The 56,869-nt window shown below is 58.4% G+C and carries 57 protein-coding genes, 3 tRNA genes and 3 pseudogenes (1 of these 63 cut by a window edge); 8 read left to right on the top strand and 55 right to left on the bottom strand.

What is annotated here, in order from left to right; genetic code table 11:
- Positions 1-913, bottom strand: partial view of a type VII secretion protein EccB gene (gene eccB / locus HMPREF2849_RS06940; protein ID WP_070545647.1) — the 5' portion only. Its footprint begins 530 nt before the window's first position; the window shows 913 of its 1,443 coding nt (coding positions 1-913); it begins with the start codon at positions 911-913; the stop codon falls past the left edge of the window.
- Between the two features lie 114 nt (positions 914-1,027).
- Between eccB and HMPREF2849_RS11020 the strand changes: the two genes are divergently transcribed.
- Positions 1,028-2,182: a hypothetical protein gene (locus tag HMPREF2849_RS11020; RefSeq protein ID WP_016422084.1), complete on the top strand. Its 1,155-nt coding sequence runs from the start codon at positions 1,028-1,030 to the stop codon at positions 2,180-2,182.
- 589 nt (positions 2,183-2,771) lie between these two features.
- On the opposite strand, the gene HMPREF2849_RS06930 is transcribed toward HMPREF2849_RS11020, so the two are convergent.
- The 9 genes from HMPREF2849_RS06930 to map all read right to left on the bottom strand — a co-directional run bounded on the left by HMPREF2849_RS06930 (position 2,772) and on the right by map (position 10,772).
- Positions 2,772-4,913, bottom strand: a complete 2,142-nt coding sequence (locus HMPREF2849_RS06930; RefSeq protein WP_070862801.1) for a DUF6541 family protein — start codon at positions 4,911-4,913, stop codon at positions 2,772-2,774.
- A 58-nt stretch (positions 4,914-4,971) separates the two neighbouring features.
- On the bottom strand, positions 4,972-5,862 hold the full coding sequence (locus HMPREF2849_RS06925; RefSeq protein ID WP_042388414.1) for a tRNA pseudouridine synthase A: 891 nt from the start codon (positions 5,860-5,862) through the stop codon (positions 4,972-4,974).
- A 293-nt stretch (positions 5,863-6,155) separates the two neighbouring features.
- On the bottom strand, positions 6,156-6,626 hold the full coding sequence (gene rplQ, locus HMPREF2849_RS06920) for a 50S ribosomal protein L17 (protein WP_016422080.1): 471 nt from the start codon (positions 6,624-6,626) through the stop codon (positions 6,156-6,158).
- Between the two features lie 37 nt (positions 6,627-6,663).
- Positions 6,664-7,689: a DNA-directed RNA polymerase subunit alpha gene (locus HMPREF2849_RS06915; RefSeq protein ID WP_016422079.1), complete on the bottom strand. Its 1,026-nt coding sequence runs from the start codon at positions 7,687-7,689 to the stop codon at positions 6,664-6,666.
- Positions 7,690-7,762: 73 nt separating this feature from the next.
- On the bottom strand, positions 7,763-8,368 hold the full coding sequence (gene rpsD / locus HMPREF2849_RS06910; protein ID WP_005509964.1) for a 30S ribosomal protein S4: 606 nt from the start codon (positions 8,366-8,368) through the stop codon (positions 7,763-7,765).
- A gap of 24 nt (positions 8,369-8,392) precedes the next feature.
- Complete coding sequence (gene rpsK, locus HMPREF2849_RS06905; RefSeq protein WP_016422078.1) at positions 8,393-8,797, bottom strand: 30S ribosomal protein S11; 405 nt, start codon at positions 8,795-8,797, stop codon at positions 8,393-8,395.
- 3 nt (positions 8,798-8,800) lie between these two features.
- Positions 8,801-9,169 (bottom strand): 30S ribosomal protein S13, encoded by a 369-nt coding sequence (rpsM, locus tag HMPREF2849_RS06900; RefSeq protein ID WP_005509836.1) that lies wholly within the window; start codon positions 9,167-9,169, stop codon positions 8,801-8,803.
- A 296-nt stretch (positions 9,170-9,465) separates the two neighbouring features.
- Positions 9,466-9,687, bottom strand: a complete 222-nt coding sequence (gene infA / locus HMPREF2849_RS06895) for a translation initiation factor IF-1 (protein ID WP_016422077.1) — start codon at positions 9,685-9,687, stop codon at positions 9,466-9,468.
- Between the two features lie 284 nt (positions 9,688-9,971).
- Positions 9,972-10,772 (bottom strand): type I methionyl aminopeptidase, encoded by an 801-nt coding sequence (gene map, locus HMPREF2849_RS06890; RefSeq protein WP_049190406.1) that lies wholly within the window; start codon positions 10,770-10,772, stop codon positions 9,972-9,974.
- Positions 10,773-10,909: 137 nt separating this feature from the next.
- Here map and HMPREF2849_RS06885 point away from each other — a divergent pair, with 137 nt between their 5' ends.
- Positions 10,910-11,491, top strand: coding sequence for a hypothetical protein (locus HMPREF2849_RS06885; protein WP_070545638.1), 582 nt, complete (start codon positions 10,910-10,912; stop codon positions 11,489-11,491).
- 171 nt (positions 11,492-11,662) lie between these two features.
- Here HMPREF2849_RS06885 and HMPREF2849_RS06880 read toward each other — a convergent pair whose 3' ends face one another.
- Together HMPREF2849_RS06880 and secY are read right to left on the bottom strand one after the other, a co-directional pair.
- Positions 11,663-12,214 (bottom strand): adenylate kinase, encoded by a 552-nt coding sequence (locus HMPREF2849_RS06880; RefSeq protein WP_005509947.1) that lies wholly within the window; start codon positions 12,212-12,214, stop codon positions 11,663-11,665.
- Positions 12,214-13,551 carry a preprotein translocase subunit SecY gene (gene secY, locus HMPREF2849_RS06875; RefSeq protein WP_070862799.1) on the bottom strand — a complete coding sequence of 446 codons (1,338 nt, stop codon included), beginning with the start codon at positions 13,549-13,551 and terminating at the stop codon, positions 12,214-12,216. The genes HMPREF2849_RS06880 and secY overlap by 1 nt, the downstream gene beginning before the upstream one ends.
- A 349-nt stretch (positions 13,552-13,900) precedes the next feature.
- Here secY and HMPREF2849_RS11580 point away from each other — a divergent pair.
- Together HMPREF2849_RS11580 and HMPREF2849_RS11575 are read left to right on the top strand one after the other, a co-directional pair.
- Positions 13,901-14,560, top strand: a pseudogene (locus HMPREF2849_RS11580) (6-carboxyhexanoate--CoA ligase); the annotation flags it as partial.
- Between the two features lie 48 nt (positions 14,561-14,608).
- The gene (locus HMPREF2849_RS11575) at positions 14,609-15,760 is read left to right on the top strand and encodes an aminotransferase class I/II-fold pyridoxal phosphate-dependent enzyme (protein WP_370545759.1); all 1,152 of its coding nucleotides are present in this window, start codon (positions 14,609-14,611) and stop codon (positions 15,758-15,760) included.
- A 102-nt stretch (positions 15,761-15,862) separates the two neighbouring features.
- Here HMPREF2849_RS11575 and rplO read toward each other — a convergent pair whose 3' ends face one another.
- From rplO to rplN, 10 genes are all read right to left on the bottom strand, one after another.
- Positions 15,863-16,309: a 50S ribosomal protein L15 gene (gene rplO, locus HMPREF2849_RS06865; protein WP_016422071.1), complete on the bottom strand. Its 447-nt coding sequence runs from the start codon at positions 16,307-16,309 to the stop codon at positions 15,863-15,865.
- Positions 16,310-16,316: 7 nt separating this feature from the next.
- Positions 16,317-16,502: a 50S ribosomal protein L30 gene (gene rpmD / locus HMPREF2849_RS06860; protein ID WP_070604493.1), complete on the bottom strand. Its 186-nt coding sequence runs from the start codon at positions 16,500-16,502 to the stop codon at positions 16,317-16,319.
- A gap of 5 nt (positions 16,503-16,507) precedes the next feature.
- Entirely contained in the window at positions 16,508-17,125 is a 618-nt protein-coding gene (gene rpsE, locus HMPREF2849_RS06855) for a 30S ribosomal protein S5 (protein WP_005510059.1), read from the bottom strand.
- A gap of 34 nt (positions 17,126-17,159) precedes the next feature.
- Entirely contained in the window at positions 17,160-17,558 is a 399-nt protein-coding gene (rplR, locus tag HMPREF2849_RS06850) for a 50S ribosomal protein L18 (RefSeq protein WP_005510009.1), read from the bottom strand.
- Entirely contained in the window at positions 17,558-18,094 is a 537-nt protein-coding gene (gene rplF / locus HMPREF2849_RS06845) for a 50S ribosomal protein L6 (protein ID WP_005509895.1), read from the bottom strand. The genes rplR and rplF overlap by 1 nt, the downstream gene beginning before the upstream one ends.
- A gap of 15 nt (positions 18,095-18,109) precedes the next feature.
- Complete coding sequence (gene rpsH, locus HMPREF2849_RS06840; RefSeq protein WP_005509822.1) at positions 18,110-18,508, bottom strand: 30S ribosomal protein S8; 399 nt, start codon at positions 18,506-18,508, stop codon at positions 18,110-18,112.
- A 403-nt stretch (positions 18,509-18,911) separates the two neighbouring features.
- Positions 18,912-19,808 carry a GDSL-type esterase/lipase family protein gene (locus tag HMPREF2849_RS06835; protein ID WP_070862797.1) on the bottom strand — a complete coding sequence of 299 codons (897 nt, stop codon included), beginning with the start codon at positions 19,806-19,808 and terminating at the stop codon, positions 18,912-18,914.
- Between the two features lie 382 nt (positions 19,809-20,190).
- The gene (gene rplE / locus HMPREF2849_RS06830; RefSeq protein WP_005509901.1) at positions 20,191-20,745 is read right to left on the bottom strand and encodes a 50S ribosomal protein L5; all 555 of its coding nucleotides are present in this window, start codon (positions 20,743-20,745) and stop codon (positions 20,191-20,193) included.
- Between the two features lie 2 nt (positions 20,746-20,747).
- The gene (gene rplX, locus HMPREF2849_RS06825; RefSeq protein ID WP_005509963.1) at positions 20,748-21,062 is read right to left on the bottom strand and encodes a 50S ribosomal protein L24; all 315 of its coding nucleotides are present in this window, start codon (positions 21,060-21,062) and stop codon (positions 20,748-20,750) included.
- Positions 21,063-21,431, bottom strand: coding sequence for a 50S ribosomal protein L14 (gene rplN / locus HMPREF2849_RS06820; protein WP_016422069.1), 369 nt, complete (start codon positions 21,429-21,431; stop codon positions 21,063-21,065).
- Between the two features lie 281 nt (positions 21,432-21,712).
- Between rplN and HMPREF2849_RS06815 the strand changes: the two genes are divergently transcribed.
- Positions 21,713-22,954 (top strand): multidrug effflux MFS transporter, encoded by a 1,242-nt coding sequence (locus tag HMPREF2849_RS06815; RefSeq protein WP_070862795.1) that lies wholly within the window; start codon positions 21,713-21,715, stop codon positions 22,952-22,954.
- Between the two features lie 130 nt (positions 22,955-23,084).
- A complete protein-coding gene (locus tag HMPREF2849_RS06810) occupies positions 23,085-23,801 on the top strand; it encodes a VIT1/CCC1 transporter family protein (protein WP_070546910.1) in 717 nt (238 codons plus the stop codon).
- A gap of 44 nt (positions 23,802-23,845) precedes the next feature.
- On the opposite strand, the gene HMPREF2849_RS06805 is transcribed toward HMPREF2849_RS06810, so the two are convergent.
- The 3 genes and pseudogenes from HMPREF2849_RS06805 to HMPREF2849_RS11005 form a co-directional block, all read right to left on the bottom strand.
- The gene (locus HMPREF2849_RS06805) at positions 23,846-24,628 is read right to left on the bottom strand and encodes a formate/nitrite transporter family protein (protein WP_042388404.1); all 783 of its coding nucleotides are present in this window, start codon (positions 24,626-24,628) and stop codon (positions 23,846-23,848) included.
- A 221-nt stretch (positions 24,629-24,849) separates the two neighbouring features.
- Positions 24,850-25,392, bottom strand: a pseudogene (locus HMPREF2849_RS11010) (PTS transporter subunit EIIC); the annotation flags it as partial.
- Positions 25,376-25,786 (bottom strand): annotated as a pseudogene (locus HMPREF2849_RS11005) (glycoside hydrolase family 32 protein); the annotation flags it as partial. The pseudogenes HMPREF2849_RS11005 and HMPREF2849_RS11010, both read right to left, overlap by 17 nt.
- On the opposite strand from HMPREF2849_RS11005, the gene HMPREF2849_RS06785 reads away from it, so the two are divergent.
- Complete coding sequence (locus tag HMPREF2849_RS06785) at positions 25,785-26,681, top strand: carbohydrate kinase family protein (RefSeq protein WP_070546905.1); 897 nt, start codon at positions 25,785-25,787, stop codon at positions 26,679-26,681. The pseudogene HMPREF2849_RS11005 and the gene HMPREF2849_RS06785 sit on opposite strands and share 2 nt — an antisense overlap.
- A gap of 20 nt (positions 26,682-26,701) precedes the next feature.
- Here the strand turns inward: HMPREF2849_RS06785 and HMPREF2849_RS06780 are convergent, their stop codons facing one another.
- The 17 genes from HMPREF2849_RS06780 to rpsL all read right to left on the bottom strand — a co-directional run bounded on the left by HMPREF2849_RS06780 (position 26,702) and on the right by rpsL (position 39,760).
- The gene (locus HMPREF2849_RS06780) at positions 26,702-27,361 is read right to left on the bottom strand and encodes a class I SAM-dependent methyltransferase (RefSeq protein WP_016422062.1); all 660 of its coding nucleotides are present in this window, start codon (positions 27,359-27,361) and stop codon (positions 26,702-26,704) included.
- A gap of 53 nt (positions 27,362-27,414) precedes the next feature.
- A complete protein-coding gene (mgtE, locus tag HMPREF2849_RS06775; RefSeq protein ID WP_016422061.1) occupies positions 27,415-28,764 on the bottom strand; it encodes a magnesium transporter in 1,350 nt (449 codons plus the stop codon).
- Positions 28,765-28,965: 201 nt separating this feature from the next.
- Positions 28,966-29,244 carry a 30S ribosomal protein S17 gene (rpsQ, locus tag HMPREF2849_RS06770; protein ID WP_042388398.1) on the bottom strand — a complete coding sequence of 93 codons (279 nt, stop codon included), beginning with the start codon at positions 29,242-29,244 and terminating at the stop codon, positions 28,966-28,968.
- Positions 29,241-29,477 (bottom strand): 50S ribosomal protein L29, encoded by a 237-nt coding sequence (rpmC, locus tag HMPREF2849_RS06765; RefSeq protein ID WP_005509851.1) that lies wholly within the window; start codon positions 29,475-29,477, stop codon positions 29,241-29,243. Before rpmC ends, rpsQ begins: the two co-directional genes overlap by 4 nt.
- The gene (gene rplP / locus HMPREF2849_RS06760) at positions 29,477-29,893 is read right to left on the bottom strand and encodes a 50S ribosomal protein L16 (protein WP_070438081.1); all 417 of its coding nucleotides are present in this window, start codon (positions 29,891-29,893) and stop codon (positions 29,477-29,479) included. The genes rpmC and rplP overlap by 1 nt, the downstream gene beginning before the upstream one ends.
- Positions 29,894-29,896: 3 nt before the next feature.
- The gene (rpsC, locus tag HMPREF2849_RS06755; RefSeq protein ID WP_016422058.1) at positions 29,897-30,637 is read right to left on the bottom strand and encodes a 30S ribosomal protein S3; all 741 of its coding nucleotides are present in this window, start codon (positions 30,635-30,637) and stop codon (positions 29,897-29,899) included.
- The gene (rplV, locus tag HMPREF2849_RS06750) at positions 30,637-30,999 is read right to left on the bottom strand and encodes a 50S ribosomal protein L22 (protein WP_005509775.1); all 363 of its coding nucleotides are present in this window, start codon (positions 30,997-30,999) and stop codon (positions 30,637-30,639) included. Before rplV ends, rpsC begins: the two co-directional genes overlap by 1 nt.
- Before the next feature lie 3 nt (positions 31,000-31,002).
- On the bottom strand, positions 31,003-31,281 hold the full coding sequence (rpsS, locus tag HMPREF2849_RS06745) for a 30S ribosomal protein S19 (RefSeq protein ID WP_005509882.1): 279 nt from the start codon (positions 31,279-31,281) through the stop codon (positions 31,003-31,005).
- A gap of 14 nt (positions 31,282-31,295) precedes the next feature.
- The gene (gene rplB, locus HMPREF2849_RS06740) at positions 31,296-32,138 is read right to left on the bottom strand and encodes a 50S ribosomal protein L2 (RefSeq protein WP_016422056.1); all 843 of its coding nucleotides are present in this window, start codon (positions 32,136-32,138) and stop codon (positions 31,296-31,298) included.
- A gap of 37 nt (positions 32,139-32,175) precedes the next feature.
- Complete coding sequence (gene rplW, locus HMPREF2849_RS06735; protein ID WP_005509869.1) at positions 32,176-32,481, bottom strand: 50S ribosomal protein L23; 306 nt, start codon at positions 32,479-32,481, stop codon at positions 32,176-32,178.
- A complete protein-coding gene (gene rplD, locus HMPREF2849_RS06730; protein ID WP_016422055.1) occupies positions 32,481-33,128 on the bottom strand; it encodes a 50S ribosomal protein L4 in 648 nt (215 codons plus the stop codon). Before rplD ends, rplW begins: the two co-directional genes overlap by 1 nt.
- The gene (gene rplC / locus HMPREF2849_RS06725) at positions 33,125-33,781 is read right to left on the bottom strand and encodes a 50S ribosomal protein L3 (protein WP_005509762.1); all 657 of its coding nucleotides are present in this window, start codon (positions 33,779-33,781) and stop codon (positions 33,125-33,127) included. The genes rplD and rplC overlap by 4 nt, the downstream gene beginning before the upstream one ends.
- A 31-nt stretch (positions 33,782-33,812) precedes the next feature.
- Positions 33,813-34,118 carry a 30S ribosomal protein S10 gene (gene rpsJ / locus HMPREF2849_RS06720; RefSeq protein ID WP_003938093.1) on the bottom strand — a complete coding sequence of 102 codons (306 nt, stop codon included), beginning with the start codon at positions 34,116-34,118 and terminating at the stop codon, positions 33,813-33,815.
- 671 nt (positions 34,119-34,789) lie between these two features.
- On the bottom strand, positions 34,790-35,980 hold the full coding sequence (gene tuf, locus HMPREF2849_RS06715; protein ID WP_016422054.1) for an elongation factor Tu: 1,191 nt from the start codon (positions 35,978-35,980) through the stop codon (positions 34,790-34,792).
- Between the two features lie 502 nt (positions 35,981-36,482).
- Positions 36,483-38,615, bottom strand: coding sequence for an elongation factor G (fusA, locus tag HMPREF2849_RS06710; protein WP_016422053.1), 2,133 nt, complete (start codon positions 38,613-38,615; stop codon positions 36,483-36,485).
- A 299-nt stretch (positions 38,616-38,914) separates the two neighbouring features.
- A complete protein-coding gene (gene rpsG / locus HMPREF2849_RS06705; protein WP_016422052.1) occupies positions 38,915-39,385 on the bottom strand; it encodes a 30S ribosomal protein S7 in 471 nt (156 codons plus the stop codon).
- A gap of 3 nt (positions 39,386-39,388) precedes the next feature.
- On the bottom strand, positions 39,389-39,760 hold the full coding sequence (rpsL, locus tag HMPREF2849_RS06700; protein WP_005509887.1) for a 30S ribosomal protein S12: 372 nt from the start codon (positions 39,758-39,760) through the stop codon (positions 39,389-39,391).
- 542 nt (positions 39,761-40,302) lie between these two features.
- Here rpsL and HMPREF2849_RS06695 point away from each other — a divergent pair.
- On the top strand, positions 40,303-40,950 hold the full coding sequence (locus tag HMPREF2849_RS06695; RefSeq protein ID WP_016422051.1) for an SDR family oxidoreductase: 648 nt from the start codon (positions 40,303-40,305) through the stop codon (positions 40,948-40,950).
- 305 nt (positions 40,951-41,255) lie between these two features.
- Here the strand turns inward: HMPREF2849_RS06695 and HMPREF2849_RS06690 are convergent, their stop codons facing one another.
- The 13 genes from HMPREF2849_RS06690 to HMPREF2849_RS06630 all read right to left on the bottom strand — a co-directional run bounded on the left by HMPREF2849_RS06690 (position 41,256) and on the right by HMPREF2849_RS06630 (position 56,540).
- Positions 41,256-45,227 (bottom strand): DNA-directed RNA polymerase subunit beta', encoded by a 3,972-nt coding sequence (locus HMPREF2849_RS06690; protein ID WP_016422050.1) that lies wholly within the window; start codon positions 45,225-45,227, stop codon positions 41,256-41,258.
- A 148-nt stretch (positions 45,228-45,375) separates the two neighbouring features.
- Complete coding sequence (locus HMPREF2849_RS06685; RefSeq protein WP_042388391.1) at positions 45,376-48,864, bottom strand: DNA-directed RNA polymerase subunit beta; 3,489 nt, start codon at positions 48,862-48,864, stop codon at positions 45,376-45,378.
- Between the two features lie 433 nt (positions 48,865-49,297).
- Positions 49,298-50,263, bottom strand: a complete 966-nt coding sequence (locus tag HMPREF2849_RS06680; protein ID WP_042388387.1) for a cell envelope lipid trafficking protein PgfA — start codon at positions 50,261-50,263, stop codon at positions 49,298-49,300.
- 223 nt (positions 50,264-50,486) lie between these two features.
- Positions 50,487-50,870, bottom strand: a complete 384-nt coding sequence (rplL, locus tag HMPREF2849_RS06675) for a 50S ribosomal protein L7/L12 (RefSeq protein ID WP_016422047.1) — start codon at positions 50,868-50,870, stop codon at positions 50,487-50,489.
- A gap of 124 nt (positions 50,871-50,994) precedes the next feature.
- Entirely contained in the window at positions 50,995-51,507 is a 513-nt protein-coding gene (rplJ, locus tag HMPREF2849_RS06670; protein ID WP_016422046.1) for a 50S ribosomal protein L10, read from the bottom strand.
- A 387-nt stretch (positions 51,508-51,894) separates the two neighbouring features.
- Positions 51,895-52,527 (bottom strand): hypothetical protein, encoded by a 633-nt coding sequence (locus HMPREF2849_RS06665; protein WP_042388383.1) that lies wholly within the window; start codon positions 52,525-52,527, stop codon positions 51,895-51,897.
- Between the two features lie 253 nt (positions 52,528-52,780).
- Positions 52,781-53,485 (bottom strand): 50S ribosomal protein L1, encoded by a 705-nt coding sequence (gene rplA, locus HMPREF2849_RS06660; protein WP_016422044.1) that lies wholly within the window; start codon positions 53,483-53,485, stop codon positions 52,781-52,783.
- 101 nt (positions 53,486-53,586) lie between these two features.
- Positions 53,587-54,024 carry a 50S ribosomal protein L11 gene (rplK, locus tag HMPREF2849_RS06655; RefSeq protein WP_016422043.1) on the bottom strand — a complete coding sequence of 146 codons (438 nt, stop codon included), beginning with the start codon at positions 54,022-54,024 and terminating at the stop codon, positions 53,587-53,589.
- A gap of 338 nt (positions 54,025-54,362) precedes the next feature.
- Positions 54,363-55,235, bottom strand: coding sequence for a transcription termination/antitermination protein NusG (gene nusG, locus HMPREF2849_RS06650; protein ID WP_070438075.1), 873 nt, complete (start codon positions 55,233-55,235; stop codon positions 54,363-54,365).
- A gap of 191 nt (positions 55,236-55,426) precedes the next feature.
- A complete protein-coding gene (gene secE / locus HMPREF2849_RS06645) occupies positions 55,427-55,735 on the bottom strand; it encodes a preprotein translocase subunit SecE (RefSeq protein ID WP_016422041.1) in 309 nt (102 codons plus the stop codon).
- 443 nt (positions 55,736-56,178) lie between these two features.
- Positions 56,179-56,251: transfer RNA gene (locus HMPREF2849_RS06640), tRNA-Trp, on the bottom strand.
- 103 nt (positions 56,252-56,354) lie between these two features.
- Positions 56,355-56,428: transfer RNA gene (locus tag HMPREF2849_RS06635), tRNA-Met, on the bottom strand.
- 39 nt (positions 56,429-56,467) lie between these two features.
- Positions 56,468-56,540, bottom strand: a tRNA-Thr gene (locus HMPREF2849_RS06630).
- Positions 56,541-56,869: the final 329 nt, after the last annotated feature.

Here is a 56,869-nt window from a genome sequence, read left to right as displayed (position 1 = left end):
CCGGGGAGAGAATCGCGGCACCGTCGTCAAGCACGATAACGCGCCGCTGCCCGACCTCAACCACATTGCCGACTGTGTCGAATGGAGCGGCGAAGTGCGTGGGTGCGCCGCGGTTCGGGATTGCTGGCGCGGCCAGAATCGGAACCTCCGGAATCGTTCTGAGCAACGCAGGGCTGACAGGCCGGACTGCGGCGCGTTCCAACCCCAGCGCTCGAGAAACAGCGGCGTGCTCCGGGTGGTTGACATCCAGCCGCGAGCGGTAGCCCTGCGTAATCAGCCAGAGGTTTTGGCCATCGGCAACGACGGCACTGTCCGAGTGGGTTCGGGTAAGCTGCTGCGGTTCCGCACGGACTTCTTCAAGACGCGCAAGCGACTCTGCAACAATCCACGGCTGCCCGAGGTCTTGCACCGTCCGCTCGCATAAAGACAGTGCCAACTCCGGCGCACCTGCACTGCCCCTCTTGGCAGCTCCCGAGGCACCAGAGCCTGCCGGCGCGGCCGGAACTGCTGGTGCGCCCTCAATCCCGACAGCAAAACTGATGTCCTCTTTGTCCAACTCGCTACTGCGCACCCGCTTCGGCTCAGCAGGATTGCCCAAAATTAACCGCGCCGATGCGAGATTCGCGACTGGATGCAATCGACCATTGACACGTACATGCAGGCCCTCCGACCCCGATACGACAATCAGCTGCTCATTGGAGCTCGAACCGCCCTGCGGCCGCACCAACGACAGCACCGCAGTGCCGGCGGCCAGTAAAACCACCAGCGCACAGCCGATAAACAGTGCTCGCGTACGCGTGCGCAGAGGATCGTGCAGCATTCGCGAATCCGCACGCACAAGCGCGTGCTCAATCCGACGAATCAAGAATCGATGACCGCTGACCTGGCTAGGCGTAGTCGGCGTACGTGGCATGAGTTTCCCCCAAAACTATTCCCCCAAATAATCTCTACCCTGCAGAGTAAGCCAGGCCGCGCTACTGTGCGACCAGGGGAATTTTAGTGGGGAACATATTGGGGGGATTTTCACATGCCATTGTCATTGTGGCTACTCATTACAGCAATAACCATCACTGCAGGCGCGCATGTCCCTGTGCGCGGCCGCAGCCTTCGTGACCGCCTGCGACGCACCGAACCAGGACAACTCATCGGACTACGTCTCACACCAGGCCTGCGAAGCCAGCTAAGCGCTGCGGATATCGTCTCGCTTGCCGACGACAGCCCAGTGACCCTGGATGCGCTGTGCTTTTATCACATTGCGCCGGAAGTCCGCGGAGAGCATGCGCACCGCTACTTCCGAGCAGCCGAGCGCTCCGGCACAGCCCCTGAACCCTGGACACATCTGGTGGCAACTCTTCCGGTGGAAGCCTCCGCTGACCAAGCCCTACGCTTCCTCATCCACCGGCTGGGAACCCTTGGTATTCGCGCACGGCGATTGACGGCACCGGAATGTGCTCTGACTGAGAGCTCTGCGGAGGTCGTGCAGCTGCGCCGCACTGGACGCTCTCATCATGTGGCGGCGTTGGGACGCAAACCGCACCTGTGGTTAAGCCGACAACGTGACATCGCTATCACTAATGGTCCGGCGCAGGTCATAGGAGCCGGGAGCAGTGGACAAACCATCACAATGTGTCCCGCGAACGTCCCCCGATTGGAGGTCGACTGCGGCAATCAGGACATTTGTGAGCTGCTCATCGGAATGCTCTCGCTCGGCTATCGAGTCGGGATTCGCACGTCCCGTCCACATTTCTATACTGTGGCTCTTGATCTGGGCGCAGTACTTCTCGCTCGAGCTGGAGACGACACCGTCGATGTGGTTGTTGTCGAAGAGTATGAGCCCGACCTGTGTACTGGAATCGCGAGAATCATCGAGGTCAGTCGTACAGGTTCGCCCACGGCAGCAGCAGCGGAAATGCCAGCTTCGTGCCCTCGACTGGCGATGGGCGAATTCACCTGGACGCTATCTACCGCCCGCACTACCGATGAATTGCAGCCACTAGCTATGCGGGCAACTAGCGGTTTAGTCCCGGAATCAACGCACCCAAATCTGGCAGACCGCCCGGCGCCTGGGAGCCGTCAGGCTCCCCCTGCTGCGCCGGGTCATTCGGAGCGCCATTTTCTTGGCCACCCGGCTGACCGCCTGCTGCAGGAGGCACATCCTCCTTCGGCATCTGTGCACCAGTGACATTGCCATTGTCGATAGTGGCAGCGCCCGCTGGTCCCGAGCACTCCAGAGTAGACGGGCCATAGGCCGCGCAGTTGTAACCGAATGCGCTCAACTGAGAATTCGCTGGCAGCGTCTTCATCTCACCCGCCGGCGGGAACGTAAGGACCTCGTAAGTAACTCCCCCCGGGTTCCAGGACACAGCATTGGCGGGAACCTTGTTTCCCGTGCCGTCATCGACCATCGGAGGATTGGCAAGATTCACCTGGCAGGCCAAGTAGGCGTCACCGCTCAGATCGTTGAGGAAGCAGCGTGTCGTGCCATCCTCCAACTGAAAGAGTCGAGTATTTGGGCCGTCCGCCGGGGTGTAATCCGCATCATTGACCTGGGTGATTGCAGGAGTTTCCGTCGGCGTCTCTGATTTTGTCGGTGTCGTCGACTCTTCAGTCGGCTTCGGCGGAGTCGAGGATTTAGTCTTTGCGGAAGAACTGACGGAGCGATTCGAGACTTCCGGCTTAGCCGGCTCGTCGTCTCCACATCCGGCCAGCGCGAAAGTCATCATCACACCGGCTGCGATCGTTGCCATAAATCTATTCATCCGCATGGTGTCCTAACCTACCCGACCATCGCTCCATCCCCTAGTAGCCGAGGGAGGAATTACTTCCGGAGAACTAGCTCGCATCTCGTCGATGCGTTCTGGCGTAATCACGTCATTGAAGGCGAAGATAGTTACTTCCCTATCTCGATAAACAGGGGTTACCCCTGGAGCTACCCAGAGCCCTTCACCAGGAAACTCTAAATCCTCCTTGGAATCCCAAATACCCGGGGGTGACAAATAGATGAATCCCACGTTCAGCTTTCGGGCTGAGCGATCGACATCGTTCACCCCATCCGGCCGATCGGGGTCTGGAAAACCGAGGTAATCAGCGTGCCAATACAGCATTGAGGTAGCAGTCCACTTATTCGCCACTGGCCAATCATAGTGCGGGAACACTACCGGCAAGTCATTGCGAGCGTACATCCAGCTGGACCCCTCCGGCGGATTGGTAAACGTGCGGTACTTATGTGCCTCCGGCTGCTCGGCCAACCAATCAAATGCCTTTAAGTCAGCCTTGGAAATGATTTGCCATTCCCTAGGGCTCTTGTAGGCGAAATCCGCAGCGCTAGCATTAGACGCCACTCCATAGACCACAAGTACAGCAGAGCTCACCGTCGCTAAGCTCAACCCCAGAACCCGCCCCGTCGATGGCACCTTTGACTCACTAATTCGAGCCGCCCACGCGCAGCCCCACGCAACGGCGATACCCGCAAACGCGGAATACAGGTACGCGGTGACCATCACCAACCGGTGAGGCGTCGAATAGTGAAGATCCGTATACAGCGCGAGAATATCGCCCGGCACGCCACCAAAATGATTGAGCGCGTGGGTCGTCATCAACACCGAAACAAACCAGGCCGGTACTACCCACACCCGTCGGCGCGAAGTATCTGCGAAAACCAAAAACGCCATCCCGATGAAACCAAGGATGATAATTGGCCAGAACGGCCGGAATTCCTCAGTGTGGCGAGTCAGCATTGTGGCGCCTCGATACCACGCATCGAAACGATCGAGGTCGTCTACTTCAGCACTAACCGCGCGCACATCCTCGGTCTGAGAAGTTCCCGTAAGCCACTGCGGCAGGAGAACTGCCACTGCTGGCACGAAGGCGGCTGCAATCACCGCGACGTCGTAAAGCCTGGCGCGAACCGCACCCAGTTCAGGATGCGCGGGACGCGGCAGGCGGTAGCACAACCACCAGATTGCACCGAGCATAACGACTGTAGGCACCGATGCCGGATGGAGCTCTCCGATACCGATTATCGAAAGCGCGGCGCTCAAGATGCGCTGAGGTGCGTGCGGGAGCGACGTAACAAAGGCAAAAACGGTAATCGCTAGTGCAATCGAGACCTGGTACGGCCAGGCCCCCACGAAGACCCCGACGGGCATCAATACCGGAAGCGCTGCGGAAACAAGCGCTGCAACCCCCGCGGCAACGGCAGTGGACAGCTTTCGGCGATCAATAATTCTCCAGGTGAGCGCCGCAGCCGCCGTGGGTATGGTCACGGCCGGAATGATAATGCCGAGGTAATTGACTGCCTCGGTGATTGGTAGACGGACAATCAATACCCAAAGCGCACCGAACGCATGCCATGCGGCGGGATAGTAGGACACCGCCTGAGTTTCCACATTCTGGATCTCGCCCATCCTAGTGGCCGAGGCCATGCCGTCTTCCGTAATCGAACGGAGCACACTTGCATGCCAGAGTGTGTCCCAGCCTTGCTGGATGGTCGCCATCCCCTCGGACATTGAAGCGATGCGGCCGATAGCGGTCCACGTGAGAACCGCCGCTGCGATGATGACTCCGATACTTGCGATTAGCCCATAGCCCAACTCGCGCCATCGACTTGCGGCGGGCGGCTGCGTCTCGGCCGACACTGAGCGATCGACACTACCGCGCCGCCGCCGAATCAAAGCGCTGCCGCCACTCCAGCAAAGCGCGAGAAGTAGTGTCACGGCCCAGCAGATAGACGCACTGACCAAGGTGAAGCGCACTTCGATAGCGCCGAGCGCCCACCCTGCGGTACCTGCGATACCAAACGTCACCGCAGGACCGAGGGCCAGCGCCCACGGAGTACGAACGCCGCTGGCTCTCACTACAACAGCGCCGGGGATTACGAGCAGCGCAACCAAGCTAACAATTGCCCACACCACTACCGAACACTCCTCCTACGGTCACTTCTTCAGGGAATATTACCGAGAGCTTGTACATTTAAGCCTCGTCCCCATCTGTCCGGGCATCACGACGCTCGCGGGTCTGCTCCGCCCTGGCCGCCAAATCAGCATCGCCGGGGTAATCAACACCTACCAGGCTGAGCCCACGCGCCTCTGCCACCGGGACCAACGGGGAACGCTTCCCTTCACTCAACAACTGTTCAGTGAATCCAACCGCACGTCGCCCCTCACCGACACTAAGGCAGGCCCCAACCAGTGAGCGCACCATAGACCAGCAGAACGCGTCGGCAGTCACATGGGCCTCGTACAGCTCTGGTTCTTCCCGCGTAGATACGTCGAACCACTGGAACCGCTGTAGATCTCTAGTGGTCGTCGCATGTGGCTTGTGTCGACAAAAAGCGGCAAAGTCATTGAGCCCCAGTAGGGCATCAGCCGCCACCTGCATGCGGTTGATGTCCACTGACCGCCGCCAGTGGGCCGTATCGCGAGCACGGGTAGGAAGCGGGCCACTGACGCAACTAGTGACGCGATAGACATAGTGCCGACGTAACGCGGAAAAGCGGGCATCGAAACCCGGGGGCGCAAACGAGGTGCCCCGAAGCGTCACGTCCGCGGGCAATAGTCGCGCTACACGACGAACCAAATTACTCGGGTCCCCTGCGATAGAACGTGTGTCTAAACAGGAGACAGGAACATCTGCGTGAGCCACCTGCCCGGAGGCATGAACACCGGCATCTGTACGACCGGCCACAGTCAGTTGCACGGGAGTGCGCAACACCTTCTCCAAAGTGGATTCCAACGTCGCCTGCACAGTCCGCACCGGTTCTCCAGTAGGCTTATCGCGCTGAGCAGCCCAACCATGGAAATCGGTCCCGTCATAGGCAATGTCAAAACGCAACCGAACCAGGTCGGAGTCGGTGCTCCCCATAGCGGCTCGATCGGGAGAATCGCACGGGGTATCCGGAGTCGTTGGAGTAAGTGATGTCACGGTTAACAGATTGTAGCCGGGACCCCGGATTAGATAATCAGCAGTTTCCACCGCAGGGTCTCCGTATTGCTCTCAATGTTGGTGCGTAATCCGTCGGTGTAACCGGAGGCAGAACTGGAGTCGGGCGCTATGCACCGTCGTCAAGCACAAAGAACCCCCGGAAGAGCGTTCAGATATGAACTGCTCAACGGGGGTTCAAAGCTGTGACGGTCAGAAGCCGTCAGCGAGGGGAATTACTCCTCCTCTGCAGCCTCAGCCTCAGTAGCCTCAGCCTCTTCGGCCTTTGCCTCTTCAGCCTGCTTGGAAGCAGCAGCGCGAGTTGCGCGAGTTGCCTCAGCAGTTGCGGTCTCTTCCTCAACCAGAGCAATCAGAGAGATCGGGGCATTGTCGCCCTTGCGGTTACCCAGCTTGATGATGCGGGTGTAGCCGCCGTCGCGATCAGCGAACTGCGGACCAATCTCGTCGAACAGCTTCTTAACTGCGTAGTTGTCGTTAAGCAGCTTTGCAACGTTGCGGCGATCTGCGAGAGTGCCGCGCTTTGCCTTGGTGATCAGCTTCTCAACGTACGGACGCAGCAGCTTGGCCTTGGTGTCGGTGGTCTTAATCTTGCCGTGCTCGATGAGCTGCTTCGCGAGGTTGGCCAGAATCTTCTTCTGGTGCGAAGCGGAGCCGCCGAGACGGGAACCCTGCTTAGGGGTAGGCATAGGTATCTCCTCGTTTTAATGAAGTCGCGTCGGTGAACTACTCGTCGTAGCCAGCGCTTGCGCCATCAGTCCAGTCAGCGTCATCGCCCGAGGCAGCGTCCAAATCAGCGACAGCAGCCGGGTCGAAGTTGTTCGGGGAATCCTTCAGAGCGAGGCCAAGCTCAGCGAGCTTCTCCTTGACCTCATTGATGGACTTGTCACCGAAGTTGCGGATATCCAGCAGATCCGACTCGGTACGAGCAGCGAGCTCACCGACAGTGTGGATCTCCTCACGCTTGAGGCAGTTGTAGGAGCGCATAGAGAAGTCCAGATCCTCAATCGGAGTCTGGTACGCAGCGACATCCTCAGCCTCGCGCGGGCTCGGGCCAATCTCGATGCCCTCAGCAGCCTCGTTCAGCTCACGTGCCAGACCGAACAGCTCAACCAGAGTCTTGCCTGCCGACGCCATCGCGTCGCGGGCGGTGATCGAGTTCTTGGTCTCGACATCGATGATCAGCTTGTCAAAGTCGGTGCGCTGCTCAACACGAGTAGCCTCCACCTTGTAGCTGACCTTCAGAACTGGCGAGTAAATCTGGTCCATCGGAATGCGGCCGATTTCGCCACCGGAGTTCGGGGTCGCCGGCACGTAGCCACGACCACGCTCAACGATCATCTCAATATCCAAGCGACCGGAATCATTGAGAGTAGCGATGTGGTGGTCCGGGTTATGAATCTCCACACCTGCTGGGCACTCAATGTCTGCAGCGGTCACCGCGCCTGCACCTTCGCGACGCAGGTAAACGGTAGCCGGCTCATCGAACTCGCTCGAGAGCACCAGACCCTTGATGTTCAGGATGATATCGGAGACATCTTCCTTCACGCCCGGGATAGTGGTGAACTCGTGCAGCACACCGTCAATGCGGATGCTGGTGACTGCAGCGCCCGGAATGGACGACAGCAACGTACGACGAAGGGAGTTACCGAGGGTGTAACCGAAACCTGGCTCCAGCGGCTCGATAACGAACCGGGAGCGAGAGGAATCAATGTAGTCCTCAGTCAGCGTTGGGCGCTGGGAAATGAGCATTTTCGAAAATCCTCCAGGTGGCGACCGCTATATGACGCCATAGGGAATGAATGGATGCAAGCGAAGTTGGTTATTACTTCGAGTAGAACTCGACGATCAGCTGTTCCTGAAGCGGAATGTCGATCTGTGCGCGTTCCGGGGTCTGGTGCACGAGGATGCGCAGGGACTCAGGAACAACCTGAAGCCATGCCGGGACGACAGCGTCGACCAGGTTCTCCTGTGCCTCTTCGAACCAAATCATCTTCTGCGACTTCGGGCGCACGTCGATGATGTCGTACTGGCTTACCTGGAAGGACGGCACGTTGATCTTCTTACCGTTAACGGTGAAGTGGCCGTGGGAAACCAGCTGACGAGCCTGGCGACGGGTACGAGCCAGACCAGCGCGGTAGACAACGTTGTCGAGACGCGACTCCAGCAGGACGACGAGGTTATCGCCAGTCTTGCCCGGACGACGGTGAGCCTCGGCGTAGTAGCGACGGAACTGCTTCTCCATCACGCCGTAGGTGAAACGTGCCTTCTGCTTCTCCTGGAGCTGGAGCAGGTACTCCGACTCCTTGATACGAGCGCGGCCAGCCTGCCCCGGAGGGTAGGGACGACGCTCAAAGTTCATGTCGCCACCGACGAGGTCGACGCGGAGACGACGGGACTTACGGGTTGCGGGACCGGTATAACGGGCCATTTCTGTTCTCTCCTTACCCTATTCCTAGACGCGACGACGCTTCGGCGGACGGCAGCCGTTGTGCGGCTGAGGGGTCACATCCGAGATCGAGGACACCTCAAGGCCAGCGGCCTGGAGGGAACGGATGGCGGTTTCGCGGCCCGAACCCGGACCCTTAACGAAAACGTCAACCTTCTTCATACCGTGCTCCATGGCCTTACGAGCAGCGTTCTCGGCGGCCATCTGAGCAGCGAACGGAGTGGACTTACGAGAGCCCTTGAAACCGACGTGACCAGAGGAGGCCCACGAGATAACAGCGCCCTTCGGGTCCGTGATGGACACGATGGTGTTGTTGAAGGTGGACTTGATGTATGCGTGGCCCTGAGCCACGTTCTTCTTTACAACGCGACGGCCGGTACGACGGCCGCGTGCGGACTTCGGAGCTGCCATGTTTTACTTCTTCTTTCCGGCGATCGTCTTCTTCGGACCCTTACGCGTACGAGCGTTGGTCTTGGTGCGCTGACCACGGACTGGCAGGCCACGACGGTGGCGCAGACCCTGGTAGGAACCAATCTCAATCTTGCGGCGGATATCAGCCTGAACCTGGCGGCGGAGGTCACCCTCGACCTTCCAGGTAGCTTCAATCACGTCACGCAGCGCAGCAACCTGCTCATCGGTGAGAGCGTCGGTGCGCAGATCCGGAGAGATGCCGGTCTTCTCCAGCAGCTCATTGGCACGGGCGGGGCCGATGCCATAGATGTAGGTAAGAGCGACCTCCATACGCTTGTTGCGTGGCAGGTCAACTCCAGCAAGGCGTGCCATACGGCAATTTCCTTCCGGTTGATGCGGTGGTTTACTCCACTGCCATCCTTCCCAGACCCGGCTTACTCGGTCGGACGCCGAGTCGCGCAAGTGTTATAGAAAGGCTCCAGCCACCGTTGCCGGAGGTATTCTCGCTTACTTCTGTGGAAAAGCTTTCATAAAGAACCGCCGCGCTAATCTGCTGAGACACCCGGTCTCAACATCACGCGGCCGTCACCAGAAGCAGCTAGGACGGTGGAGTTTCTGTCTAGTTAGTAAATAAGCCCATAACCACTACCAACAGTGGTCAGGTCGATTTACTTGTAGCGGTAGACGATTCGCCCACGCTCGAGATCGTACGGAGAAAGCTCCACTACGACTCGGTCTTCCGGGAGAATACGGATGTAGTGCTGGCGCATCTTGCCACTGATATGGGCGAGCACCTTGTGCCCGTTGTCCAGCTCCACTCGGAACATCGCGTTCGGCAAGGGTTCGACGACGCGACCCTCAACCTCAATTGCGCCTTCCTTTTTAGCCATGTCCTCCACGTCTCTCTGGCGGATACCCGGGACAATCCCGGCACCAGTTGGGAAATCTCTACTCTGCCTGGTGTTTTAGCAGTTCCGTGCAGGGATAATCATCACTGCAGCGACACTGCGCCCACACCATCGCCCAACTTTACACGCGACCTGCGTTTTTACCAAATACGACCACTATGGGACCGGTTGCAAGCGACGGCAGGCGGGTGCGCTCCACGCGCTCAGAATTCATCGCAGCTTTTATGGCAACATTCTGACCTTTCGCGTGGCCTCTCACGCACTAGTTATTCATATCGAGGAGTCAAAATACGGGGGCCGTCCGCTGTGGCGGCAACTGTGTGCTCCCAATGGGAGGCCGGCATTCTATCGGCGCTGACGACCGTCCAGCCGTCGTCAAGCTCATCACTACCCCACTCGCCGCCGAGAATGAGCATCGGTTCAATGGCCAAAACGGAGCCTTCGACGATGCGGGGCCCCTTTCCTGCTTTGCCTTCGTTGGGAAGGAAGGGATCCATGTGCATCTCGCGCCCAATGCCGTGCCCGCCGTATCCATCGACGATGCCGAGTTCAATATCGTGGCGCAGTTCAGCCTCACGGGTGGCCATTTCAAGCGCATACGAAATATCGGTGAGGCGAGCGCCCGGCACCATGGCCTTAATACCTTCGGCGAGGACCTCTGATGTCGCAATGTTCAGCTTTTCGACATCGTCACTCAGCTTTCCGACGCCGAAAGTAAGTGCCGAATCGCCGTGCCAGCCATCCAGGATTGCGCCACAGTCAATTGAGACTAAATCACCATCGGCGAGAACCGTAGACGAAGACGGAATGCCGTGGACAATTACTTCGTTCACTGATGCGCAGACAGATGCCGGGAAGCCTTCGTAGCCAAGGAAGGACGGCGTTGCGCCAGCATCGATAATGACCTGGTGCGCAATCTCATTGAGATCTGCCGTGGTGACCCCTGGCTTAGCGGCGTCTCGGCAGGCTAGCAATGCACGACCGACGATCTCGCCGGCCGCTTGCATCGCATCCAATTCTCCCTCGGTGCGGGCAGGAACTACTTTGCGGCGGCGTCGAAAACTCATCACGCTGGTTGAGTCTACTCTGCCCCAGAAGGGAACCACCGGCTAGCTGTACCCCGCCACCTACGAGGGCGCCGCTCGGATCGCTGCCACTTCCGAGAAATTTACACCCAAAGATGAGCTGCCCTACGATAACTGGCATGCATTCACTGTTGAAGTCCGCGCAGACTGCGGGCGTTGTTATTGCTGCCAGCTCGCTTTTCCTGGTTGGCGCATGCTCAAGCAACCCCGAGCCGTCGCCGGCGCCGACTGTCCCCTCCACTTCCCCTGCCGCAGAATCGCCGGAGGCCCCTGGAAGCACCTCGGGTTTCATGGGCACCTCTGCACTGCCTGAGTCGCTCCAAAACTTCACACCTGATGCAATTAAGGAGGCGATTGGCAGCTGCGTCGAGTCGGATGACTCTAAACCCGTCATTTTTGGCAGCGAGAGCGTACATGGCTTCACCTGCGTAATGGCGGTTGGCGACGGTGGCACCGCAATGCTCAGTACTGCCGAGGACCCGGCCACTGTCGAGCGCATTAACGAAAAGGCTGAGTCCGTCGAGAGCTACACGCCATACGAGCTACCCGGCAAGCACGCATTTAGCGGCATCAGCAAGGGGTCCCCTTTCGTTATGGTTATCGACGAGGATAACCGCATCTACCAAGAGTTCGTTTTCGCGAATATTGGCGCCGAGGCTGCACAGCCACTTATCGACGAAATCATTCAAGACTTCCAGTAGCCCTCACTATCGGCTGCCCCCACCCCAGCCCCAACAGCCACACACAAAAGCCGCCCTTCCAAACCTCAACGGTTCGAAAGGGCGGCTTCAACAACCATCTACAACCGGCAAACCCATCGGCCCCAGCCAGCGAAAAAGCTAGAGCGTCTAGTTACCCGGTGTGCCAGGAGCCTAGTTCAGCTTCTCCAGCTCAGCCATCGTGCGCTCGTTAATCTCCTCAACGGATCCCTCAGCGGCAATCTTGATGATCTTCTCCGAGTAGTAATCCAGCAAAGGAGCGGTCTCATTGGTGTACACATGCATGCGGTTGCGGATGACCTCTTCAGTGTCGTCTGCGCGACCACGGGCCAGCATGCGCTCGACGACGACATCCTCAGAAACGTCGAACTGTACGACCGCATCCAGCTCAGTGCCGAGGTTGGACAGCAGACGCTTCAGCTCTTCTGCCTGACCAACAGTGCGCGGGAAGCCATCCAACAGGAACCCCTTGGCAGCGTCGTCCTCATTCAGACGGGACTCGACCATACGCACAGTCACGTCGTCCGGAACAAGGTTGCCGGCGTCGATGTAGGACTTCGCCTCAATGCCAAGCGGAGTGCCTTCACCGATGTTTGCGCGAAACAGGTCACCGGTGGAGATGTGCGGGACACCGAGCTTTTCCGAGAGGATAGCTGCCTGAGTGCCCTTGCCTGCACCGGGAGGACCTACAAGTACGAGTCGCATTACTTCAAGAACCCTTCGTAGTTACGTTGCATCATTTGGCTTTCAACCTGCTTGACCGTCGTCAGCGCAACACTGACCAGAATCAGCAGGGCTGTACCTCCAAACATACCGCCTGTACCGGAGTTCGCGTCGCCAAGCCCCATATCAAGAGCGACATTTGGCAGAACAGCAATCAGCGCCAGGTACAGCGAGCCGACAGTCAGCAGGCGAATCAGGACGTAGGACAGGTATTCAGCAGTCGGGCGTCCCGGGCGGAAGCCCGGAATGAATCCGCCGTATTTCTTCATGTTCTCCGCCTGCTCGTGCGGGTCGTACTGCACGGAGGTGTAGAAGAAGGAGAAGAAGATGATCATCAGGAAGAACAGCAGAATGTACTGCCAACTGGACGGCGCCAGCAGGTACTGAATGACATTGCGCTGCCACCAGTTGTCCATGTTCGGATTCGACTGACCGGACTGAACAATCTGGGTAATCAGAACCGGCACGTAAATCAGCGAGGACGCGAAGATGACCGGGATAACACCGGCCTGGTTCACCTTCAGCGGCAGGTAGGTGGAAGATCCGCCGTACTGGCGACGACCAACCATGCGCTTTGCGTACTGCACCGGAATACGGCGCTGTCCCTGCTCAATGAAAATAACGCCGATGATGAGAATCAGCACGGCAACAATCACGGTGGCGAACACGACACCGGTAGTAGAGCGCAGAATGCTCGCTCCCTGCGCCGGCATACCAGCGGCGATGCCGGAGAAAATCAGCAGCGACATACCGTTGCCGACGCCTCGGTCAGTGATGAGCTCACCCATCCACATGACCAGCACGGCACCGGAGGTCATCACAACGACCATCACCACGAGGTCAAAGACACCCGCATCCTTAACCAGCAGCGACTGCGAGCCACCCAGCAGGGCACCTCGGTCTGCCATGGCCACAATGCCTGCAGACTGCAGCAACGCCAACGCCACTGTGAGGTAGCGGGTGTACTGGGTCATCTTTGTCTGACCCGACTGCCCTTCCTTCTTCAACTGCTCGAAGTGTGGAATCACCACCGTGAGCAGCTGGACGATAATCGAGGCCGTAATGTACGGCATAATGCCGATGCCGAAAATCGCCATCTGCAGCAGAGCGCCACCTGAGAACAGGTTGATCAGCGAGTAAACGCTGGACTGATCTTTCGAAATCTGCTCGAGCTGCGCGTTGACCAACTGGTAGTCGATACCAGGGGTTGGAATCTGCGAGCCGATTCGGTACAGAATGATCATCGTCAGAGTGAAGAAGATCTTCTTACGCAAATCGGGATCGCGCAACGCCGCAATGAGACCGGAAGCCACGTGCATCCTCCCGAGGTCAAGAAATCCGCTTCTCCCACGCTTTTCCCGAAAGACTTACCCGCTTATCCGCCAGTAGTCTCCCGTTTTAGTTAAACAACGCGGATGACGTATTCCTCAAACCTTTAATTGACAGTATTTGACGTAGTGAGTCTACCAGCGTTTCTCCACATCGTCGCAATACACCTCCATATCACCGTTAGTACAGCGCCCCGCCAATCACCTCTTTTCGCTTGACGACGATCCCAGCGCCCCCTCCCCTCTGAGCCCACGCCCCCTCACTGTGCCTCACCCAATTTTCCCAGACAAAACTTGAACAGTGTTAAAGTTTTGCTCTGTGAGTACCTACAGCATCCGCATGCGATCCAGCGCCGATGGCTGCCATATCTCTGGCGCTGAGCGTCTTGCACCGGCCGTCGAACTACCTCAGCTGGCTTCTGCAATGACTAGCCGTGCACTTCACCACGACAAGGGTCGAGCCGACACAATTCACATCACTGTGGACAAGGTTGAAGAGTCGACTATCGGCACCGTGTCCGCGTTGACTCCCTTTCTAGAGTCGAACCCCAGCCCTGAGGACGCACGCAATCTCATTGCTCAACGCCTACACGCTGCAGGCATACAAGCAGCCGACATCGCCGTCGAAATGGCCTATTCACTCACAGGTCTCCGCGGTGCCGCTCTCATCGATGCCTCCTCCGGTGAACGGCTCGACCCAAGCCCTACCCGTGGTGTACGGGTTTCCACTTTTGATGCCATCTCGCACCCCAGTAAGGACTGCACCAAGGATCATTTTCACGAGGCGCTCATCCTCGCATCTAAGGTTCACAGCGCCCCGGGTATCGTCGCAGAAATCTGCCTCTCCGATGACCCCTTTTACACGCGGGGATATCTGGCGCTGGACGGAATCTTTCACCGTATCCCCAATATCAAGGACCACGGCAGCACTCTTGGTACTCGCATCTTCATCGTTGAACCCGGCACCGATATCCCCGAGCTAATCGATTACCTGGAGAACGCGCCGGTCTACGTCGAGCTCCCAGCTGACGCCAGTTCCTCGCCGGACGTGACCGCCCCCAACAGCGACCTCTCAGCAATCGCCGCCCAAAGGAACTCGGCCTGGGCCGCTGAAGGGCTTGCCCGCACACTGCGCACTTTCGAAACCGGACAACTGCCACACAGCCGAATTGACGGAACCGACTATCTACTGTTTTCTTCTTCGGACTACCTCGGCCTGTCCACGCACCCTGAACTCATCTCAGCTGCCACCGAGGCAATTGGACATTTCGGCACCGGGTCCGGCGGCTCTCGCCTGACCACCGGCACTAGCATCCACAGCGCACTTGAGAATGAACTGGCGCAGTTCTTCGGTTTCGACGATGCCGTTCTCTTTGCGACTGGCTACCAGGCGAACCACTCAACCATCGCTGCCATCGCCACCGCCGACGTGGAAATCTTCTCCGACGCCGCCAACCATGCTTCCATCATCGACGGATGCCGCAATGCCCGAGCTAACGTCACGGTCTTTCCACATGCTGACTACCAGGCACTCGACCGTCTCCTCGCAGCATCGAGCGCCCGCCACAAGCTTGTCATCTCCGACTCCGTGTTCTCTATGTCAGGCGAGGTCATCGACGGCCCCGCACTCGAGCGCACCTGTCGCCGTCACAACGCATGGCTGATGCTTGACGACGCCCACGGCGTCGGCGTTATCGGAGAACAAGGTCGTGGCACTGCATCGCACCTGGGCATGCGCCCGGACATTGTGGTCGGCACCGCGAGCAAGGCTCTCGGTGTCGAAGGAGGATACGTTCTCTGCTCCCCACCAGTTGGCGAACTGCTACGCAATCAAGCCCGCAGTTTTGTGTACTCAACGTCGATGAACCCAGGTTCCGTCGCAGCTATCCGCGCCGCGTTGAAGCAGTTGGAGGCTGGGGACGTCGTCAAGCGATTGCAGCGTAATATTGCGCGCGTCCGCTCCCTGGTTGACGCAAAGTCAGACCCCGCATCTGCAATCATCCCACTGCCCGTTGGCGACGAAGCCGAAGCGATGGACGCCTCAGCACGGTTGGCGGAGCTCGACGTGTACATACCTGCGATTCGCTACCCGACGGTTCCCCGTGGTGAGGCAATGTTGCGTTTGACCATTACCGCGCTCCATACAGACGCTGACATTGACCAACTGGAGTGGGCTTTGCGCAACACCGGCCTGCTGTAAGCCAGCAGTTTGCGCTGCCCTCCCCTCCCCTTTCCTCCCCTCAATACAAAAAGAGCTCTTAACCACTTGGGTTAAGAGCTCTTTTGTTAAAGCTTAAATGCTTTAGGCCTCAGTGACAGAGCCGCCTGCAGCCTCGATCTTGGACTTTGCGGAGCCCGAGAACTTGGTTGCGGTGACGTTGACGGAGACGTTGATGTCGCCGTCGCCGAGGACCTTCACCGGCTGGTTAGCGCGGACAGCGCCCTTTGCAACCAGGTCGGCGATGGTGACGTCGCCACCGTTCGGGAACAGCCGCTCCAGATCCGAAACGTTGACCACCTGGAAGGTGACCTTCGCCGGGTTCTTGAAGCCCTTCAACTTCGGCAGACGCATGTGAAGTGGCATCTGGCCACCCTCGAATGCTGCCGAAACCTGCTTGCGGGCCTTGGTGCCCTTGGTGCCGCGACCAGCGGTCTTACCCTTGGAAGCCTCACCACGGCCGACGCGAGTCTTCTTCTTCTTAGCGCCCGGAGCCGGGGCCAAGTCGTGGAGCTTAATTGGTTCGCTCATGGTTTACCTACTCCCCCGCTACTTCTTCAACCTCGACCAGGTGACGCACAACGTTCACGAGACCGCGCACAGCCGGAGTATCCGGGCGAACGACGGAACCGTTGATGCGCTTCAGGCCGAGAGTGCGCAGCGAATCCTTCTGGTTCTGCTTGGTACCAGCGGTACCACGGACCTGGGTAATCTTCAGTGCCATGGAAATCACGCTCCCTGACCTGCGCGTGCGCGCAGCATACGTGCTGGGGTGACCTCTTCGAGGGACTTGCCACGACGTGCGGCGACCTCTTCAGGGCGAACCAGCTGCTTGAGAGCATCAACGGTTGCGTGAACAACGTTGATGGAGTTGTTGGTACCCAGCGACTTGGACAGAACATCCTGAACACCGGCGCACTCGAGAACCGGGCGGACAGCGCCGCCGGCAATCAGACCGGTACCCGGAGCAGCCGGGCGCAGCAGCACGATGCCAGCAGCGGTCTCACCCTGAACCGGGTGGGTGATGGTGCCAGCAATCATCGGGACGCGGAAGAAGTTCTTACGAGCCTCTTCAGCACCCTTCTGGATAGCTGCCGGTACTTCCTTGGCCTTGCCGTAGCCGACGCCGACCATGCCCTCGCCGTCACCGACGATGACCAGAGCGGTGAAGCTGAAGCGACGACCACCCTTGACGACCTTGGAAACTCGGTTGATAGTTACTACGCGCTCGATGTACTGCGAACGCTCGTCCTGCTGGCGACGGTCGTTACCGCGGCCACCACGACGGTTGTTGTTCTTGTTGTCAGCGGAGTTACGTCCGCCTTCGCGCTTATCGCGTTCCGACATCACGCATTCCTTCCGTTGGACTTGTAAGTGCGCATTAGAACTTCAGACCACCTTCACGGGCAGCCTCGGCCAGAGCAGCAACGCGGCCGTGGTACTGGTAGCCACCGCGGTCGAAAACGACCTTCTCGATGCCAGCATCCTTAGCGCGAGCAGCAATCAACTCGCCGACCTTGGCGCTCTTGGCCTTCTTGTCGCCCTCGAAGCCACGGAGATCTGCGTCCAGAGTGGAAGCAGCTGCCAGGGTACGACCGATAGAATCGTCGATAACCTGAGCGGTGATGTGGCGGGAAGAGCGGTGCACGACGAGGCGCGGTGCCTCGGAGGTGCCGCGGACGTTCTTGCGCAAGCGTGCGTGACGGCGGGCGCGGGCGACACGACGACGAGTCGAGATGTCCTTGCCTACCGGGAGGCGCTTTTCGTTGGTGTTGCTCATTACTTACCCGTCTTTCCGATCTTGCGACGGATCTGCTCGCCATCGTAACGAATGCCCTTGCCCTTGTAAGGATCATCCTTACGCAGACGACGGATGTTAGCTGCGAGCTGTCCGACCTGCTGCTTATCAATACCTGTGATCGACAGCTTGGTGGTGCCGTCGACATCGAAGGTGATACCTTCCGGTGCTTCGATCAGGACTGGGTGCGAGTAGCCCAGGGAGAACTCGAGGTCCTTGCCCTTCTTGGCGACACGGTAACCGACACCGAAGATTTCCATCTTGATGGTGTAGCCCTCGGTCACACCGACAACCATATTGTTAATCAGCGAACGGGACAGACCGTGCAGGGAGCGGCTCTTGCGGTGGTCATCCGGGCGGTTGACCACAATCTCATTGTCCTTCAGCTCAACGGTAATTGGAGCCGGGATAGAGACAGACAGCTCGCCCTTCGGGCCCTTGACGGAAACGTCCTGGCCGTTGACCTGTGCAGTAACATTTGCCGGGACAACGACAGGGTTCTTACCAATACGAGACATTGTGTAGTTCCCCCTTTACCAGACGTAAGCGAGGACTTCCCCGCCAACCTTCTTCTCGTAAGCCTGACGGTCAGTCAGCAGGCCCTGAGACGTGGAGATGATAGCCACGCCCAGGCCACCGAGGACCTTCGGCAGGTTAGTGGACTTTGCGTAAACACGCAGACCCGGCTTGGAGACGCGACGCACGCCAGCGATTGAACGCTCGCGGGACGGGCCGTACTTCAGGTTCAGGGTCAGGGTCTTGCCGACCTTGGCATCCTCGACTGCGTAGTCCGCAATGTAACCCTCAGACTTGAGGATCTCGGCGATGTTAGCCTTCAGCTTGGACGACGGCATCGAGACAGAGTCGTGGTACGCGTTGTTAGCGTTGCGCACGCGCGACAGCATGTCGGCGATTGGGTCAGTCATGGTCATGGTTAGTGACCGCTTCCTTTCTCGCTGCGGTTCCTTCCCACCTCGTGGCTAACTCCAATGACCGCACAAACAGCAACTGTCACACGGCAAAAGCTTAAGATGGAGCGACTACCAATATCGTGATTCCGGCGATTTAAGGGCTACTGTTCGCCAACTCGGTTCAATAGCCGAGTCAGCTCGCCACCCAGGTGACGCCAGAGACGATGCGAGGCGAGGGGCCTACAGCAAAGTTCTTACATTTTTACTGCCGCACCTCTTGCAGAGGGCAGACCTGGTGATACTAACAAATACCGACCGAAATGCAAAAACGCCGCAGACGGACATTAGTCCGCTCGCGGCGTGAGGCCCCACCAATTATCAGTGGAACTCAATTCCTAGCCGACATGGTGCCGGCTGGAGAAAATTAGTAGAGCTGGTCGGCGATGATGTTACCCATAGCCTTTTCGCCAGCCACCGTCGGGTGATTGGTCATCGGGCCCATCACCGGATCTGCGAAACCGGCGACGAAGCGCTCATCCGGGTTCGGGTTGCAGGTACCGTGGCCGAGGGTTGCCTCGTAGACGTCAATGAAGCCGGCACCTACGTGCTGAGATGCGGAGCGAATGCTGTCACGGAATGCACCCTGAACCTCGCTGGCACCCGGTGCCGGGATCGGGAAGGTCTGGTTCGGGGTGTTCACCAGGCACAGCTGGTCATCAGTGGCGTACTCAGGGTACGAAGCCAGGACGACCTGAGCGCCCGGAGCAACCTGGTGGACGCGGTCAGTGAACTGACGCAGCGTCTGCTTAAACAGCGACGGAGCCTTGGGGTCCGGCTTTGCGACAAGCTCGCCTGCCACGTCAACCCACTGGACCCAGTCCATGCCGCCGTACATCAGGACAACCTTCTCAGTGCCCTCTCCGATGTCGCCGTACTGGATGGAAGCTTCCAGGTATGCGAGGAGCTGACCCGGGAAGCCGCCAAGACCGTTACAGGACCAGTCACCCAGGGACTTGTTCAGCTTCGTAGCTGCGATCTTCGGCCAGTTTTCCATGTCGGTAGCGCAGTTGGCGACCAGTACGTTCTGCCCCGGCGCCAGGCCACGCGGGCCACCCTTACCGGCATTAGCGGTGAAGGAGTCACCGAAGGTGACGATCTGCTTGACGCCCTTCGGGCCGGTGTCGCCGATACCCGGAATCGGAATGTTCGGCATTTCCGGCAGTGCCGGCTGTGCGTTGGCAGCACCTGCACCCAAGCTCAGACCCAGAGCCGCAACAGTTGCAATAGCAGCCGAGCGGACGGCCACGGAGAAGTTCTTCATGTAGTTAATCCCTTTGCGTTTTAACTTAAGAACCGCTCTGTGTAGAACCACTGGCTCAATCACACAGAAGCTGAAGTCACTTAAGTCTTGCCCAAATTGATAACGACCACAATGCATTTTGGCGGCCGTCACTATGACGAATGGCAGTTTACAACGAAATCATCACAAACGCCTAACTTTCAACTGAGAAACCTTGTGGCTTTACTAATTTCCAACCCCCAAAAAGGGTCAACTTTCCCACCAGCAACACTGGTAACTTTTACGCAGGCCCCGCACAGCGACCTCACTCCCCCACGAACATAAGCAGTTAACAGAGCAGCAAAAAGCCCCGGAGGCCAAGCGGCATCCGGGGCTTCAGGCAAAAGCTACCGAAGAGGCAAAACTACTTCTTGAACGGGAAGCCCAGCTCGCGCAGCAGCGCGCGGCCTTCCTCGTTGTTGGTAGCGGTGGTCACGACGGTGATGTCCATACCGCGCGGGCGGTCGATCTTGTCAACGTCGATCTCGTAGAACATGGTCTGCTCAGACAGGCCGAAGGTGTAGTTACCGTGACCATCGAACTGCTGATCAGACAGACCGCGGAAGTCGCGGATTCGCGGCAGAGCCACGGTCAGCAGACGATCCAGGAACTCCCACATACGGTCGCCACGCAGGGTGACGCGAGCGCCGATGGCATCGCCTTCACGGAGCTTGAAGTTAGCGATCGACTTGCGAGCACGACGGGTCTCCGGCTTCTGACCGGTAATCAGAGTCAGGTCGTTGATAGCACCGTTGATCTGCTTCTTGTCCTGAGCAGCAGCGCCGACGCCCATGTTGACGACGACCTTGGTGACGCCCGGAATCTGCATGACGTTCTCGTAGGAGAACTCTTCCTGCATCTTGCCGCGAATCTCATCGCGGTAACGGGCCTTCAGACGAGGGGTGTAATTTTCGCTCATGCTTAGATGTCCTTCCCGGTACGGCGGGAGATGCGAACCTTCTTGCCGTCCTCATCGAAGCGGTAACCGACGCGAGTCGGGGTACCATCTTCGTCGACCAGCATGACGTTCGACACGTGAATCGGAGCTTCCTGAGTGACAATGCCACCCGAGGAAGCGCCGCGCTCCGCAGCGGAGTTTGCAACGTGCTTCTTGATACGGTTAACGCCCTCGACCAGGACCTTGTCGCGCTTCGGGTAGGCCTCGATGACCTTGCCCTGAGCACCCTTGTCCGGACCGGAGATAACCAGCACGGTATCGCCCTTACGGATCTTCACTTAAATCACCTCCGGTGCGAGCGAGACAATCTTCATGAACTTCTTGTCACGCAGCTCACGCGCGACCGGGCCGAAAATACGGGTGCCCTTCGGCTCACCGTCAGCCTTGATGATGACAGCTGCATTCTCGTCGAACGAAATGTAGGAGCCGTCCGGACGACGGGTCTCCTTCTTCGCACGGACGATGACTGCCTTAACAATTTCGCCTGCCTTGACGTTGCCGCCCGGAGTAGCTTCCTTGACAGTTGCGACAATGGTGTCGCCAATGCCAGCGAAGCGTCGGGTCGAGCCACCGAGAACGCGGATGCACAGAATTTCACGTGCACCAGTGTTGTCGGCAACGCGCAGACGGGATTCCTGCTGAATCACTGCGTTTCTCCTGACCTGGTTGCATTGTGCGTCAGATTTCCGTCCTAAACGCACGCGGTCTTTATGTCTTGCGTTTACGCTTTACGACGAAAGCACCTGCTAGAGGTAGCTTTCCTATCGCTTTGACCTCGTGCTTACTACGGTTCTAGACCGTTGAGAGCAGCACGCAGTCGCTTCGCGCAACCTGTGTATTATGGCACGTTCGTGCGGGACAACAAAATCCCTTAGTTTCATGCCCCCAACATGGTTTATGCCTTCTGCGGCAACCCTATACTGAAACAGTGACAAATCAACATTCCGAGAGTGCTCGGACACAGCCAGCACAGACGCTGCCGGTATCGCTACTTGCCGGGTTGGCCTTGTTATCCGCCGCCGCCCCGTTCGGCGCAGATACATATCTGGCATCCTTCGTGGAGATTGCACGCGAGTTCTCCATGACCGAGTCGATGGTTCAGCTCACGCTGACAACCTTCATGATTGGCATGGCTGCTGGACAACTCGTCATTGGCGCCCTTTCCGATAGTTTGGGCCGCAAGAAGCTGCTTCTCATTGCGACTTTGGTGTTCTTGGGATCGTCAATTCTCTGTGCAGTAGCACCGAATATTGGCACGCTTATTGCAATGCGCTTGTTCCAGGGGTTAGCTGGTGGCTCCACGGTTGTTCTGGCTCGTTCTGTAGTCCCAGACCTCTTGACGGGCAAGGCATCAGCGAAAGCTTTCTCTACCCTCATGGGTATTTCCTCCATCGCCCCGGCAATCGCTCCCCTTGTGGGCGGTTTTCTAGGCCCCGCATTCGGCTGGCGCAGCGTGTTCTGGTTTCTCGCAGCCATCAACGTCGCCATGGTCGCGATTGTGGTTCTGATGGTTCCGGAAACTCTGCCGCTTGAGCGACGCTCCACAGGTGCTCTGCGCAATCTCCTACCCAATATTGGCCGGCTGCTGCGGCGGCCAGTATTTGTCGGCTACTTGTTGGCTTTCGCTGGTGGCTTCTCGGTGATGTTTTCGTACATCGCTGCGTCACCCTTTATCTTCCAGGAGCTGCTGGGGCTCACCCCTACTCAGTTTTCTCTCGTATTCGCATCCAATGCAGCGATGTTGACATTTGTGTCAATCCTCAACGGCAAGATGATCAACCGGCTTCATCCCCGCAAGGGCATTTTAATTGCCCTTACGGTCATGCTCGTGGCGTCGATAGGCCTGATTATTAATGCCATCGTCGGGATTACTTTCTTCACTACTTGGCTGTTGCTGTTCATTACGGTACCGATGATGCCGCTGATCTTCGCCAATGCCACGGCACTCGGAATTGAGGAGGTTCGAGATATCGGAATTGGCTCAGGTTCCGGTCTGATGGGCTTCACACAGTTCCTCGCGGCCGCCACGGTTTCCCCGCTGGTGGGGCTTGGTTCCAATCTGCCCCTCTCGATGGCTATTTCGATGTTGACCTGTGCATTGATTGCGCTGACCGCGGTGTTGACATTGACGCGCGCCGGCCTCCACAAACGCTCACACCGACTGACATAAGAGCTACGAGCGAGAGGACTCCCCTCGTTTCACTTCACTGGTTGAGAATGTGTCCGAATCGGCATTAAATCGATGGTGAGGCCTCGTACCACCCGTAGGCATGGGGCTGACATGGGAGAAAGGTCCTGCCATGACCACGCACACACATCCTCATGAACCACATAAGGCATCTGAGACGGCGAAACTCAACTGGCTTCGCGCCGGAGTCCTCGGAGCCAACGACGGTATCGTCTCCACTGCTCTAATCTTGCTCAGCGTGATTGCAGCAGGTTCCTCTCGCGAAGCCATTCTGACTGCTGGCGCCGCGGCCGTTATCGCTGGGGCTATCTCGATGGCCCTGGGTGAATACGTCTCGGTTTCAACCCAGCGCGATACTGAGCGGGCACTGATTGCCAAAGAAAAGGCCGAGCTTAAGAACTTTCCAGATGAAGAGCATAAAGAGCTCGTGGGCATTCTCTCTGGCTACGGCATCCCAGAACATATCGCCGAAGATGCTGCCCACGGCATCGCACAGAGCGATCCGCTGGCGGCTCACCTAAAGCTGGAATTGGGCATTGACGGTGAGGAACTTACCAACCCCTGGGCCGCTGCCGGTTCTTCGGCACTGTCGTTCCTACTCGGCGCCATCCTGCCGATGATTGCGGCACTGGTTTTCACCGGCCCCACTTCTGGCGCAATCGCAGTGACTGTTGTCACCATGGTGACTCTGGCTCTAACCGGCTACATCAGCGCCAAGCTCAGCTCCACGCACTCCGGCAAGGCTGCTCTGCGCCTGGTAATTGGTGGTGCGCTCGGTTTGATTGTGTCCTACTTCGTCGGTCTGCTCTTCGGGCAGGCTGTCGGATAGACCGTCAGATAGGTGCCCGGTTAGGGCGCGGCGAAGCTCAAAACCTAGTCAACATAGCTGGTCTTCGTCTGGTTCAACCAGGCGTAGACCGCGCCGATCCCAAGGCCACCACCTACGAAGTTACCTAGCCACACGGCCACCCAGTTAACAGTAATGTGCAGACCATCGAAGCCTGTAGGATGCGGATCAGCGAAAAAGGCCAAGGAAAACAACGAGAAGTTCGCAATCACGTGCTCGAGTCCGAGCCCGACGAACACTGCAATGATCGGCAGAATCACAGCGAACTTCGAAATGATTTCTTTGGCTTGTAGCGCACCTAAGACAGCCATGTTGACCACGAAATTCGCACCCATCGCCTCAACGAAGGCACCGAAGAACGGCTTGGCCAGCTTCCCCTCAGTCAAGGTGGAAATCAGATGTGTGTCATCAATCCCACCGAGCTTGGCGCTCTGGCTGAGCACCAGCGCCACAATCGCCGCACCGATGAAGTTGTAGAACGTAGCGACGGCCACCATTCGAAAGGCAACTCCCCACGCCATGCGCCCGCGTGCGGCGGACCAGGACACAAACATCATGCTGCCGGTCGCAAGCTCTGCACCGAGCACCACAATGGCGAACAGCCCAAGCCCGAATAGGCACGCAAAGACCAGTCCCCCAGTCCCCGGCGCGACGCCCTCTGCCACTTGACCAGCGACCGCAGCGAAGGCCGTTCCGAGCGTCAGGTACATACCCGCCAGGACCGCTCGCACGGCAAATCGTCCGTAGTCCTGCGTCAACAGTTCCTGTTTCTTGTCGCCAGCCGTATCCAGCGTTTCGTATAGCGTCACCGCCGAAGCCTTTCCCTGCGTGCCGTTAATTGCAGTTATTCGCATAAAAGAATATCGACAGGCTGACGCGGAATCGCAACCGCTTTACGACGGTCACAGCGCCCTACCCCCCTTAGGCGCTGCAACCAGGAACTGCGATTCACCGTCGAAGAGAGGCAGATTTACTTCTTCTCTGCGGTAACAGCAGGTTTCGCAGCAGTTTCTGACTTCGGCTCGTCCTTCATGGTTGAGGCAATGGCCGAGGCACCCATGCCGATGTAAAACGGCCAGCGCAAACGTAGGTTCACACCGAAGATGGCCGGCTCGGTAATACCGAATAGCGCCGACATACCGGAGGCGCCTGCCAACCCCTTGAGCTTCTCGCTCTTGGCCAGGAAGTACACCGCCAGTGCGGCACCACCTTGAGCGATATTGGCCATCGATGCCGTCGCGAAAATGAACGAGCCTCCCTAATCCCACAGCATGTACTCGATTGGAGGGAAGGACTGGTGCAGACCAGTGATGACAATTGGCGAGTAGACCAAGCCGAACAAGAAGCCACCCACAGGTCCCGCGAATTCGTACAGATTTGCAAGACCAATACCCAGCCATTCACCTGCAGTGCGCAGTACTGGACCAATGGCGGCAAAGGTGATGAAACCAGTGATGAGCAACGTCAACAGTGGTGTCAGCATGAAGTCGACAGTGCCCTTGAGACGCTTATGGAAGAACTTCTCAATCGTTGCGAGAATCCATGAGATAACCAGAATCGGCAAGATGAATCCCACCCTCTGGGCCGGAGGGAGCAAGCGCACGGACCCGATTCTGCGACGGAATGCGGCGCCCGTCTACCTTCAGGTTGCCGGTATAGAAGAGCCACACATCATCGCCATCGACGACTGCGCCGCCCGAATAACAACCATGCTTGTCATAGGGCATGTCCGGATACAGCGCATCGGGGTGATGACGCCACCGCTCGGCTGTCGTGAGCGACGCGGACGCATGCCCCCACCCAGTTCTCTTCGGCGCATGTGGAAAGCATGGATCATGCTGGTAGAACACATGCAGTGTCTCGCCGTCCACGAAAAGGCCATTCGGGTCATTCAGTCGGCCCTGTGGCGGTGACAGATGGTAATTCGGCGATAGGTCATCCCCCCCCCCCGATATTATTGAAGTCATGGCTATTTGTGTTTGCGGCGAAGGTCTGGTTGACCTCGTTCCGGTATCTCCTGGCAGCCTCAATAACCACGTGCCAGCGCTAGGCGGGGGTCCCTACAACGTCGCGGTCACGGCCTCTCGCCTCGGTGCGGATGTTATTTTCCAGTCCCGCCTGTCTACGGATGGATTCGGAAATGAGCTGGTCAAGCACTTGGAAACCGAAGGGGTCGACACCACTTACGTTCAGCGTGGCCCAGAGCCGACCATTCTGGCGGTAACCACCATCCACGACGATCGCTCTGCAACATACACCTTTTACACCGACGGCACGGCCACCCCACTTGTGGAGCCGAAGCTCATCGATGCGAATATCGCATGTTTTGGCACGCTGTCGCTGGCGCTGGAACCGGGTGCCAGCCGATACGCGGAATTGCTCAAGCAGTTCGCAGCCAACGACACCCTAGTCGCTTTGGACCCGAACATTCGCCCCATGTACGCAACGGATGCACACCGCGAATTCCTCATGGGCTTGCTCCCCTACGTCAATTTGTTGAAGCTCTCGGATGAGGAAGTCGAGTTCCTTGGCGAAGAGGAGCTGACTAAAGTTCCGGCCGCCGTCATCACCCGAGGTGGCGATGGGCTCACTTTGCTTGCCGACGGAAACCGCATCGATGTCCCAGCCGTCAACGCGAATGTCGTTGACACCATCGGTGCTGGGGACACAATTATGGGCGCACTTTTAGCGCAAATTGAGGAACGAGGCCTGACGGCCGCTGACCTGACTTCGGTATCAACGGACCAGTGGCGCGAGATTCTGCACTATGCGGCCGCCGCGGCTGCCATCACTGTGTCCCGCAAGGGAGCGCAGCCGCCGGCCAAGCTTGAGGTTGAAGAATTGCTGGCTAAGGATTCCTAGTCAGCGCTACTTAGTCCGCTCTATTTAGCTCGCTCAAGCACTGCAACCAGGAACTGAGACTCACCGTCAAAGGGACGAAGATCCCACGTGGAATAACGCTGAATCACGGTGAGCCCAGCCTCCTGCGCAGTCGTTTCAAAATCCGCAAAGTCCCAGCCACGGCCAGCACCGAAGCCGATAATGGCACGACCGTTCTCCGGATTCAGCACCTCCGCGAAGCCCTGCAGTACTTTCGCGCGGTCTTCTGGCGCTACGAAAGTCAGCACATTGCCGGGGCAAATGATGACGTCGAAGGCGGATGCCGTGTCATCGTGGGGTGTGTTCTCCAGCCCGTCGTCAAGCACATGCGGCAATTGCGCCAAGTCCCCTACCAACCACGTCGCATCCGGGAACTGTCGCTTTGCCTCGTCGATGAGATAGGGGTCGACATCGACACCGACGACTCGATGACTAGCCTTCGCCAGGTAACCGCCGACGCGCCCCTGCCCACAGCCGGCATCCAGGATTCGAGCGTGGCGTGGCGCCATTGCATCCACCAACCGCGCCTCGCCGTCAATATCGCGGCCCTCGCGCACGAATCCCCGCCAGCGGTTGGCGTAGCGGCGGGAATGCTGCGGATCGGCGGCGATAATTTCTTTCCAAGTGCGGTGATTGTGGGTGCCATTGCTCATGGCCACCATTATGGCGCAGTTGGTCTCTTTTCTATACCGCCGACGTCCCCTGCGCGACGGGACTAGATTCCCAATACTGACTTAGCGATCAGGAAGTAGATGATCAGACCGGAGGCGTCGACAAGCGTCGTAATGAACGGGTTAGCGAAGACTGCTGGGTCAATGCCAAACTTCTTACCAATCAGCGGCATAATGCCACCGACGGTTGCCGCGAGAGTACAAATACCCAGCAGCGTCAGGCCAATCACTAGGCCAATGTCCCAGCCGTAAACCAAGCCAGCCAATAGCAGGCCGAGAGTACCAAGCAATAAACCGAGGAAGGCACCGACTCTCACCTCGCGGAGAATGACTTTGAATATATCGCGGGGTTGGACATCCCCCAGCGCCAACGCACGCGTAATCGTGGTTGCTGCCTGGTTACCGGTATTGCCACCTGTACCGATCAGCAGCGGCACGAATACCGAGAGAACCACCATCTGAGAAAGAGTCTCTTCGAAAGTTTCCAGGACTTGCACGGTCAATGTCGCACCGATAGCAAGCACGAGCAGCCACACCACACGAGAGCGAACAATCTCGAAAATGGGCGTCGCGAGATAGGGCAAGCGCAGAGGCTCAGAACCGGAAATACGAGCTTGGTCCTCGGAGTCTGCCTCTTCCAGAATCCGGAGGGCGTCGTCCACCGTGAGCAGACCGATAACACGCCGCTCGCTGTCGACAATCGGCAGAGCTAGGCGCTTACGATCAGCGCACATGCGGGCTACCTTCTCTTCGAGTTCGGTAGCTTCTGCGTAATCAGCCTTCCGCAAGATAGCCGCAACATGGATATCACTGCTGGCGCGCATCAGTTCACGAAGGCTAACCACGCCCACCAGCCGACGGTTCCGGTTCGACACCGGCAGCGTGTAGATGGATTCGGCATCATCCAGATGCTTGTAGACGGTCTCCAGAGCCTCCCCCACCGTCATATCGTCGTGAAGCGACACCAGCTCCGGGCTCATCCGACGCCCAATGGAACCGTCGGGGTAGCCGAGGACGATGTTGGTTAGCTCTCGCTCATCATCCGGCAGATCGGCAAGCAGTTTTGCAGCGACAGACGCAGGAAGCTCGTCGAGCAGCTCTGCTCGATCGTCCGGTTCCATCTCCGCGAAAACTGCGGTGACTTCAGGATCACGGAGGCTGTCAATCAGGTGCGCCTGCAGAGCCGAGTTCAGCTCATCGAAGGTTTCAACCGCCGTGTCTTTCGGCAGTGTGCGGTAGAACAGCGCACGTTCCCCATGGCTGAGGCGGCGCATCTTTCGAGCGGCAGCCTTGGGTTCAATATCAGTTAAGAGCCGCGACAGCGTAGCCACGTCATGTGAGCGAAGCGCGGACTCAAGATCTCGATCATCAATCCTGGTCACGTCAGTAGTCACCGAACTTCTCCCCTCACAAAGCACAAATCCTGGCCAATGCTATCAGAGATAAAAACCCATCAAACCTGGACTGAGCGGACTAGAAATACAAAGGAACATGGCTTTCTAAAAAAACAAAACCCCGCCACAGAAAACACTTTCGTGTTTCCCGCGACGGGGTTCTCGTCGTAAAGCCCGAGCTGATTGCTCAGCTGACGGGTCTTACTTAGCCTTCTCGATGATCTCGATCAGGCGGTAGTGCTTGTCCTTGGAGAGCGGACGGCACTCTTCGATGCGGACGCGGTCGCCCACGCCAGCCTCTTCGTTCTCGTCGTGCGCCTTGACCTTAGAGTTCGTGCGCATGATCTTGCCGTACAGGGCGTGCTGCTTGCGGTCCTCGAGCTCGACGACGATGGTCTTCTGCATCTTGTCGGACACGACGTAACCGGTGCGCACCTTGCGTGCGCCAGCCTCGGTGGTGTTCATGTTTTCCTCACTCATGCTGCATCACCATCGGTTGGTGCAGCAGACAGGCCGAGCTCGCGCTCACGCATAACGGTGTAAATGCGAGCAATATCCTTGCGGACAGTGCGGAGACGGCGGTTGTTGGTCAGCTGACCGGTAGCGCTCTGGAAACGGAGGTTGAACAGCTCCTCCTTAGACTCCTTGAGCTTGGCAACCAGGTCATCGTTATCCAGCGAGCGAAGCTCGTGGGCGGGAATGCCGTTCGACATCAGTACTGATCCTCCTTCCGAACGATTCGGGTCTTAATCGGCAGCTTAGCGCCTGCGCGCTTCAGTGCCTCGACAGCAGTTGCCTCGTCCGGGTAGGACATCTCGAACATGATGCGACCCGGCTTGACGTTTGCAATCCACTTCTCGACCGGGCCCTTACCGGAACCCATACGAACACCCAGTGGCTTCTGGGTCAGCGGACGGTCCGGGAAAATCTGGATCCAGACCTTACCACCACGCTTGACGTGGCGGTTGATGGCAATACGCGCTGCCTCAATCTGACGGTTGGTGATGTAGGCCGGCTCGAGAGCCTGGAGACCGTAGTCACCGAAAGTCACCTTGTTGCCGCCCTTGGACATACCAGAACGGGTCGGGCGGTGCTGGCGACGGAACTTAACGCGCTTCGGGATGAGCATGAATTAGCCCTCCTTCTTCTCAGATGCACGCTGACGACGCTTGCCACCACGACGCGGACGGTCGTTGCCGCGACGCTGGCGGTCGTTGCCGGCGTTGATCTCGGACTCGCGACGGCCACCGATCACGTCACCCTTGTAGATCCACACCTTGACGCCAATGCGGCCGAAGGTGGTGTGAGCCTCGTGGGTGCCGTAGTCGATCTCCGCACGCAGGGTGTGCAGCGGAACGCGACCCTCGTGGTAGCGCTCGGTGCGGCCCATCTCGGCACCGCCGAGACGACCGGAGCAGACAACCTTGATGCCCTTGACGTGCGGCTGACGCATTGCAGACTGGATAGCCTTGCGCATTGCACGACGGAAAGCGACACGGTTGGCGAGCTGCTCAGCGATGGACTGAGCGACCAGCTTCGCATCCGCGTCAATGTTCTTGACCTCGAGGATGTTCAGCTGAACCTGCTTGCCGGTGAGCTTCTCGAGCTGGCCGCGGATGCGGTCAGCCTCGGAGCCACGACGACCGATAACAATGCCCGGGCGTGCCGTGTGGATGTCCACACGCACGCGGTCACGGGTGCGCTCGATAACGACATCGGAGATGCCGGCGCGCTCAAGACCGGTGGACAGCAGATCGCGGATCTTGATGTCCTCGGCCAGGTAGTCAGCGTACTGCTTGTCGGCGTACCAGCGGGACTTCCAGTCGCTGGAAATACCGAGGCGAAGACCGTGTGGATGGATCTTCTGTCCCACTATCGGTCACCTTCCTTCTGGCTCTCGACGACCACGGTGATGTGGCTGGTGCGCTTGCGGACGTGGAAAGCACGGCCCTGCGCACGCGGGCGGAAGCGCTTCATGGTCGGTCCCTCGTTGGCGTAAGCCTCGGAGATGACCAGAGTACGACGGTCCAGGCCGAAGTTGTTCTCAGCGTTTGCAGCTGCAGACGCAACAACCTTGGCGACCGGATCAGCAGCACCCTGCGGAGCGTACTCCAGGATGTTCAGTGCCTCGTCGACGGACTTACCGCGAACGGTGTCCAGGACGCGACGTGCCTTCATCGGAGTAACGCGGACGAAGCGCGCAGTTGCGCGTGCAGAAGTAATGTCGTTGCTCATGGCTTATCGACGTCCCTTCTTGTCATCCTTGACGTGACCCTTGAAGGTCTTGGTCGGGGCGAATTCGCCCAGCTTGTGGCCGACCATAGAGTCATCCACGAACACCGGCACGTGCTTGCGACCGTCGTGAACGGCGAAGGTGTGGCCGATGAAATCGGGGAGAATCGTGGAGCGGCGAGACCAGGTCTTAATGACCTGCTTGGTGCCCTTCTCGTTCTGTGCATCGACCTTCGCGAGGAGGTGCTCATCGACGAACGGGCCCTTCTTAAGGCTGCGTGGCATTCTCAGTTCCCTCCTTAGCGCTTCTTATTCTTGTTGGTACGACGGCGACGAACGATCAGCTGGTCGCTCGGACGGTTCGGCTTACGGGTGCGGCCTTCCTTCTGGCCCCACGGGGAAACCGGGTGGCGACCACCGGAGGTCTTACCCTCACCACCACCGTGCGGGTGGTCGACCGGGTTCATGACAACACCGCGGACAGTCGGGCGCCAGCCCTTCCAGCGCATACGGCCGGCCTTGCCCCAACGGATGTTGATCTGATCCTGGTTTCCGACCTCACCGACGGTTGCACGGCAACGTGCGTCGACGCGACGGATCTCAGAGGACGGCATACGCAGAACTGCGTACTTGCCTTCCTTACCGAGAAGCTGAATAGAAGCACCAGCAGAACGTGCCAGCTGTGCACCAGCGCCTGGCTTGAGCTCCACGCAGTGAATAGTGGAACCGGTCGGGATGTTGCGCAGCGGCAGGTTGTTACCAACCTTGATGTCGGCATTAGCGCCGGACTCAACGATGGCACCCTGCTTCAGGTTCTTCGGAGCGATGATGTAGCGCTTCTCACCGTCTGCATAGTGCAGCAGTGCGATGTTGGCGGTACGGTTCGGGTCGTACTCGATGTGAGCGACCTTTGCCGGAATGCCGTCCTTGTCATTACGACGGAAGTCGATGACACGGTACTGGCGCTTGTGTCCGCCACCCTTGTGGCGAGTGGTGATGTGACCGTGAACGTTACGGCCACCAGTCTTCGACAGCGGGCGCAGCAGAGACTTCTCAGGAGTCGAGCGAGTAATCTCGCTGAACTCGGAGACGGAGCTCTGGCGGCGACCCGGCGTAGTCGGCTTGTACTTACGAATAGCCATACTTTTGCTCTTCCTTAACTTCCTCGTCGGCTAGCGGCTAAGCTGCCGAACCGCCGAAGATGTCGATGGGATCGCTGCCGGCCGCGAGAGTCACGTAGGCGCGCTTGGTGTTCTTGCGCTTGCCGTAGCCGGTGCGGGAACGCTTGCGCTTGCCCTCACGGTTGAGGGTGTTGACGGAAGCGACCTTGGCACCGAAAATCTCCTGGACCGCGATCTTGATCTGGGTCTTGTTAGCGTCGGTGTGGACCAGGAACGTGTAAACGCCCTGCTCCATGAGTCCGTAGGACTTCTCAGACACTACCGGTGCAACAATGATGTCGCGGGGATCTGCGATGGTAGCCATTACTTCTCCTCCTTACCGGCGGTGCGAGTGATGAAGTCATTGAGTGCCTGAACGGCGAAGATGACGTCATCGGCCTTCAGAACATCGTAGGTGTTCAGCTGATCCTCAGACAGGATGTGGACACCTGGCAGGTTACGAACCGACTTCCACGAGTTGACGTCCTCGCGCGGCAGAACGACGAGCACGTTGCGGCGCTCAGTCAGACGCTCGACAAAAGTACGAGCTGCCTTGGTGGACGGGGTCTGGCCTGGGACCAGTTCCTCGACAACGTGGATGCGGTCGTGGCGAGCACGGTCAGAGAGTGCGCCGCGCAGAGCAGCTGCAATCATCTTCTTCGGGGTGCGCTGGCTGTAATCGCGAGGCACCGGGCCGTGGACAACGCCACCGCCGGTCCAGTGCGGAGCACGGATCGAACCCTGACGAGCGCGACCGGTACCCTTCTGGCGCCACGGCTTGCGGCCACCGCCGCGAACCTCACCGCGGGTCTTGACCTTGTGGGTGCCCTGGCGAGCTGCTGCACGCTGCGCGACAACAACCTGGTGCATCAGGGCGATGGACACCTCCGCGTCGAACACGGAAGCAGGAAGCTCAACCGAACCGTTCACGCCGCCTTCAGCGGTGTGTACGTCTAGCTTGAGGTTGGTCATGCGTGAGCACCACCCTTCGTGGCAGTCTTAACAACCAGCAGGCCGCCGCGTGCACCCGGAACTGCGCCCTTGATGAGCAGCAGGTTCGCGTCAGCGTCAACCTTCTGGATCTTCAGGTTCTGGGTCGTGACCCGGTCGTTACCCATGCGGCCTGCCATGCGCTTGCCCTTGAAGACGCGTCCTGGCGTGGCGCAAGCGCCAATGCCACCAACACGACGGTGAGCAGCCTGGTTACCGTGAGCGGCACCCTGGCCAGCAAAGCCGTGGCGCTTCATACCACCGGCGAAGCCGTGGCCCTTAGAGGTACCAGTGACGTCGACGTACTCAATTTCGCCGAAAATGTCGACACCAACGGACTGGCCGACCTCGTAAGAGGAAGCGTCCGGGGTGCGAATCTCAACGCTGTGGCGACGCGGGGTCACACCGGCCTTCTTGAAGTGGCCGGCCTCCGGCTTGTTGACCTTACGCGGGTCAATTTCGCCGTATGCAATCTGGACGGCGTCGTAGCCGTCGGTTTCCTTAGTGCGCACCTGAGTCACTACGCACGGCCCAGCCTCAACGACGGTAACCGGAACAACGCGGTTCTCCTCGTCGAAGATCTGAGTCATACCGAGCTTCGTGCCCAGGATGCCCTTGATCTCGTTTTCACTCATTTATCTTGTCTCCGCTACCAAAAGTCCAGGATCACTGAATGTTCACATCGACACTTGCCGGAAGGTCAATGCGCATAAGTGCATCGACGGTCTTCGGCGTTGGATCGAGAATGTCGATCAGACGCTTGTGAGTGCGCATCTCGAAGTGCTCGCGCGAGTCCTTGTACTTGTGCGGCGAACGGATAACGCAGTAAACGTTCTTTTCGGTTGGCAACGGCACCGGGCCAACGACGCGTGCACCCGTACGGGTAACGGTCTCCACGATCTTTCGCGCAGAAGCGTCGATAGCCTCGTGGTCGTAGGCCTTGAGCCTGATGCGGATCTTCTGTCCGGCCACGCTTGTCCTCTCCTCGGTCGGCGCGCCCCAATTAAAGGGGCGTCGACCCTGTCAATGTTTCTCGACGCCGTCAGCAACTATGGCCAGCGCCAGAAATTAAAACTGGGTTGTGCATTACTTCAAAGCGATTTCGTCTTCGATCGTCATGGCAAATTAACTTATGGCCATGACCCGAGCGGACGAATAACGCCTTGCACTCAAATCCCAGTGGAAAACAAGTCCCCCTCGTGGGGCTCTTCATTTGCCTACTGCCGCTGTTAATTTGCCATGCCACCTCCGACCCCCGCGGTCGGGCGTGTCGCCCGTTTTTCTCCGTGAGGCACGATCGGGAAGAAACTTCCCTACGTGGTCATGCTCGCCTTACCATAGGCGCTATGTCCAATTTCGTACTGGTTCCCAGCTGGGCCTGATACAACAATTGGCGCGAACGCCTTTGTTAAAGCAACCTCCGTATTAAAGCACGTCCGGGCTACGAATGTAAAATCACGATTCCAAAGTGCAACGTACATCACACCCATTACGGCACAGTCGGCTTGACGACGGCTATTGCGTCGCCCCCACCCCGTCTAGTGTCGGGTATGTACAGATACAAAAAATCCCGACTTCCGCTTACGCGGAGTCGGGATTCTTCTAAGACTTAAGTTAAAGCACTTCCCCTATGGGGAGAAACCTTACTTAACGATCTTGGTAACGCGGCCAGCGCCGACGGTGCGGCCACCCTCGCGGATAGCGAAGCGCAGGCCCTCGTCCATTGCGACCGGCTGGATCAGCTTGACAGACATGTCAACGTTGTCGCCCGGCATGACCATCTCGACACCTTCCGGCAGGGAAACGACGCCGGTGACGTCGGTGGTGCGGAAGTAGAACTGCGGACGGTAGTTGTCGAAGAACGGGGTGTGACGGCCGCCCTCATCCTTAGACAGGATGTAGACGGAACCCTCGAACTCGGTGTGCGGGGTGTAAGCGCCCGGCTTAGCAACGATCTGACCGCGCTCGATGTCCTCACGCTTGGTACCGCGGAGCAGCAGACCACAGTTGTCGCCAGCCTCAGCGGAATCCAGCAGCTTGCGGAACATCTCGATACCGGTAACGGTGGTCTTCTGGGACTTCTCCTTGATGCCCAGAATCTCGACCTCGTCGTTAACGTTCAGAACGCCGCGCTCAACACGACCGGTAGCAACGGTGCCGCGACCGGTAATGGTGAAGATGTCCTCAATCGGCATCAGGAACGGCTTGTCGGTCTCGCGAACCGGATCCGGGATGTTCTCGTCGCAAGCTTCCATCAGCTCGACGATGGAGTTGACCCACTTCTCTTCGCCCTCAAGAGCCTTCAGAGCGGAGATGTGGACGATCGGAGCTTCCTCGTCGTAGTCCTGCTCAGCCAGCAGCTCGCGGACCTCCATCTCGACGAGCTCGATGATCTCTTCGTCGTCGACCATGTCGCACTTGTTCAGCGCAACGAGGATGTACGGAACGCCAACCTGGCGAGCCAGCAGAACGTGCTCGCGAGTCTGCGGCATCGGGCCGTCAGTAGCAGCGACAACCAGGATTGCGCCGTCCATCTGAGCAGCACCGGTAATCATGTTCTTGATGTAGTCGGCGTGGCCCGGGGCATCGACGTGAGCGTAGTGGCGCTTCTCCGTCTGGTACTCAACGTGGGAAACGTTGATGGTAATGCCACGTTCCTTCTCTTCCGGTGCCTTATCGATGGCATCGTAAGCGAACGACTCGTTCAGGTCCGGGAACTTGTCAGCCAGAACCTTGGTGATAGCGGCGGTAGTGGTGGTCTTACCGTGGTCAACGTGACCAATGGTACCGATGTTGACGTGCGGCTTCGTACGCTCGAACTTCGCCTTTGCCACTTTTAGTCCTCCTGGAGGTCTAGGTGGCCACGACTCTCGCAGCCACAATTTTGTGGTCACTCAATCCGCCTTCACAAGCATCAGAAGCCTTGAAGCTGTTCGCTTCCGACTTCGGAACGTGCGCGCGCAAAAGAGCACTATTCTTTCACTGTGCCAGTTACTCGATACTAGGGCAGGATACTGGAGTTTTCCAAACCAGACCAACCCCCTAGTTAAGGGTGGGTAACGGCCAGCAACTCACATCGTCATTTACCTGCATAAATGCTAGATATTTGAGCTGCGATCTAAAATCGGCCAACGATATGAATTGCGAGCAGCTACCCCCTAGAGCTTGCCTGTGCTAACACACGCCAACAGTCTGACGATGTCTCAGCACAGTCAAAGCTAGAGGGAATCTACTAAAGCTGCAGACCCTCGCACTGCGTTCTCTAAAAGAGTGACAGTGCAGTGCGTGCAGGGATGGGGTCAACTCTGATTGAGTGCCCCACCCTACCGGCGTGATTTAAGCGCCGGTACGAGCTGCAATGATCTCCTCGGCCACGGAGGACGGAACCTCAGCGTAGGAGTCGAAGATCATGGTGTAGTTAGCGCGACCCTGGGTCTTGGAACGCAGGTCACCAACGTAGCCGAACATCTCGGACAGCGGAACCAGAGCCTTGACAGCCTTGACGCCGGTGCGGTCTTCCATGGAGTTGACCTGGCCACGACGGGAGTTGATGTCACCGATGACCTCACCCATGTACTCTTCCGGAGTAATGACCTCAACGGCCATCATCGGCTCGAGCAGGACCGGCTTAGCCTTCTGAACAGCTTCCTTCAGAGCCTGCTGACCAGCGATCTTGAAGGCCATTTCGGAGGAGTCAACCTCGTGGTAAGCACCGTCGAGCAGGGTTGCCTTGATGTTCACCAGCGGGTAGCCGGCGAGGGTACCGTACTGCATTGCATCCTGGATACCAGCGTCGACAGACGGGATGTACTCCTTCGGAACGCGGCCACCGGTGACCTCGTTTGCGAAGAGGTAAGTTGTGGACTCGCCTTCTTCCACCTCTTCAGCGGACGGGGAGTACGGCTCCAGAGCAATGATGACGCGGGCGAACTGACCCGAACCACCGGTCTGCTTCTTGTGGGTGTACTCGAACTTCTCGACCGGCTTGCGGATGGTCTCGCGGTAAGCAACCTGCGGGTTACCGATGTTTGCTTCGACCTTGAACTCGCGCTTCATGCGGTCAACCAGGACGTCGAGGTGGAGCTCGCCCATACCGCCGATAACGGTCTGGCCGGTTTCCTCATCCAGGTGAACGGTGAAGGTCGGGTCCTCTTCAGCCAGACGCTGAATAGCGGTACCCAGCTTCTCCTGGTCAGCCTTGGACTTTGGCTCAATAGCAACGGAGATAACCGGATCCGGGAAGGACATGGACTCCAGAACGATCGGAGCATCCTGTGCACACAGGGTGTCACCGGTGGTGGTGTCCTTCAGACCAATGAAGGCGTAGATGTTACCTGCCACTGCCTCGTCAACAGGGTTCTCCTTGTTGGCGTGCATCTGGAACAGCTTACCGACGCGCTCCTTCTTGTCCTTGGTGGAGTTCAGGACCTGCTGGCCAGGCTCCACACGACCGGAGTAAACGCGGACGAAGGTCAGCTTGCCGAAGAACGGGTGAGCAGCAATCTTGAATGCGAGAGCGGAGAACGGCTCATCCTTAGACGGCTTACGGACCATATCGACGTCCTCGTCGCCCATCTGGTGGCCGTGAACCTCACCGATGTCCAGCGGATTCGGCAGGAAGTCAATGACAGCGTCGAGCAGCGGCTCAACACCCTTGTTCTTGTACGCGGTACCACAGTAGACCGGGTAGACCTCAGAGTTGATAACCATCTTGCGGATGGCGCCCTTGATCTCGTCCATGGTCAGCTCTTCGCCACCGAAGTACTTCTCCATGAGCTCCTCGTCGGACTCAGCGACGGTCTCAATGAGCTTCTCACGGTACTCGTTAGCCTTGTCGACCATGTCCGCCGGAATCTCCTCGACCTGCGCAGGAGTACCGATCTCAACCTTGCCCGGCCACATGAGGGCCTTCATCTCCAGCAGGTCAACAACGCCGTCGAAGTCATCCTCAGCGCCAATCGGCAGCTGCATAACCAACGGCTTAGCACCGAGGCGGTCAACGATGGTGCCAACGGTGTAGTAGAAGTCAGCGCCCAGCTTGTCCATCTTGTTGACGAAGCAAATACGCGGGACATCGTACTTCTGAGCCTGACGCCAAACCTGCTCAGACTGCGGCTCGACACCTTCCTTACCGTCGAAGACTGCGACGGCACCGTCGAGCACACGCAGGGAACGCTCAACCTCAACGGTGAAGTCGACGTGGCCCGGGGTATCGATGATGTTGATCTGGTTGTCGTTCCAGAAACAGGTCACAGCAGCGGAGGTAATGGTGATACCGCGCTCCTTCTCCTGCTCCATCCAGTCGGTGGTAGCGCCACCATCGTGAGTCTCGCCGACCTTGCGGTTAATACCCGTGTAGTACAGGATGCGCTCAGTCGTAGTCGTCTTACCAGCATCGATGTGCGCCATGATGCCGATGTTGCGGACCTTGTGGAGGTCCTTCTTAACGGGAAGTGCACCTTCAGCCACTTGATTCCCCACTCGTTTCAAATCGGTTTGGCGGTGAGACTCAATTACGGGATTGCAATTGGCCGTCAAATCCGCCGTCGGTCGGGTTTGCTTTATCTATAATGCCACCGTCTTGGCGCGAAGTCGCGCCGTGACGTACACCTATTGCGTAAATTCTACGCAAGACATCGGGTGTAAGCGCCGGGCTGGCCCCTATTGAGTGACCCTTAAAGATCTGTGGACCGCGACCGACGCGCGCCGTTGACATACCGGCAGCTGCTCTACGACGGTGACCACTCGCGGCCTCCGTCGATAAGCGATTACCAGCGGTAGTGAGCGAATGCGCGGTTTGCTTCCGCCATCTTGTGAGTGTCCTCACGACGCTTGACGGATGCACCCAGGCCGTTGGATGCATCGAGAATCTCGTTAGCGAGACGCTCGGTCATGGTGTTCTCACGGCGCTGACGGGAGAACATCAGCAGCCAGCGCAGTGCCAGCGTGGTGCCACGGCCCGGACGAACCTCGACCGGGACCTGGTAGGTGGCGCCACCAACACGGCGGGAACGAACCTCAAGAGCCGGCTTGACGTTCTCGATTGCGCGCTTCAGAGTCAGCACCGGATCAGTACCGGTCTTCTCTTCGCACAGCTCAAGTGCACCGTAGACGATGCGCTCTGCAGTCGACTTCTTACCGTCGATCAGAACCTTGTTGACCAGCTGCGACACCAGAGGGGAGCCGTAGACCGGGTCGTTGACGACAGGACGCTTCTGTACTGGGCCCTTACGTGGCATGGCTTACTTCTCCTTCTTTGCGCCGTAGCGGGAACGAGCCTGCTTGCGGTCCTTGACACCCTGGGTGTCGAGGGAACCACGGACGATCTTGTAGCGGACACCCGGGAGGTCCTTAACACGACCACCGCGAACGAGCACCATGGAGTGCTCCTGCAGGTTGTGGCCCTCACCCGGAATGTAAGCCGAAACCTCGATACCAGAGGTCAGACGAACACGAGCGACCTTACGAAGAGCCGAGTTCGGCTTCTTCGGGGTGGTGGTGTAAACACGGGTGCAAACGCCGCGGCGCTGAGGGGAACCCTTCAGAGCTGCGGTTGCAACCTTAGCCTTCTTGTCATGGCGGCCCTTGCGGACCAGCTGCTGAATAGTGGGCATGAAGCCTCTTTCTGTTTTCAATCCTCGCTGGACATTCTCACGACCGATGCCAACCGCAGCGGAGTAACCACCTTCCGTGTGAATGCATCACAAGAAAAGTTATTACTCATCCAGTGGTGAGCCCATCGGTTGAACGCAAGAAATGGAGGGATTTTGAACGTGCGAAACCCAGTCAGCCGCTCTCGCTGGCCTACTGGGTAATGTCTCAAGTTCCCAATTCTTTTCTGGGATCGTTGTATAACAGTACGCGAGCTGCGGGTTTAGTCCAAACACCCTGGTAATGGCCTATAAATTTCAAGCACTTTGAGCGCTTGTGGGCTTGGTGATCAAATTTTTGGGTGTTCAGCACGGCGCGCCTCGCCCCAAAAGACGCAGACGTTACTATGCCGGTTTGAATTGATAACTCGGCCAATTCTGCCGTCCGTTCGGTTTGCCCATAGTACTGTCCTGCATCAGCGCTGGAGAAACTTAATCGCCATGTTCACCACAGGCGAATGCCTTCTTCATTGCCAGCAGTGTACTGGCAGCGTATAGGTGGGGACATGTCTAAAAAGGTTATTGTCATTGGCGGCCACGGCAAGGTGGCCCAAATCTCTACTCCCCTACTTATCGACGATGGCTACGAGGTCACGTCTGTTATACGCAACCCCGACCAGGTTCCGGATATCGAGGCTCTCGGCGCCACACCAGCCGTTTACGACATCGCCAGTCTCTCGACCGAACAGTTTGCGGACCTTCTCAGCGCGCACGACGCTGTGATTTGGTCCGCCGGCGCTGGTGGAGGTTCACCAGAACGGACGTACGCGATCGACCGCGACGCAGCTATTACTTCGATTGCCGCAGCCGAGCAGGCTGGCGTTAAGCGCTACGTGATGGTCTCTTACTTTGGTGCGGGCCACGACCATGGCGTTCCAGAGGATCACAGCTTCTTTGCCTATGCCGAGTCCAAGGCTGCAGCCGACGAAGCGCTGCGCGCTTCAAACCTGGAATGGACCATTCTCGGCCCGAGTGCGCTCACGCTCAACGAGGGCCAGGATTCCATCGACACCACGGCGGACAAGGCAGGCGAGGTCGCTCGCGCGACCGTTGCCAATGTCATCGCGCAGGCCGTGTTCAACGAGGCTACCGTTGGTCGCATGATTAACTTCAACGAGGGCAACACCCCGATTGCAGAGGCTCTCAAGATGTAGAGGAGGGAGGTCGGGACGGAACCCCTAGGCCCTTCCTCCCCTGCCCCTTGCCTCTGTTCCTATCGCCTTTCTTCAGTCTCCAGCCGAGTTTTCCAGTTGGGTTGCCTCGACAAAGAAAAATCCTCCGGCACGACCGTGACGAACTAGCAACCCGCTAGTAAGCCACAACTGTGCCGGAGGATTTTTCCGGTTGCCACCTAACAGTTAGCGCACGAAGCCCCAACTGTCAGGCGAGGTGCTTTGCCAGACAGTGACCGAGGGAATTCTCCCGCTCCCCCCAGCCGCTGCCGCAAAGCTATTGATTTCTACTCGAAGGTTCCGATGTCATCCAGCGGAACTGCGGAACCGACCTGATCGATGCCGTAGGTGTCCTCGGCACCGTAGAAGCCCTCGCCGAAGGAAGCGAACGGGGCGGCTGCCTGGCGGGCAGCTTCCTCAGTCGGCTCAACCGTGATGTTGCGGTAGCGCGAGATACCCGTACCAGCCGGGATCAGCTTACCGATGATCACGTTCTCCTTCAGGCCGATGAGCTTATCCGAGCGCTTGTTGATAGCGGCGTCGGTAAGCACGCGCGTCGTCTCCTGGAAGGAGGCGGCGGACAGCCAGGACTCGGTGGCCAGCGATGCCTTGGTAATACCCATCAGCACGCGACGGCCTTCGATGACGCTGCCACCGGAGGCGACAATCTCGCGGTTCTTCGCCATGACCGTGGAGCGCTCGACCAGTGCACCTGGCAGCAGTTCGGAGTCACCTGGCTTAGACACAATCACGCGGCGCAGCATCTGGCTGACGATAACCTCGATGTGCTTGTCGTGAATGGCCACACCCTGATCACGGTAGACCGACTGGACTTCCTCGATGAGGTGGCGCTGGACGCCTCGGCGGCCCAGAACCTCGAGGACCTCGTGCGGATCGGCAGCGCCCTTGAGCAGCTGCTGACCCTTGACCACATGGTCACCATCGCGGATGGCGCGACGACGGCCATCGACAGTGATTTCAGCCAGGCCCTGACGCTTGGACAGCTTGTCGTAAACAACCTCGTCTTCGCTGTTGGCATCCGGGATGAGGGTGAGCGTGTAGAAGTGCTCGTCCTCCTCCAGGCGCACGCGACCGTTTTCGCGGACCAGCGGAGCCTTGTTCTTCGGCACGCGGGCCTCAAACAGCTCCTGGACACGCGGCAGACCACCGGTAATGTCGCCACCGACACCACCCTGGTGGAACGTACGCATGGTCAGCTGGGTACCCGGCTCACCAATGGACTGCGCAGCAACAATACCGACAGCCTCTCCGATGTCGACCAGCTTGCCGGTTGCCATCGAGCGACCGTAACACTTGGCACAGACACCGGTTGCGGTGGAACAGGTCAGAACCGAGCGGACCTTGACTTCCTTGACACCGTGGCTGAGAGCCAGGGTGATGTGGTCGTCGTTCAGGTCGGTGTCAGCCGCGATAAGGACATTGCCCTCAGCGTCGGTGACATCGGCTGCCAGCACACGAGCAATCGCGGCGGTCTCGACATACTTCGCACGACGGATCTCGCCGGTCGGGTTGCCGGCTGCGTCCAGAACATCCTCGCCGATCTCGACAATGACACCATCGTGGGTGCCACAGTCCTCTTCGCGAACGATGACGTCCTGCGCAACGTCGACCAGACGACGGGTCAGGTAACCCGAGTCAGCGGTACGAAGCGCGGTATCGGCCAGACCCTTACGGGAACCGTGCGAGTTGTTGAAGTACTCGAGAACCGACAGGCCTTCGCGGAAGGAGGTCTTAATCGGACGGGTGATGTATTCACCACGCGGGTTCGTAACCATACCCTTCATGCCGGCCAGCGAGTGAATCTGGCCCATGTTACCGGCAGCACCCGACTTCACGATCATCGGAATCGGATTGTCATCCGGGTACAGAGCCTCGACCTTTTCACCGACCTCAGCCGTCGCAGCCTTCCACAGGTTAACCAGCGACTCGTGACGCTCAGCAGCCGAGAGCTTACCGCGGCGGAACTTCTTCTCCACCGTGGCGGCCTTCTCTTCGTAGCCGTTTAGGATCTCCCGCTTGTTCGGGAGAACCAGCACGTCAGACATAGCAATGGTGACACCAGAACGGGTAGCCCAGTAGAAGCCAGCATCCTTGAGCTTGTCGACGGTCTGAGCGACCGTGATCATCGGGTACTTGGCAGCCAAGTCGTTGATGATCGCAGCCTGCGGCTTCTTAGCCATAACGCCTTCGACGTATGGGTAGTTCCACGGCAGCAGGTCGTTGAACATAACGCGGCCCAGCGTGGTCGAAGCCAGCCAGGTATCGCCCTTGTTCCAACCGTCTGGGAACTGCTCGGCCTCAATCTCGGCCGGCGGACGCAGGTGGCTGATGCGCACCTTAATCGGGCTCTGCAGACCAATTGCACCGCGGTCGTAAGCCATGATGGCCTCGGCCGGGCTGGTGTAAATACCCTGCTCCGGTGCGTCCTCGGTGGCATCCTGGTGGCCACCCGGCAGCTCCGGCTTCTCCAGCGTCAGGAAGTACAGGCCAGTGACCATATCCAGACGCGGCATAGCCAGCGGCTTACCGGAAGCCGGCGACAGAATGTTGTTCGAGGACAGCATCAGGACGCGAGCCTCGGCCTGTGCTTCAGCGGACAGCGGCAGGTGGACTGCCATCTGGTCACCGTCGAAGTCGGCGTTGAAAGCCTCACATGCCAGTGGGTGCAGCTGAATTGCCTTACCCTCAACCAGGACCGGCTCGAAAGCCTGAATACCCAGGCGGTGCAGCGTAGGTGCACGGTTCAGCAGGACCGGGTGTCCGGTAATGACATCTTCGAGGACGTCCCACACCTCTGGGCGCTGACGCTCAACCATGCGCTTCGCGCTCTTGATGTTCTGCGCGTAGCTCTTGGCCACGAGCTCCTTCATCACGAACGGCTTGAACAGCTCAAGTGCCATCAGCTTCGGCAGACCACACTGGTGCAGCTTCAGCTGCGGGCCGACGATAATAACCGAACGGCCGGAGTAGTCAACACGCTTACCCAGCAGGTTCTGACGGAAACGACCCTGCTTACCCTTGAGCAGGTCGCTCAGGGACTTCAGCGGGCGGTTACCCGGACCAGTGACCGGGCGGCCGCGACGTCCATTGTCGAACAGTGCGTCAACGGATTCCTGAAGCATGCGCTTCTCGTTGTTGACGATGATCTCCGGAGCGCCGAGGTCGATCATGCGCTTCAGGCGGTTGTTGCGGTTGATGACACGACGGTAGAGGTCGTTCAAGTCCGAGGTCGCAAAGCGGCCACCGTCGAGCTGCACCATCGGGCGCAGCTCCGGCGGAATCACCGGGATGCAGTCGAGCACCATAGCGGCTGGGTCGTTGCCGGACTGCAGGAATGCAGTGACAACCTTCAGGCGCTTGAGGGCGCGCATCTTCTTCTGACCCTTGCCGTCGCGAATAATCTCGCGCAGCTCCTCGGCCTCCTTGGCCAGGTCGAAGTTGCGGATCAGGGTCTGAATAGCCTCAGCACCCATACCACCGGTGAAGTAGTCCTCGTAGCGGTCGACGAGCTCGGTGTAAATACCCTCGTCGATAATCATCTGCTTCGGCTCGAGCTTGATGAAGGTGTTCCAAATCTCATCGAGACGATCCAGCTCGCGCTGGGCGCGCTCACGGATGTGGCGCATCTCGCGCTCGGCTGCAGACTGAACCTTCTTGCGGGCGTCAGCCTTGGCACCGGCTGCCTCGAGCTCAGCCAGATCCTCTTCCAGGGTCTGGGCGCGTTCGGCCAGCTCCTGGTCGCGGTCGTCCTCAACCAGCTTCTTGTCCACGAGCATGTCTGCTTCGAGGGTTTCCTGGTCGTTGTGGCGAGCCTCTTCATCCACAGAAGTGATGATGTTGGCAGCGAAGTAGATGATCTTTTCCAAATCCTTCGGAGCCAAATCGAGCAGGTAGCCGAGGCGAGACGGCACACCCTTGAAGTACCAGATGTGAGTGACCGGAGCGGCCAGCTCAATGTGGCCCATGCGCTCACGGCGAACCTTCGACTTGGTCACCTCAACGCCACAGCGTTCACAGATGATGCCCTTGAAGCGAACGCGCTTGTACTTACCACAAGCACACTCCCAGTCACGGGTCGGGCCGAAGATACGCTCACAGAAAAGGCCATCCTTTTCCGGCTTCAGCGTACGGTAGTTAATCGTCTCGGGCTTCTTGACCTCACCGCGAGACCAGCGGCGGATGTCGTCGGCGGTAGCGAGCCCAATCCGGAGCTCGTCAAAGTTGTTGACGTCGAGCACCTGTTTTCCCTTTCCCTCCGCATCGAAGTAATGCGGAAACCAAATTCTCTGCGGAGGTTTTTGTACGTTGTCGTCTGTGTTGGGTTATTCGCGAGTTAGGGCTTCCCGACCCTGATACTCACGCAATGTTTCGTCGTTAAGCGAGAAACTATGCGGAGTCAGCGTCAGAACGCTCGTCGCGGGACAGGTTAATGCCGAGGGAAGCGGTCGCGTGGTCGAGTTCCTCATCGTCGGAGGAGCCCAACTCAACCGGAACGCCGTCGGCCGAAAGGACCTCAACGTTCAGGCAGAGCGACTGCAGTTCCTTCAGAAGCACCTTGAACGACTCCGGAATACCCGGATCCGGAATGTTGTCGCCCTTCACGATTGCCTCGTAGACCTTGACGCGGCCAACCACGTCATCGGACTTGATAGTGAGCAGCTCCTGCAGGGTGTAGGCAGCGCCGTATGCCTGCATTGCCCACACCTCCATCTCACCGAAGCGCTGACCACCGAACTGAGCCTTACCACCCAGCGGCTGCTGGGTAATCATGGAGTACGGACCGGTGGAACGAGCGTGAATCTTCTCGTCGACCAGGTGGTGCAGCTTCAGCATGTACATGTAGCCCACCGAAACCGGGAACGGGAACTTCTCGCCAGAGCGGCCGTCGAACAGCGTGGCCTTACCGTCAGCGTTGACCAGCACCTCGCCGTCACGGTTCGGGCGGGACGACGCGAGCAGACCAGCGAGCTCCTCGTTCTCAGCACCGTCGAACACTGGGGTTGCGACCAGGGAGTCGGACGGAACGTCGTGCAGGTCAGCCGGAAGACGCTTAGCCCAATCCGGGTCGCCCTCAATGCTCCAGCCGGCCTTCGCCAGCCAGCCGAGGTGAACCTCGAGGACCTGGCCGATGTTCATACGACGCGGAACACCGTGGGTGTTCAGAATGATGTCGACCGGGGTGCCGTCCGGCAGGAACGGCATATCCTCCTGCGGCAGGATTTTGCCGATAACACCCTTGTTACCGTGGCGACCTGCCATCTTGTCGCCGTCCTGAATCTTGCGCTTCTGCGCAACGTAGACGCGGACCATCTCGTTGACACCCGGTGCCAGGTCGTCATCGTCTTCACGGGAGAAGACGCGGACGCCGATGACCTTGCCGGACTCACCGTGCGGAACACGCATGGAGGTGTCACGGACCTCGCGGGACTTCTCGCCGAAGATAGCGCGCAGCAGGCGCTCCTCCGGAGTCAGCTCAGTCTCGCCCTTCGGCGTGGTCTTAGCGACCAGGATGTCACCGTCGCGAACGTCGGCACCGATGCGGACGATACCGCGGTCATCCAGATCCTTCAGCATCTCCTCGGATGCGTTCGGGATGTCACGGGTGATTTCCTCCGGACCCAGCTTGGTGTCGCGGGCATCAATCTCATGCTCCTCGATGTGAATCGAGGTCAGGATGTCCTCCTCAACCATGCGCTGGTTCAGGATGATGGCGTCCTCGTAGTTGTGTCCTTCCCACGGCATGAATGCCACGAGCAGGTTCTTACCAAGTGCCATCTCACCGTTGTCGGTACCCGGACCATCAGCGATGACCTGGCCGGCCTCAACACGCTGGCCTTCGTCAACCAGTGGCTTCTGGTTGTAGCAGGTGCCCTGGTTGGTGCGTTCGAACTTGCGCAGCAGGTAGGTGTGGCGCTGGCCCTCATCGTCCATGATGGTGATGAAGTCTGCCGACACCGTCTCGACCACACCGGTGGCCGAAGCGACAATGACATCGCCGGCGTCGTAAGCAGCACGCTGCTCCATACCGGTACCGACGAACGGAGCCTCCGAACGCAGCAGCGGCACAGCCTGACGCTGCATGTTCGCACCCATCAGGGCACGGTTAGCGTCGTCGTGCTCGAGGAACGGAATCATGGCGGTAGCCACGGAGACCATCTGACGCGGGGAAACATCGAGGTAGTCGACCTCATCGGCGCGGACGGACTCGACGTCACCACCCTTCTTACGAACAGACAGGGTCTCCTGAACGAAGTGGCCGTTCTCGTCGATCGGGGTGTTGGCCTGCGCGACGACGTAGCGGTCTTCCTCATCAGCGGTGAGGTAGTCGACCTCGTCGGTGATGACACCATCGCGGACGCGACGGTACGGAGTCTCAATGAAACCGAACGGGTTCACGCGTGCGTAGCAGGACAGCGAACCAATCAGGCCAATGTTCGGACCCTCTGGGGTCTCAATTGGACACATGCGACCGTAGTGGGACGGGTGAACGTCTCGAACCTCAAGGCCAGCACGGTCACGGGTCAGACCACCCGGGCCCAGTGCGGACAGACGACGCTTGTGGGTCAGGCCCGACAGCGAGTTGTTCTGGTCCATGAACTGGGACAGCTGGGAAGTACCGAAGAACTCACGGATAGCCGCGGAAACCGGGCGCACGTTAATCAGGGTGGTCGGCTGGATCGACTCCACGTCCTGAGTGGTCATGCGCTCACGAACCACGCGTTCCATGCGGGACAGACCCACGCGGACCTGGTTCTGAATCAGCTCGCCTACGGTACGCAGACGACGGTTACCGAAGTGGTCGATATCGTCGGTCTCAACCGGGATTTCGACGCCTTCCGGCGAGGTCATAACATTCTCGCCGTCGTGCAGACGCACGAGGTATTCGATGGTGGTAGCAATATCCTGCTCGGTCAGAACCATCTCGCCGGAGGCATCAGCGCCCAGGCCCAGCTTGCGGTTGACCTTGTAGCGACCGACCTTAGCCAGGTCGTAGCGCTTCGGTTTGAAGAAGTTGTTCTCCAGCAGAGCCAGCGCGGACTCGCGCGTCGGCGGCTCACCCGGGCGCTGCTTGCGGTAAATCTCCAGCAGGGCCTCGTCGGTGTTTGCAACACCGTCCTTCTCCAGGGTGGCCATCATGATCTCAGAGAAGCCGAAGCGCTCCTTGATCTCCTCGGTGGTCCAGCCGAAAGCCTTCAGCAGAACCGTGACCGGCTGGCGACGCTTACGGTCAATACGAACGCCGACGGTGTCCCGCTTGTCGACGTCGAACTCCAGCCACGCACCGCGCGACGGAATAATCTTCACCGAGTGCAGCGGGCGCTCGGTGGACTTGTCGATGGTCTCATCGAAGTAGACGCCCGGAGAGCGCACCAGCTGAGAAACAACGACACGCTCAGTTCCGTTGACGATGAACGTACCCTTGTCCGTCATCATCGGGAAGTCACCGATGAAGACGGTCTGGCTCTTGATCTCACCGGTCTCGCGGTTGGTGAACTCCGCGGTGACGTAGAGGGGAGCCGAGTAGTTGATGTCCTTATCCTTGGACTCATCCACGGTGTTCTTGACGGAGTCGAACCATGGGTCCGACAGCGTCAGGGACATCTTCTGGGAGTAGTCCTCGATCGGAGAGAGCTCTTCTAGAATATCTTCGAGACCGCTGGTAACCCGAGCGTCTTCTCCGAGCTCCTCCTGGCGACGAGCACGCCACTCAGGCGTGCCAATGAGCCATGCGAAAGACTCACGCTGCAGGTCGAGCAGACCAGGAACCGCAATCGGCTCCTGAATCTTTGCAAACGAGTACCTCTTCGAAGCTCCGGGAATACCGGTTACTGCCTTGGTCTGGCGGGAGACTGCCAAGATGCGTCCTTCCAGCACCTCACGCGGTGGAGCACACCGGCAACCGGTGGTGCGCTCCGCCCGCTTGGTTTATACGCGATTCAAGTTGCAGGAATTATTTCTGTTGCGCACCGGGATACTTTGCGTCTAACCTTTGGTCACACACGAAAGTGATTCCCCCGCCACTTGGCCTCCAAGACCAGCCTTTAAAGGCGAGCCCCCGAGCCCTAACGGCGGCGTCGCAGCAACTCCTTTAACAGCTAGATGCACGAAAAACGGTGCTACATAATAGCCCCGCGCTCCGAGCGCAAACTATAAAAGAGCTGGCGACAGATACACTAATTCCAGCGCAACGATTTAGCCTATATCAAAAACTGGCAGTTGTCTAGTACAACTTGACAAATCGGGCGTGTCGCATTCACCCGTTACCGATATAACGATGAGGCCTGGGCGCTATGGCCGTCGTAAAGCGTTACTCTGTTTTACGACGGGTCGAAGGACGCACGATACCCACGATTGCGATGAATACCAGAATCGAACCGGACGCAATGAGGCCGATTGACCACGGCTCTAGAGCTGGGCGCTGGAAATTCTGTATTGCGCCAAAGAGAAGCTGATTGGAAAGGCCTTCGTCCATCTTGCCGTTGAAGCGCAGGTAGTCCATGATCGGCTCGCCATCGCGGGTCTCCCACCAAAGGTGGATGTCCTCGGCCATATCGATGACCGAGCCAGACTTGGGCTCAACCCACAAATCACGGGTGCCCTGGTACTGGAGGAAGCCGGACTTGTCATCCTGGGTTAGCTGAGAGACGTAAGAACGGTACTTCTGGGCGAGATTCGTCTTCTCAATGTCCTGACGGAAATGCAGGACACGGTTACCGCCGCGCTCCTCTTCCCCGACAAACTTTGCCGGCAAGGAATCGTGGAGGAGATCATCAAAGATCAGGTATTCCTTTTCCTCCGTGTCGGCCGGAAGCTTCACCCAGTTCCCCTCGAAAGCCACTGACCGTGGAACGCCTGCCATGCGGTCGACAAGCGTCGCAGGAGCCAGCGCCTCGCCAGTGAGGCGGTCGATGGTAACTGTCCAGATATTGGCCTCGATAAGCTCCGTCAGCGGGTCGGTGCCTATGACCTCAGGGGGAAGCTCACGCATTTCAGTCACACCGACACGGAGCGAAACCTTGTCCGCATCCGCGGGTTCGATGAGCACGCCATGGAGCTGTCGCTGCAGCGGCGAGTGCACTTCCTCCCGCTTGCCCTCTTCGTTAATCCTGGTGGATACGCCGTCTTCCGCCCGCAGGGTATACGACACCGGCGGCAGGTCAAGCGGCATTTTGGGATCAACATTGAGCACTTTGGGCAGCAAAATGCCAGCAGCAAGCAGTGCGGTGCCTAGACCCAACAGAAGGATAGACAAAATTCTCGGCCGTGAGAGCATGTTAGATACTTTACAGGCCAATAAGGGTAATCAAGACAATGAGTGGGCTGGTTTTTGCCTCAACTCCCTGTGACGGGTGAGATTAGTGAGGTTTTGCCCGGGTCAGGTGGGTTAGCAAAGGCCCCAGATACAAAAGAACCGCCAACCCCGGGCACGAAGCCCAGAACTGGCGGTCAGAATTGGTAGCTTTAGGCCACTACCGGGGCCGAGGCAAGTAATTGAATTACTTGAGGGCAACCTTTGCGCCAGCCTCTTCCAGCTTAGCCTTAGCAGCCTCAGCGTCGTCCTTGGAAGCACCCTCCAGGATAGCCTTCGGAGCGGACTCAACCATCTCCTTAGCCTCCTTCAGGCCCAGGCCGGAGACGATCTCACGGACAGCCTTAATAACGCCGATCTTCTTAGCGCCAGCGTCCTCGAGGACGACGTCGAACTCGTCCTTCTCCTCAGCAGCAGCCTCGCCGCCAGCAGCGCCTGCAGCAGCAACTGCAACCGGAGCAGCAGCGGTGACGTCGAACTCTTCCTCGAAAGCCTTCTTGAACTCGGTGAGCTCAACGAGGGTCATTTCCTTGAAAGCCTCGAGCAGTTCCTCAGTGGTGTACTTAGCCATGGATATTCTCCTATGAGTGTGGTGCGGCCGCTCCCCTCAGAGATCCCTGGGGTCGAAGCCGTCAAAGTGATATTGAAAAGTTTTTCGCGTGATTTAGTTCGCGTAGATCGCGAGCCGCTCGGGATTACTTCTTTTCCTCGAGTGCCGCAGCAAGGCGGGCAACCGAGGAGGTCGGAGCGTCGAGCAGGCCAGCGACGTTCGCCAGAACGCCGTTGAAGGCACCAGCCAGCTTTGCCAGCGTGGTCTCACGGTTATCCATATCCGCAAGAGCCTCGAACTGTGCTGCATCCATCGCAGCACCGTCCATGTAGCCGCCCTTGATCACGAGGTTCTTGTTGTCACCGGCGAACTTCTTAATCGCCTTAGCCGCATCCACAGCCTCGCCCTTGATGAAGGCGACTGCAGTCGGGCCGTTCAGGTGCTCATCAAGACCCTCAATCCCTGCCTCGTCGGCAGCGATCTTGATCATGGTGTTCTTGGCGACGGAGTACTTAACATCAGCACCGAGGGCGCGACGCAGTTCCGTGATTTCCGCAACGGACAGGCCGCGGTACTCAGTCAGCACGATAGCGTTGGACTCTTCGACGTCCTGCTTCAGCGCTGCAACAGCTGCAATCTTCTCAGCATTTGCTGCCATGTGTACTCTCGCCTCCTTCCTGGTCTTTGCAATTTTCCGCTCGGCCAAGTGAAGGATTCTTTTGCGCAAATACAACAAACGCCCCAATCCTCGCACAAGGATGGGGCGCACAATTCTTGTGGCGTGTTCCACTTCAACTCCGCCAACCCCAAGGCCAGCAGGTGAAGTCAAACTGCGCAAGCGCTTCCAAGTCCTCCTGCGTGGGCCACTCACTGTATTCCTACAATGAAACCTTCAATCCGCTTCTTTCAAAGCGAATGACCGACGGTCTTCGGTGAAACTTGAGTACCAACCTCCATCTTCCCAACTCGATGTTGGTACCGATTGGAAGCCGGTCAAACTTCGTGAAGAAACTCTATACCAGACCCAGGCAATTAACCAAATCGCCTATCCAAACCGCGCCGCACCTGGCTCTCCGAAGCGGCCGAACTCCAGGTCCTTCTCACGTTGCTGGACAATCATCTCGAGCTCGGCAAAGTACGCATTCAGGTTGTCGTCGGCAAGCCAGAGCACTTGGTCGGCGTAGTCGAGCACCACGCGCACCATGTCGTCGGGATGTGCGTCCAATCTGGCGGCGTCGAGAATATCCACGGTGAGTGTCAGTGCCACGCGCACAACCGGCGGGATCTGCGATGCCAGGCACTGCTGCGCCACGACATTGCGCAGCTCGACGGCCTCCATCCGCGCGATGATGCGCAACAGCCGCACGACCACGACCTGCGCCGCCCGAGCTTGCAGAGCTTCCTCCTCACTCATCCCCGGAAGCACCACAGAGTCCTGGATATTGCGGCGAAGGACCTCAGCTACGCGCTCGTCCTCCCCTAGCCCCGTCAGTACCTCGCCCAGCAGAGTCTGTCCCGCGATGCGCAGGCAGGGCATGTCATAGGCGTCGTCGCCCAACGAGTCGAGATACGAGATGAGCTGCGATTCAATAATTCCGGAACCGTCGTCGAGCTGCGCCAGGCGATTAATCTCGCCGAGCGCCTCCAGCCCTTCTTCGGGTTCCAAAATTAACGTCATAGTCGCGATTTTAAGCAACAAACTTTGGCTGTGAGTCCATTTCGCCTGGATTAGTTGTTTGGATTAGCAATTCGCTTTACGACGTCTACCGCGCCCAAGCCCCCACCGCGCTATCGATACCCCTTATGCCAATGCAAAACCGCCACCTCACACACTCTGGAAAGTGCGCGCGGCGGCGGTTTTAAAGAGCTTTGCTCAGAGTCACTCTCGAGTGACTCGTGAAGAGCACACTCGCCTATCGGCTGATGCTGATTTAGGCGGTGTAGTCCTTGATCACACTGGTGTCAACCGGGATGCCCGGGCCGTTGGTGGCGGAGACGGTGATCTTCTTCAGGTACTTACCCTTAGCAGCGGACGGCTTGAGGCGCATCAGCTCGTCGATAAGCGCACCGTAGTTCTCGGCCAGCTTCTCAGCGTCGAAGGAAGCCTTACCGATAACAGCCTGCAGGTTTGCAGCCTTGTCAACGCGGAAGGAAATCTTACCGCCCTTGATCTCGGTGACAGCCTTAGCGACATCCGGGGTAACGGTGCCGGTCTTCGGGTTCGGCATCAGACCACGCGGGCCGAGGATGCGAGCCACGCGACCAACCTTGGCCATCTGGTCCGGGGTAGCGATAGCAGCGTCGAAGTCGGTCCAGCCGCCCTGAATCTTCTCGATCAGCTCCTCGGAGCCAACGAAGTCAGCGCCGGCCTCTTCAGCCTTGGTGGCGTTCTCGCCAGCAGCGAAAACGACAACGCGGACGGTCTTACCGGTGCCGTTCGGCAGGGAGACAGTGCCGCGAACCAGCTGGTCAGCCTTGCGCGGGTCAACGCCCAGGCGGATGGCGACGTCGATGGTGGCGTCGTAGTTCTTGGAGGAAGTCTCCTTGGCCAGGTTAGCGGCCTCGAGCGGAGAGTAAATGCGGCCGGCGTCGATCTTCTCGGCGGCGGCGCGGTATGCCTTAGAGTTCTTGCTCATGAAAAGTCCAATCTCAATTAAGTGAAATGGTTGGATTGTGGTGTGTAGCGGGCCGAAGCTGGCCCTACCACTTGATGAAGGAGCAGCTAAACGCTGACGGTTTACTTAGCGCCCTCGACGGTGATGCCCATGGAACGAGCGGTACCGGCGATGATGCGTGCACCCATCTCGATGTCGTTAGCGTTCAGGTCCGGCTTCTTCAGCTCGGCGATTTCCTTGCACTGCTCCCAGGTCACGGAACCGACCTTGTTGGTGTGCGGAACGCCAGAGCCCTTCTGAATGCCAGCGGCCTTCAGCAGCAGCTTAGCTGCCGGCGGGGTCTTCAGAACGAAGGTGAAGGAGCGGTCTTCGTAGACAGAGATTTCAACCGGGACAACGTTGCCACGCTGGTTCTCAGTTGCTGCGTTGTAAGCCTTGCAGAACTCCATGATGTTGACACCATGAGCACCCAGTGCCGGACCAACCGGCGGAGCCGGGTTAGCCTGACCAGCCTGGATCTGCAGCTTAATAATCGCAGAAAGCTTCTTCTTCGGAGCCATCGGATTAACCTACTTCCTAGTTACCGGGGCACGCCGCCCCGATGAAAAGGCGACTCACCCCGTCCGGATGCCGACGCTTTACGACGACCCTTGCGCCCTCGACCATCATGGCCACTGGCGCTGGTCATTGAGTTGGTGCCAGCCACCGGGGATACGAATTACTTGGCGCATCTGTGCTCAAGGCACAAAAATGCACGCCTGGCTACGTTACCGCAGCGTATGGCGTGCATCAAAATCCGTTACCGGATTGGTTGCGCGAGCGAGCTAGCTGGTGCCTTGCTCGGCGCTTGGCTTGGCGGTGCTCTCCGCTTGGCTCTGCGCCTGGCTTGAGGTCGGGCCTAGTTCAGCTTCTCGACCTCATCGATGCCCAGCTCGACCGGGGTCTCACGGCCGAAGATGGAAACCAGAGCCTTCATGCGGCCGGTGTCCGGGTCGATCTCGGAGATGGTCGCAGCCACAGATGCGAACGGACCGGACAGGATGGTGACGGACTCGCCGACCTCGTAGTCGATGGCGACGGCCTTCTTCTCCGCCTGCGGCGCCGCTGCGACAGCCAGCTCACCGTCGGCATTTGCAGCTTCTTCAGCGGCGTCCGCGGTGATGGTCTCCTTCGGCATGAGGAACTTAGCGACCTCGCGAATCTTGACCTTGGACGGCTGGCCCTCGCTACCGACGAAGGAAGTAACACCCGGGGTGTCGCGGACGACGGACCAGGACGGGTCATCCAGGCTCATACGAACCAGAACGTAGCCCGGCAGCAGCTTGCGCTTAACGATCTTCTTCTTGCCGTCGTCCTTGCGCTCTTCGACTTCCTCAACCGGAACGATGACCTCGTGGATCTGCTCATCGACACCCATGGTCTGGGCGCGCATTTCCAGGTTGGTCTTCACCTTGTTCTCGTAGCCGGAGTAGCACTGGATGATGTACCAGTCGCCCGGACGACGCTTGAGCTCACGCTGGAACTCGCGCAGGCGCTTACGGTACTCGGCATCTGCGTCAGCAGCTGCCTGTGCCTCAGCGTCAGCGGCAGTCTCCTCTGCCGGCGCTGCTTCTGCTGCAGCAGTGTCAGCTGCGGCTGCGTCGGCTGCGGCTGCGTCGGCTGCACCCTCGGCCGGAGCTTCTACCTGAGCCGGTGCGCCCTGCGCATCCTGCTCAGTTGCGGCAGCATCCGCGGACTGGGCGTCGGAGAAAATATTCTGACCATCATTCATGTCGTGCTAACCCCTCTTGTATCTACATCAACGGTTCGCGACATTGGCATCTTCGCCTAAAGAGTCTTAAGAGCCAATATGCCATCCGCAATCACTTCGCACAGCCAGACACCAGCTGCGCTAACGAATAATCCCGCCGTCCGGAACTCGGAGGCGGGATGAAAAGCATCACTGCGAAACAGTATAACCGATTACTTGCCCAACACCGATCGGACACCCAGACCGGCCAGCGTGTCCACACCCCACACGAGAGCGATCATGGCAATCAGGAACAGAATCACGATGATGCTGTAGGTGACCATCTGGCGGCCGGTCGGCCAAATCACCTTGCGCAGCTCGTCAACAACCTGCTTGATGAAAACCAAAGGGTTACGAGTCGAAAGCTCGTTGGTCTCCTTCTCACGCGCAGGCTTCTTCGCCACGGTGGTCTGCGCGCCCGTCGCCTGGCGCTTACCGGACGGGCGAGCCGCCGCCTGGAAAGTCTGGTTTTCCTCAGACACGATGCTCCTTCGCTACTTCGTGCATATGAGACCTAAAGATACTGCACAGTGAAACTCAAACGTGAATTCTTCAAGGGCAAACTCCGGGGAAGTTCTCCGGAGCCAAGCCCCCACTGTGCAGAGCAAGTCTGGTTCAGTGCGTAAATTCTAGCCGATAATCCACACTATCGAAGAAATGCCCTTCGTGGGAACCGCAGGCTTCGAGATTCGATTCTGACAACCCCAAAGAGCCACGGGCTGCTCGCTTCGGCCGCTCGCTCGGGGATGCGAACTTGGGGCTGCAAATGTGAAACTGTATGGGTTTATGACACTTTCAAGCCATTTTTCGGGCTGTTTTTGTCATAAACGCAGTCAGTAACTCGCATTGCCCCACCGCCACCGAACATAAACGAAAAACCCGCCACCCAGACGCATTTTCATACGCCCTGGATGACGGGTACTTGCAGGGGCGACAGGACTCGAACCTGCAACCTGCGGTTTTGGAGACCGCTGCTCTACCAATTGAGCCACGCCCCTTCACCACCAGCGAAAGAACTTTTCAGTCCTTAGCTGACAATGTCCCACCTTACTGCATTGCTGCATAATCAAGGCGGGGTTCGACGAACATCACTGTCCGTAGTAGCGATGGGGGGGATCGAACCCCCGACCTCACGATTATGAGTCGTGCGCTCTCACCATCTGAGCTACATCGCCCCTATTCTCTACCGGACATAAGTCCGTATAAAAGAACAGAGCCCCCTGACAGAATCGAACTGTCGACCTTTTCCTTACCATGGAAACGCTCTGCCGACTGAGCTAAGGGGGCATCAGCATCCGTTAAACCCAGCACGTAACTCTGTGGCCAATTGTTGACCGCTTCGTTTCGCTCTGTGCTCTCCGTGAAGCCTTGCAAAGATTAACCCGAAATCACCACTAAGCACAAATCAGCAGGTAGGCAGTGGTATTTCTTGTCACGTTTGCAGACATTTGGCGCGCACTTATGGATAATCTATTCACTTATCGATGAGCCCCAGCGGAACCATAAGTGAATAGCTCATCGATGAGTGGCTGACCTCTAACTCGAGCCTCTAACTCGAGCCCCTGCCCCCCGCTTAATCCAGAGCCGGGTTAAGTAAAGAAAAGTGTGTCCGCATG

Source organism: Corynebacterium sp. HMSC073B01, from assembly GCF_001838255.1.
Taxonomy (GTDB): Bacteria; Actinomycetota; Actinomycetes; order Mycobacteriales; family Mycobacteriaceae; genus Corynebacterium; species Corynebacterium jeikeium_D.
This window is presented reverse-complemented; position numbering and strand designations above follow the sequence as displayed.

Coding starts and splice junctions, on each gene's coding strand:
- HMPREF2849_RS11020 (WP_016422084.1), top strand. CDS start 1,028: ATGCCATTGTCATTGTGGCTACTCATTACAGCAATAACCATCACTGCA.
- HMPREF2849_RS06925 (WP_042388414.1), bottom strand. CDS start 5,862: ATGGGGAGCACCGACTCCGACCTGGTTCGGTTGCGTTTTGACATTGCC.
- rplQ (WP_016422080.1), bottom strand. CDS start 6,626: ATGCCTACCCCTAAGCAGGGTTCCCGTCTCGGCGGCTCCGCTTCGCAC.
- HMPREF2849_RS06915 (WP_016422079.1), bottom strand. CDS start 7,689: ATGCTCATTTCCCAGCGCCCAACGCTGACTGAGGACTACATTGATTCC.
- rpsD (WP_005509964.1), bottom strand. CDS start 8,368: ATGGCCCGTTATACCGGTCCCGCAACCCGTAAGTCCCGTCGTCTCCGC.
- rpsK (WP_016422078.1), bottom strand. CDS start 8,797: ATGGCAGCTCCGAAGTCCGCACGCGGCCGTCGTACCGGCCGTCGCGTT.
- rpsM (WP_005509836.1), bottom strand. CDS start 9,169: ATGGCACGCCTTGCTGGAGTTGACCTGCCACGCAACAAGCGTATGGAG.
- infA (WP_016422077.1), bottom strand. CDS start 9,687: ATGGCTAAAAAGGAAGGCGCAATTGAGGTTGAGGGTCGCGTCGTCGAA.
- map (WP_049190406.1), bottom strand. CDS start 10,772: ATGAGTTTTCGACGCCGCCGCAAAGTAGTTCCTGCCCGCACCGAGGGA.
- HMPREF2849_RS06885 (WP_070545638.1), top strand. CDS start 10,910: ATGCATTCACTGTTGAAGTCCGCGCAGACTGCGGGCGTTGTTATTGCT.
- HMPREF2849_RS06880 (WP_005509947.1), bottom strand. CDS start 12,214: ATGCGACTCGTACTTGTAGGTCCTCCCGGTGCAGGCAAGGGCACTCAG.
- secY (WP_070862799.1), bottom strand. CDS start 13,551: ATGCACGTGGCTTCCGGTCTCATTGCGGCGTTGCGCGATCCCGATTTG.
- rplO (WP_016422071.1), bottom strand. CDS start 16,309: ATGAGCGAACCAATTAAGCTCCACGACTTGGCCCCGGCTCCGGGCGCT.
- rpmD (WP_070604493.1), bottom strand. CDS start 16,502: ATGGCACTGAAGATTACCCAGGTCCGTGGTACCGCTGGTACCAAGCAG.
- rpsE (WP_005510059.1), bottom strand. CDS start 17,125: ATGTCGGAACGCGATAAGCGCGAAGGCGGACGTAACTCCGCTGACAAC.
- rplR (WP_005510009.1), bottom strand. CDS start 17,558: ATGAGCAACACCAACGAAAAGCGCCTCCCGGTAGGCAAGGACATCTCG.
- rplF (WP_005509895.1), bottom strand. CDS start 18,094: ATGTCTCGTATTGGTAAGAACCCTGTCGTTGTCCCGGCAAATGTTACT.
- rpsH (WP_005509822.1), bottom strand. CDS start 18,508: ATGACCATGACTGACCCAATCGCCGACATGCTGTCGCGCGTGCGCAAC.
- HMPREF2849_RS06835 (WP_070862797.1), bottom strand. CDS start 19,808: ATGAAGAACTTCTCCGTGGCCGTCCGCTCGGCTGCTATTGCAACTGTT.
- rplE (WP_005509901.1), bottom strand. CDS start 20,745: ATGAGCGAAAATTACACCCCTCGTCTGAAGGCCCGTTACCGCGATGAG.
- HMPREF2849_RS06810 (WP_070546910.1), top strand. CDS start 23,085: ATGACCACGCACACACATCCTCATGAACCACATAAGGCATCTGAGACG.
- HMPREF2849_RS06785 (WP_070546905.1), top strand. CDS start 25,785: ATGGCTATTTGTGTTTGCGGCGAAGGTCTGGTTGACCTCGTTCCGGTA.
- HMPREF2849_RS06780 (WP_016422062.1), bottom strand. CDS start 27,361: ATGGTGGCCATGAGCAATGGCACCCACAATCACCGCACTTGGAAAGAA.
- rpsQ (WP_042388398.1), bottom strand. CDS start 29,244: ATGAGTGAGGAAAACATGAACACCACCGAGGCTGGCGCACGCAAGGTG.
- rpmC (WP_005509851.1), bottom strand. CDS start 29,477: ATGTCGAACGGCATTCCCGCCCACGAGCTTCGCTCGCTGGATAACGAT.
- rplP (WP_070438081.1), bottom strand. CDS start 29,893: ATGCTCATCCCGAAGCGCGTTAAGTTCCGTCGCCAGCACCGCCCGACC.
- rplV (WP_005509775.1), bottom strand. CDS start 30,999: ATGAGCAACGACATTACTTCTGCACGCGCAACTGCGCGCTTCGTCCGC.
- rpsS (WP_005509882.1), bottom strand. CDS start 31,281: ATGCCACGCAGCCTTAAGAAGGGCCCGTTCGTCGATGAGCACCTCCTC.
- rplB (WP_016422056.1), bottom strand. CDS start 32,138: ATGGCTATTCGTAAGTACAAGCCGACTACGCCGGGTCGCCGCCAGAGC.
- rplW (WP_005509869.1), bottom strand. CDS start 32,481: ATGGCTACCATCGCAGATCCCCGCGACATCATTGTTGCACCGGTAGTG.
- rplD (WP_016422055.1), bottom strand. CDS start 33,128: ATGACCAACCTCAAGCTAGACGTACACACCGCTGAAGGCGGCGTGAAC.
- rplC (WP_005509762.1), bottom strand. CDS start 33,781: ATGAGTGAAAACGAGATCAAGGGCATCCTGGGCACGAAGCTCGGTATG.
- rpsG (WP_016422052.1), bottom strand. CDS start 39,385: ATGCCACGTAAGGGCCCAGTACAGAAGCGTCCTGTCGTCAACGACCCG.
- rpsL (WP_005509887.1), bottom strand. CDS start 39,760: ATGCCCACTATTCAGCAGCTGGTCCGCAAGGGCCGCCATGACAAGAAG.
- HMPREF2849_RS06695 (WP_016422051.1), top strand. CDS start 40,303: ATGTCTAAAAAGGTTATTGTCATTGGCGGCCACGGCAAGGTGGCCCAA.
- HMPREF2849_RS06680 (WP_042388387.1), bottom strand. CDS start 50,263: ATGCTCTCACGGCCGAGAATTTTGTCTATCCTTCTGTTGGGTCTAGGC.
- rplL (WP_016422047.1), bottom strand. CDS start 50,870: ATGGCTAAGTACACCACTGAGGAACTGCTCGAGGCTTTCAAGGAAATG.
- rplJ (WP_016422046.1), bottom strand. CDS start 51,507: ATGGCAGCAAATGCTGAGAAGATTGCAGCTGTTGCAGCGCTGAAGCAG.
- HMPREF2849_RS06665 (WP_042388383.1), bottom strand. CDS start 52,527: ATGACGTTAATTTTGGAACCCGAAGAAGGGCTGGAGGCGCTCGGCGAG.
- rplA (WP_016422044.1), bottom strand. CDS start 53,485: ATGAGCAAGAACTCTAAGGCATACCGCGCCGCCGCCGAGAAGATCGAC.
- rplK (WP_016422043.1), bottom strand. CDS start 54,024: ATGGCTCCGAAGAAGAAGCTTTCTGCGATTATTAAGCTGCAGATCCAG.
- nusG (WP_070438075.1), bottom strand. CDS start 55,235: ATGAATGATGGTCAGAATATTTTCTCCGACGCCCAGTCCGCGGATGCT.